Raw genomic sequence first — 55,967 nt, 5'->3', positions numbered from 1 at the left:
GCCAAGGTGCTGCCGCTGACGTACGCGGCGGCGCTGGCGATGATGATCATGGCAGGCCTGCTCGTCTACGCCGACCTGGTCAGCCCGCTCACACTGACGAACTGACGTTCTCGTGAGTAGATGATTGCCCACTTTCCGCTTCTAGCCCGGCTCGCAATGCCGACTGTTCGACGACAGGGCGGCCTGTCGCGAGTTCGGCAACGTACTTGTAGGCCCCCACTCGGGTCCGTGTCACCGCACCACAAACCCGGACGGGTGCACCGCGGACCGTCAGCCCCGACCTGGGCGGGCCCGACTCGAGGGCACCGGCTGGCTTCGCCGGCGACCTACCCGTCTCAGCGGAGATGACCGTGCAGGAACGTGTGGATGCCCGCGGCGACTGTCTCGGTAAGCTCTTCGGCGGACAGAGCAGCGTGATGCGCCGGCAATTCGGCTGAGATCAGCAGCAGCAGGTGCAGTGCCGCGCGGTCGGGGTCGTCGATGCGCAGCAGTCCCCGGTCGGCCAGCTGTCGCAGGTGACCGGCCAGCTCTCGGCGGACACGCCGTGGCCCGGTCTCCTGCCAGGCGTCGATCGCTTCCTGAGGGATGTGGCCCGCTTCGGCGTTGATCTGTCCGACCATGGAGAAGTGGGCGGCGCTGTCGGGCATTGGCGTCGCCCAGTCCCGTCCGAACTCGATGAGGTCGGCCTCCAGGTCGGTGACCTTGCGCAGGTGGCGGTCGATGATGGCGATCTGGACGTCGGCCGCCCGCGTGGCGCTCTCCTGAATCACGGCCAGGAACAACTCGGCCTTGTCGGTGAAGTGGTTGTAGATGGTCCGGGTCGACACACCAGCCTCAGCCGAGATCGCGTCGATGCTGGCGCGCGTGTAGCCGTCGCGGGCGAACACCGTCAGGGCGCCGTCCAGGATCGCCTGCCGCTTGCCGACCAGTCCTCCGCGAGGGCGAGGCGTCGTGGTGTTTTCCCTGGTCATCCCAGATCCTCCAACATATTTACAACAATCGTTTTACTTTTTGCCATACACGTTGTACTTTACCTCGTGCCGCGGCCCCGCGACACACCATGAGGAGAAATACGCATGATCAGGATCGCCATCGTCATCGGCAGCACCCGCCCCCGTCGCCGGAGCGCCGTCGCGGCCCGCTGGGTCGCCGAGGTCGCCGCCCGCCACCTCGCCGTCACCTCCGGAGAAGCGACCTTCGAGATCGTCGACCTGGCCGAATACGGACTGTCGGTGCTGGATGAGCCCGTGCCCGCGCTGTTCGGCGACTACCAACACGCGCACACCCACCAATGGGCCCAAACCATCGCCTCCTTCGACGGGTTCGTCTTCGTCACTCCCGAGTACAACCACTCGGCCCCGGCCGCGCTGAAGAACGCCATCGACTTCCTGTACGGCGAGTGGAGCAACAAGGCAGCCGGCTTCGTCAGCCACGGCGTGCACGGCGGCGTGCGTGCCGTAGAGCACCTGCGGCAGGTCATGACCGAGCTCCAGGTCGCCAATGTGCGCACCCAGGTCGCTCTGTCGGCCTTCACCGATTTCGAGATCACCGATCCGGCCGAGCCCGGCGCGATCGCCCCCGGCCCACACCAGGAGCCGACCCTGAACGAGCTGCTCGATGAGGTCATCGCCTGGTCGGACGCCCTGAAGAAGCTCCGCGAGACAGCAGGCCCGGCAGTGGCGGCGTGAGCATGCGATACCGGCTGCTGGGCCGTACCGGACTGCGGGTCTCCGAGGTCTTCCTCGGCGCGATGACGTTCGGCGAGGAGCAGATCGGCGCCTCGCCGCAGGAGGCCCGCCGCATCTTCGACCTGTACGGCGAGGCTGGCGGAAACCTCATCGACACCGCGAACTTCTACTCCGAAGGGCGGAGCGAGACCATCCTGGGCGAACTGCTGGCGGGCCGTCGCGACCGGTTCGTCGTGGCCAGCAAGTACACCGTCTCCCGCGACGGCGGCGACCCCAACGCCGCAGGCAACCACCGCAAGAACCTCACCCTGTCCCTGGAGGCCAGCCTGCGGCGACTGGGCACCGACTACCTCGACCTGTACTGGGTCCACCTGTGGGACAGGCACACGCCGATCGAGGAGACCATGCGGGCGCTGGACGACGCCGTGCGTGCCGGGAAGATCCTCTACGTCGGCATGTCCGACGCCCCGGCTTGGGTCGTCTCTCACGCCAACACGCTGGCCGAGTGGCGCGGCTGGACCTCGTTCGCGGCCATCCAAGCCCCATACAGCCTGCTCAACCGCGACATCGAACGCGAACTGCTGCCCATGGCCCAGACGTTCGGACTGACGGTCGCCGCCTGGGGACCGCTCGCCCACGGCGTCCTGTCCGGCAAGTTCAGCTCTGCGGCGGGGCCACAACAGGCCACGCGGATCAGCCCGCGCTCACTTGGAGCCCGAGAGCACGCCGTCGCCCAGGCAGTGCGGGGGGTTGCCGACGAGATCGGGGCCTCCTCCGCGCAGGTGTCCATCGCCTGGACCCGTGCACGCTCGCGGGCCGTACACCCGATCCTGGGCGCCAGAACCGCCGAGCAGCTCAAGGACACGCTCGGCGCCCTGGACCTCACCCTGCCCCAGCACACGGTGCGACGCCTGGAGGCGGCCACCGACTTCACGCTCGGCTTCCCCGGAGATTTCCTCGCCCAGGCCGACCCGGCGGTATTCGGCGAGTCCGCTGCCAGGCTCGACGGAAGACGCCTCCCATGAGCGTGGTGGTCACCCACCGACGTCAGAGCCGTCCCGCTGTAACCCTGGCCGCGGTGCTGCTGGGCTTCCTCACCTTGCCGATGCTGATGTCCGGCACGACCGTCGCGCCGTCGCAAGACGGGCGTTCATGCGAGCATCCGGCGTACCTGCTCATGCGAGATCCCGGCGCTCGTACCGATCTTGCGCAGGCCCCACCCCTCACCCCGCGCGTCCGCCATCGCCACCATCAGCGCCGCACCGGTCACCTTGTCCAGCATCGCAGTGCCAACGGATGTGACGCTGAACCCGGTTCGCCGTTCCACTCCTACTGGCAGGCCAGCACCTGACCGCGCCCCGGCTGTGGCTGTCTTCAGGGGGTGTCATGTGTCGTGGCGTGCCAACTTGACCAAGGCGAGGAAAGCCACGAAGACCACGGTGAACAGGTTGATGGTCATCATCGTCTCGTTGAGCGCGTGCGCGTTCCAGACTGCTCCGGTCGCATCCGTGATGTCGTCGCCCGAGGCGGCCACGAAATAGGGGATGGTGCTGAGCCCAAGCCCCGCGTAGACGAGAACCGACTGCAGCGACGGTTCGAGCCTGGAGCTTCGCACGGGTGCCTGGCGACGGGCCAGGTACAGGGCGAAGATCTGGAAGAACAGGTAGGTGACCAGCCACCAGCCGAGGTAGTTGGTGTAGGGGACGCCGAACACGCCGCCGCTCCGCTCCCAGATCCACACGTGGTTGACTGTCGAGGCGATCGAGTCGCTGCCGAGGTCGAACATCGTCATGATGGCTGCTGCGGTCATGGGCAGGGCGACTACGTTGACGCGGTGCCCGGTGCCCGCCCGCCAGGAAAGCCGGGTGTCCGCCTCGTCGAGCAGGACGTTGGCCACCTGCCAGCACAGGTAGCCCAAGCCGAAGTAGACGGGGCCGATGAAGATCGGCACATCGATCAGCTTCGGGCTACCGGTGTAGTGATAGTGGCCGAAGGGGAAGCCCGTGGAAATGCTGAGATTCTCGAAGAAGTTGCTCACCACGAAGGTCACGGCAAAGAAGAGCAGCAGCGCCTTCGCACCGTAGCGACGCACGCCGTAGATGAACGCCATGGGAATCGACAGCAGCAGAACGAACATGTAGGGCGCCGACCCTGAAAGCGGTGCCATCAGGGCCACAACGAGCGCGGCGGCCGTCAGCACCCAGGTGATCACTCTCCAACCGTCGAGTCCCGACCGGCGTGGTAGCCCGCCATGGGTGCCGGTGGCAGTGGTGTCCGAGCCTGTCCTGGCGGCGCCGAGAGGCGCGGGGCGGCCGACTGCCGGTGCTTTCCGTTCGTGAGTGGAGTCGGTAGTGGTCATTGCGGAACTCCATGGTTGGGTGAGTCCCCCCGGCAGCGCCGGCGCCCGGGCAAAGATCAACCTTCAGTCAGGCTGACGTGCGCACTGCGCACCTCGGTCGGCCGTGTCGCGGGGGGACGGTCAGCGGGAGGTGAGGGGGGTTTCGGACTCAACGCGGGTGAGCTTTTCGGGGTTGCGGACGTAGTAGAGACCGGTGACGCGGGCGTTCTCCACGCGGAAGGCCAGAACGCCGTCGATCTCGCCGTCCAGGCGCAGGATGAGTGCGGGGTTGCCGTTGACCGTCGTGAGCTCACTGGTGAAGGTGCCGCCGGCTTTGACGATGCTGGCGGCCATGTAACGGAGGACCTTGTCATCGCCGACGACCGGCCGCAGGGCCGCAAGCCTGAGTCCGCCGCCGTCGCTGACGAAAACAACGTCCGGGGCGAGTACGCTCAGCAGCCCCTGCAGGTCCCCGGTCACGAGCGCGTTCTGGAACGAACTCAACGCTGCACGGGCTTCTTCCGGGGAAGCCGGTGTGCGCGGCCGGCGGGCGTCGACGTGCCGGCGGGCGCGGTAGGCGAGCTGGCGTGCGGCGGCGGGGCTCTTGCCGATCGCGGCCGCGATGTCGTCGTAGCCGATGTCGAAGACCTCGTGCAGCACGAAGACGGCGCGTTCGGTCGGTGAGAGGGTTTCGAGGATGAACATGAGTGCCAGCGACAGGTTCTCGGCCAGTTCGACGTCCTCGGCCACGTCCGGCGCGGTGAGCAGGGGCTCGGGCAGCCAGGGGCCGACGTAGGCCTCCTTGCGCCGTTTGAGGGTGCGTAGCCGGTTGAGTGCCTGCCGGGTCGTGATCCGTACCAGGTAGGCGCGTTGGTCCTGCACCTGCGTCAGGTCGACCTTGACCCACCGTAGCCAGGCCTCCTGGAGGACGTCCTCGGCGTCCGCCGCCGATCCGAGCATCTCGTAGGCGACGGTGAACAGCAGGTCGCGATGGGCCACGAAGGCCTCGGTCGCGGGGTCGGCGGGGTGGTCGTTCATGTCGTGCGCTTCGCTCTCTCGCGGTCGGCCCCATATGCCGGAAGCAGGCCGTGGAAATGTACCCAGGCTGAAGCCGGGTTGTCGGCAGCAGCCTCCCCACTGATCTGGTGGGAATGGCGCCCCGGCCGCGGCATACGAGACTGCGGCGTTGTGTGCTTGGGCCGGACCAGTCGGTCCGGCCGAAGGAGGGGGCTTGGCGGCTATGCCGCGCGTCCGGTGTTGGACGGCGTCGTGCGGTGATCAGGCTGAGGCGTTTCAGCTGCGCGGGAACTGGCCTTGCGTGCCCCGGACGCCAACTGGTTGAGGGGGAACCGGCAGGCGAACTCCTTGACCTTGGCACCGAGCCGCCCGCTGATGTGGAGCGCGTTCGCCCTGTCGTTCAGGTAGGAGAACTGGGTGACGCCCTCGTTCCGGCCGAGGCTGATGCACTGCCCGGCGAACATCAACCGGACGGGAGCGGGTGTTCTCCCCGCGATCCGGCGCAGGATTGTGGCCGCGGCCCCTGCGCCCAGTTGTACGGCGGCCTGGCAGCTCATCCGAAATGGCCGGTCCGTCATCGCCGCCGCGTCCCCAGCAGCGACGATGCGCACGTCGTCCACACTGGTCAGCGTCGCGTCGGTGAGCAGGCGGCCTTCGGTGTCGGTGCGCAGCCCACTGCGGGCGGCCAGGTCCGGAACCCGGAACCCCGCGGTCCAGATCGTCACCGCGCTGGGCAGCCCGCGGCCGTCGTCGAGCCGTAGGGCGTCGCGTGTCACTTCCGTCACCCGCGCGCGGGGACCTTCGATGACGGTCACACCCAGCTCGGCGAGCCGGCGGGCGACCGGGCGGCGGCCCCGGGCATGCAGGTAGGGACCGAGCACGTTGCCGCAGACCAGGGTGACCTCGCGACCCAGTTCGGCCAGCTCGGCGGCGGTCTCTATGCCGGTCGGGCCGGCTCCGACCACGGTCACCGGAGCCGTCGCGGGCGCCGCGGCGAGCGCCGACCGCAGTCGTCGCGCCCCCTCGAGGTCCGACACCGAATGAGCGAACTCTGCCGCTCCGGGCACGCCGGGATCGGCGGCGCCGCTGCCCACCGCGTAGATGAGGTAGTCGTATGAGAGCGTGCCACCGCCCGCCAGCGACACCCGGCGCTCGGCAGCGTCGATCCGGGTCGCGGCGTCGACCATCAGCCGGACGTTCCCGCCCAGAACCTCACCGAAGCCCTCGACCGCGTCATCGGAGCCGGTCACGAGCTGGTGCAGGCGGATCCGCTCGACGAAGTCGGGACGTCGATTGACCAGGGTCACCGAGACACCATCGCGCCGAGCCAGGCGATTGGCCGCCATCACGCCCCCGTACCCGCCGCCGACCACGACCACCTCGACGTTCCCGTTCATCATGTCTCCCTCGTGTTGTGGACTCGGCATAGAGACACCAGCCGCGCATCCGGCGTAACGGCCCGCGGGTGAGACGTAGCGCACATCGGACGCGGCGGGTTCAGCGGGTGACCCGGGCCTGGCGGTACCGGCTACGGAAGGTGGCTGGTGTGGTGCCGGTGCGCTGGATGAAGTATTTGACGAAGTTGCTGGTGTCGAGGAAGCCGAGGCGGGTCCCGATGCCCGCGACGGGTTCGTCGCCGTGGGCGAGGAGGCGTTTGACCTCCAGCACGACGCGACGGTCGATGAACTCCTTGGCGCCGACGCCGGCCGCGGCGAGCGCGGCCCGGGTCAAGGTGCGCGGCGAGTATCCGAGGAGGCGTGCGTAGTGTCCGACGTCGCGGGCCCGGGTGAAGTCGGTCTCGACGGCGGCGCGGAAGCGCTGGAAGGTTTCCGCGTGCTCGGCGGGCAGGGTGCCCACGGGTGCGGTCAAGTGGGTCAGGCGCAGCAGGAGCACGGCGAGCAGTCGCTGGAGGATGGCGGAGCGGGTGGGGGCCGGCATGTGGGTGGTGCCGTATTCGTGGGCGAGGTGGTCGAGGGCCCGGTGCAGGGCGGGGGCGTCCTCTCCGGTGATCTGCCACAGGGTGCGTCCGAAGGGGTCGTCGAGGCGGACGTCGGTGGCGGTGGCGGGGTCGAGGAAGTCGGGCTGGAACAGCACCAGAGTGCCGTTCGCCGCGCTGAGGTCGCCGAAGCGCTGTACCTGGCCGGGGCGGACCCACAGCCAGGTGCTGTCGGTGACGGCGTAGTCGGCGAAGTCGACCATGTGCCACAGCAGCCCCTGTTCCACCGTGAGGAGCAGGTGGAAGTCCGGGCGCTGTGCGCCGCCGGCGCCCTCGGTTTCCCGGGCGCCGTCCGCCCCGCCGTGGCGATGCATGCGGCGGCGCAGTTCGGCGATCGGCATCACTTCGACACCGACCGCGCCGGCCGCCGGCGGCACGTACTGGATCTCCGGAATCGATGCTTGTCCGTTTTTCACCACGATGAGTCCTCACCGTACCTGGGCGGAACCGTTCGCGGCTCCTATCGTTGACATCAGTCGAGAGCATAAGCGGCGGCAAGGACGTCGAAGATCTCGGCCGATGTCGATGACTGACTTCTACCAATCTAAGGAGGCCTCGAATGGCAGACCGCATTCGTCTGACGTACGCGTTCGACGCCTACTGCGGCTGGTGCTACGGCTTGGGCCCGGCGCTGCGGCAGTTCGCTGACGGCAACGCGGACCGTATCGAGCTGCGGGTGTTGTCCGGGGGGCTCTTCTCCGGCCCGCGCGCCCTGCCCGTGGCGGCGTACCCGCACATCCCGGACGCCACCCAGCGTATCGCCGCCGCCACCGGGGTCACCTTCGGTGAGGGCTATCACCACGCCGTGGCCAAGGGGACCTTGGTGCTGGACTCCACCGACGCCGCCGTCGGCCTGGTCGCGCTGAGCCGTCAGGCTCCCGGACGTACTCTCGAACTGGCGAGCGCCCTCCAGCGCGCCTGGTGCGTCGACGGCCACAGCCTCTCCGACCTCGACGTGTACCGGTCCATCGCCGCCGGGCACGGCCTCGACGTCAGTGCCGTCATCGAAGCCTTCCTCGACCCGGCCACCCGCACCGAAGCCGAAAGCGGCTTCCGGGAACTGCGCCGGCTCGGCGTCGACGCCTACCCGACCCTGCTCCTGCACACCCCCACCGGCAACCACCGGCTCGGCGGACCGATCTCCAGCGCCCTCCAGCTCGCTGAGGCCCTGGACCGGCACCTGGCCCCCGCCTCCGCCTGACCACCACGTCAATTCACGAAGGAAACACTGCCATGACGAACATCGCTGTCTTCGGCGCCAACGGCACCATCGGCTCCGCCATCGTCCGCGAGGCCCTCGACCGCGGCCACACCGTCACCGCCGTCGTCCGTGACCCCGCCAAGGTCACCGAACACCACGCGAACCTGGCCGTCACCACCGGCGACGTCCTCGACGCCCCGTCGATCGCCGCCGCCGTGAAGGGCCACGACGTCGTCGTCAGCGCTGTCGGCGGCGGTGACGGCCCCGGCCACATCGCCACCATCAAGCCTGCCGCCGTCGCCCTCACCGAAGTACTGCGGACCCTCGGTGAGCAGGCACCCCGCCTGATCACCGTCGGCGGCGCCGGGTCCCTGCGCACCCCCGACGGCAAGCAGGTGTGGGACGCCCCGGGCCTGCCCGACTTCCTGCTGCAGATCATGCACGCCCACGGCGACGCCCTCGACTACTACCGGACCGTCAACGACGTCGACTGGACCAGCATCAGCCCCTCGGCCACGATCGAGCCCGGCACCCGCACCGGCAGCTACCGCACCGCCCTGGACGACCTCATCACCGACGACGACGGCAACAGCGCCATCAGTGTGGAGGACTACGCGGTCGCCCTCCTCGACGAGATCGAGCAGCCCAGCCACCGCCGGCAGCGCTTCACCGTCGGCTACTGACCGACAGGCGCACGGGCTTTTCGGCCCGCCACTTTCCGTGGGAAGTGGCGGGCTTCCCACAGCGTCGCCCTGCGATCAGCGATCGGTATCGCTCCTCGCACTGCCTGGATCGACACATCGACAAGCAGAACACGGCCCCGGCCGTGCGCCCGGCCGCAGCCGTTCGCCGCAAGCCCCGCAGTCCGGCGTCCTCGGACACCAGGCCAGCCTAGGGCTCGCCTGGGTCGCCGTCTGACCGAGGACCTGCGTCATCCATGGGAGAAACCGGCCGCGCGGGGTCGGCTCATTCCCGCCCGCGTCCGGCGCGGGTTTCGAAACCTGCGTCCCGCGCTTGCCCAGCCGGCCGATGAACCCAAATCCTCCAAGCCCGGCCCCGGACGCCCACCCGGCATCCCCAACTGCCGGCCCGCACCCCGCTACGACGTCGGCAAAACCGTCAAACGCGGCCGCACCCTCGCAGCACTACAACAATCCGGAGGATGGCGGGATCTTTTGTGTGCAGGTTGGCGTCGGGGTCACGCCCCTGCCGCATCCGCGATAATCGACGCATGCGCTTCCAGATCCTCGGGCCCACGATCGCGCTGGGCGAGGATGGCGAGCCCGTCGCGCTCGGCGGCCCCCGGGGGCGGGCCCTGCTCACGCTGCTCGCCCTGCATGCCGGGCGCATCGTGGGTGCGGAGCAGCTGGCGGCGGGCATGTACGGCGCTCGTCCCCCAGAGGGCGTGGCCAACGCGCTGCAGTCGCAGGTGTCCAGGCTGCGCCGATCGCTGGGCAGGGACCTGGTGGAGTTCCACCCGGCCGGCTACCGGCTGATCGCCGACCCGCAGGACGTGGACGTGCGGCGATTTGAGCAGCTCGCGCGGGCAGGCGGGCAGGCGCTGGCCGGCGGCGACCCGGGCCGGGCGGCCACGCTGCTGCGGGAGGCGCTGAAGCTATGGCGGGGCGCTCCGCTGGTCGACGCCCCGCACGCCGAGGCCGCCGCGACGGCGCTGGAGGAGCAGTGGCTGGCCGCCGTCGAGGACCGCGTGCAGGCCGATCTGGACCTGGGCCGGCATCGGGAGCTGGTCGCCGAGCTGAGCCGGCTCATCGCCGCTCACCCCCTGCAGGAGCGGCTGCGGGCACAGCTCATGCGCGCTCTCTACGGCAGCGGCCGCCAAGCCGAAGCGCTGACCGTCTACGACGAGGCCAGGAAGATCCTGGACGAGGAGCTCGGCGTCAAGCCGGGTCCCGAACTGGCCGCCGCGCACCTGGCCGTGCTGCGGGCCGACCCGGCGTTGGGCACGTCCGCGCCACGCACGGCCGTTGAACGGCACGGGCTGCGGGCGCAGCTCACCAGCTTCGTCGGCCGCGCCGAGGAGCTCGCCCAGGTCGGCGCGAGCCTGCGGGTCGCCAGGCTGATCACGTTGATCGGACCGGGCGGCGCGGGCAAGACCCGGCTCGCGATCGAGGCGGCCGAGCAGGAGCCGGGGGACGTCTGCTTCGTGCCGCTCGCGCCGGTCTCCGACGTCGCGGACGTGCCCAGGGCCGTGCTGGCCGCACTCGGCATCCGCGACGCCCTGCGCACACCGCCGGCGGGACCGGTCGTGGAGCCGGTCGCGCGACTGGTCACCGCGCTCGCCGACCGCGAGCTGCTGCTGGTGCTGGACAACTGCGAACACCTCATCGCGGCCACCGCTGAGCTGGCCGACGTGCTGCTGGCCGCCTGCCAGGGGCTGCGGGTGCTGGCGACCGGCCGGGAGGCTCTGGGCATCACCGGCGAGGCGATTCTGCCCGTGGCGCCGCTGCGGCTGCCGCCGCCCGAGGCGGTCTACCCGCTGAACTACCCGGCCGTCCGGCTGTTCGCCGACCGGGCCGCGGCCGTTCATCCGGGCTTTGCCGTGGACAAGGGCAACGCTGCGCAGGTCGTGCGCATCTGCCGGTCGCTGGACGGGCTGCCGCTGGCCATCGAGCTGGCGGCGGCGCGGCTGCGTACGCTGTCGGTGTCCGACGTGGCGGCGCGGCTGGACGACCGGTTCCGGTTGCTGACGCGCGGCAGTCGTACGGCGCTGCCCCGGCACCAGACGTTGCGCGCGGTCGTCGCGTGGAGCTGGGACCTGCTGGACGAGGACGAGCAGCGGATGGCCAGGCGGCTGACCGTGTTCGTGGGCGGCGCGCGGCCCGAGGCGGCCGAGCTGGTGTGCGGTCTGCCGGAGGAGGTGCTGTTCTCGCTGGCGGAGAAGTCGCTGGTGGAGTTCGTGGGCGGGCGTTACCGGATGCTGGAGACCATCCAGGCGTTCTGCGCGGAGCGGCTGGTCGAGTCCGGCGAGGTGGAGGCGATGCGTGACGCGCATGCCGCGTACTACCTGGACCTGGTCGTCGCGGCCGACGCGCGGCTGCGCACCTGCGAGCAGCTGGAGTGGCTGGCCAGGCTGGACGAGGAGAGCGACGACCTCAGCGCGGCCGTGCGCTGGGCGACCCAGTCGGGGCAGCTGGAGACGGCGCTGCGGCTGCTGGCGCACAGCGCCTGCTACTGGTGGATGCGCGGCAACCGCACCGCCACCGCCGGTCTGGCCGACGCGCTGCTGACCATGCTGGGCTCACACCGGTTCGACGGCATGGAGGAGGAGTACGTCATGTGCGTGCTCGTCACTGCCTGGGCCGGCGAGATCGACGACGAGCTCCGTGCCCACCTGCAGGAGGTCCGCGAGCTGCTTCCGCTGACCTACGTGCCACAGCGCGTCGAGTTCCTGATGATGCTGCTGTCGATGTTCACGGGACCGCCCGGCGACTTCATGGAGGCCTACGGAGAGGTCATGCGGAAGTCCGCCAGTCTTTCCCCCTGGCAGGCGGCGCTGGCCATGGCCGGCTGGGCGTTCGTGCTCGACGTGCTCGGCGACGTGGAGCAGGCCCTGACCCATTTCGAACGGAGCCTGGCCGCGTTCAAGGCCATTGGCGAGCGCTGGGGCACCGTGCTGGTGCTGTCCGGACTTGGCTCTCTGCACCAGAAGCAGGGCGACCACCGCAAGGCCCACACCCTGGCCGGTGAAGCGCTGGCGACGGCACGCGAGCTGGGCGCCGGGACGGAGATCGCCGAGGCGCTGTGCCGGCGGGGCGACGCCCTGCTGAGCCTGGGCGATCCGGCGGGCGCGGGGGCCGACTACCAGCTGGCCACCGAGCTGTCGCGCAGATACGGCTCCATGGAGACGATGGCTTGGGCATATCTCGGTATGGGAGAGGTGGAGCTGTCACGCGGCGACCCGGCGGAGGCGCGCGCCCTCCTCGCCCGGGCCCGTGACGAGTGCCCCGCGGAGTGGTACAGCACCGAGGACACCCGCACGCGCATTGACGCCGCGCTGACCGAGATCAGCCGGATGGCCGGCGAACGGTAGGCGCACGGCGGTACGCCTGCCGGAAACCTGTCGTTGCAGGCACGATCAGTGAGTACCACCACGCCGATTAACCGTAGTTCAGGGCGGCTCGCGCACGGCGTCCGACCGCAAGTCCGACACGGTATGCCGCCGGTCAGTGCGCGGTAGGTGAGTGGTAAGCGCCTGACCCCAAGCTCCGTGCATGACTGATTTCGCGAAACCAGCACATCACGCCACGCCGCCGCCTGCCGTACAGAAGCTGCGGCTGTGGAAGCGCCCCTGGGTCGTGCCGCTGATGCTGGTGGTGCTCGGCTTCCTCGCGTTCTCCATTCCGCCCTATACCTCGCTCGATCCGGCCTTGTCTCGCGTGCCGCCGCCAGAAGGCTTTCCGCTCTACTATCCCTTCCTGGCCGCGCATGTGATGTTCTCCTCGGTGGCGTTACTGACCTGCGGCTTGCAGGTCTGGCCGTGGTTCCGGGAGCGTCACCCGGTCGCGCACCGCAGGATCGGACGCGTGTACATCTTCGGTGGGGTTATACCGGGCGGTCTCGCCGGCTTCGTCGTGGGCGCGAGCACCCCGTACGGCGATGGCGCGCGAGTCAGCAACATGCTGCTCGCGACGCTGTGGACCCTGTTCACCGTCACCGGATTTCGCATGGCCCGCCAGCACAGGTACGCCGATCACCGTCGGTGGATGCTGCGCAGCTTCGCGCTGACCGCCTCGATCATCACCAACCGCATCTGGGGCCTGGTGATGTTCCTCATTCTCCTGCCCGAGTTCGAGACGACCTACGGCGGGGACATGCAGGAGGTGATCAAGGCATCCGCCGGCGTGACGACCTGGCTCGGCTGGACCGTCCCCCTGCTGATCGTGGAATGGTGGCTGGTGGAGCGCGGTCGCGCCCGGCGCCGCGCCGGCGCCGGGCGGCGCTCTGGGCCGGCGGATCCGCCGATGGACGCCGCAGCGGCGATGGCCTCGGACAAGGTCTCGGCAGGAGACACTCAGGCACCGTAGGAGACGAACTGGCGCACTGGCTGTTCCAGCGCTATTCGACTGGTTCTTCGGTATCTACAAGGATGTGGCCGCGAAGATCGCGTCCACACCGTCGGCCCGTTTTCGTCGGCGGCTCTCAGCTCACCGTGGTCCTCCCAGCGCGGATGCCCCGGTGGCGGGCTCTTGGCCGGCGCGATGATCTGAGAGCGTTCGGCCTGCGCGAGACGCGGCTTGCGGCCCGGTCCCGGCAGATCGGTCGACCAGACTATTTCGGTGGCACCCGTGGGTCACCCGCTACATGCGCAGCGGGCTCGGCTACGAGTTCAGCGCCCGCGACGCAGGGTGTCGGCTCCGAGTTGGAGGCGCAGTGGCGGCTCGGGGGCTGCGGCCATCTCCACGATGGAGCGGGCGGCCTTGGCGTGGTTGAGCCCCGTGGCCGCTTCACGCGTGGTGCCGGCGGTGGCCGCGTAGTCGTCGATCAGGTCGGTGCCGGCGTTGTTGGCCAGGACGTCGATGCGTCCGAACCGTTCGACTGCTGCGTCGACAGCCGCGTGGATGCTCTCGGGGCCGGTCAAGTTCAATGGCACGGTCAGCAGCGCGTCACCGGCGTCGGGGAACTGCTCGCGGACGGTCGTACAGTTGCCGGCACCTGATGTCCTGCCGCGAGCGCCGCGCGTGATTCCAGGCCGAATCCACGAGACGATCTTGTGATAATCCAAACACTTACCGTTTTCTCCTGGGTTTTAGACGGTGTGTGAGTCGTAGAACGCCCGGTTCTGGGCGACGAAGCTCTCGACATCGAGGGGGTCGGTGCCGCCGATCTTCTTCACGAGGTCGTTCGTGCCGGCGAAGATGCCGTTGCGGTAGTCGACCGCGACGGCGAGAAGGTGCTGGATCATGTGGGGCGATGTGCCGCGCTTCTCCAGGATGGCGGCGAATTCGTCGAGGTCGATGGGCACGTAGGTCACCTGACGGCCGAGCGCCTTCGACATCTTCTCGGCGATCTCGTAGTGGTTGAGCTCCACCGGCCCGTAGAGGGGGTAGATCTTGCCGGCGTGTGGGGCGGGGTCCTCCAGGATGGCCACGATCACCCTTGCCTGATCACTGGCAGCGATCGGGGCGTGCCGTCCGTCGGCGAAGGGAAACCGCAGCTCGCCACTTCCGTCCCACATGTTGATCAGCCACTGGGCGAAGAAGGTGGGACGGATGTGGGTGACGGCCACCGGGAAGCGGTCCAGAATACGCTCGGCGACCCAGTGCTGGCGTGCTGCGTTGCTGGCGGATTCACGGCGAGCGGAGATCTGCGACATGTTCACGATCGCCTGCACCCCGTTCTCCTCCGCCGCCACGGCCACGTTTGCCGTGGCGTCCATCAGGCCGGGAAAGTTCGGGTACGTGAAGTACAGGGCATCGATCCCCTTCGCCGCCTCCGTCAGGGAGTTGAGGTCCTGGACATCGCCTTCCACGATCTGCGCCCCGAGGCCGGCAAGCCTCGCGGAGCGCTCGTCGACTCGGCGGACGAGCGCGCGGACGTGGTGGCCGCGCTGAAGCAGTAGTTCGGCGGTGTGGCCACCGGTCTTGCCGGTCGCCCCGATCACCAGAAGATTGCGTTCCATGATGATTTTCCGTTTCTGGAGAAGTGCCGGTGCGGGGGAGTGAGCCCTTTGAGTAGGCCCCGCACCGGCTTAGGGCGTGTCCTGTAGGTCGGCACGCAGCCATAACACGATGGCGGCGATGATGATTTCTGAGCGGTAGTAGGTGACGCGTTTGGCGTAGCGGGTGGCGATTGCGCGGAACTGTTTGAGTCGGTTGAAGCAGCGCTCGACGACGTTGCGGCCGGTGTAGCGCTCGGGATCGAAGGCGGGTGGGCGTCCGCCGCGGGAGCCCTTGGCTTTGCGGCGGGCGATCTGGTCGCTGCGTTCCGGGCTGGTGAACGCGATCCCGCGAGCTCAACAATCGACCGGCTCCGCTGATCGACATCCACGCCGTTTGAACAGAGTCCCGATTTCACCCACCTCGCCAGACCACGCGGGGTTACACCGAGTGACCGGCCTCGAACGTCGAAACGATGCCGCCGACCGCAGATCGGCAGGTCCGATCGGTCCGAGCGTCGATGCCGTTCCCATTCCCGGCTTCCTAGCGTCGTGTGCGCATAACGCTAGGCTGACCGGCAAAAGAGACACTCATTCATGCGATCACGAAGACCACGCGCGATCCTCGCTGCCGCGTTCTTTGCGGCGGTGACCGCGGTGGTGCTCACCAGACGTTACCGGCCGGCGCTCAAGACGACGGGGCTTCGCAACCCGGTACCCGGCCGGCGGTTATGGGTGTCGGCAGGCTGGCCGTCACAGCCGCGTCCACCAGCGGACTCCAGTTGATCGCCAACGAGCGTGAACACATCTCGAAGTCCATCGCGGCGGTTACCACCGATTCCGATATCGGTGCTGCGCTCACCGTTCGGCCGTCGGTCGCCGGCGCGACTGAGCCGTCCACCGCGTGCACCAGAGCCTGGTAGAGCAGATGCGGGCCGGCGCCGCTGTAACCCGCCGCCGAACACCGTGCCTGAGCAGAAGTGTCGCCGTTATCATTGACCGGTGATCGGCAACCTTGAGTCGTTCCAGGACGAGCTGGCCGCCAGCGGGTTTCCGCCGCTGATCAACAAGCTGGCCGGGGCCAGCTTCCGGGGCGGGATCGCCACCCGTGACCTCGGGCCGCTGCGGCTGGTCTCCCTCGACACGCCCGAGAGCGCCTGCATCGGGCGGGAGCGCGACGCCTCCGACGGCGAGAACCTGGCGGTCAAGGTGATGTCCCGGGGCCGGACGCGGATCGAGCAAGGGCGCGGCGACGCCGAACTCGGGCCGACCGACCTGGTACTGCTCGATCCCACGCGTACGCTCCGGTTCGAGAGCACCGCCGCGGCGCACGTCACCATCCTGGTTCCGCGCCGGGAGCTTCGGATCCGGCCCGCGCAGATCGACCGGCTCATCGGCGTACGCATCGACGGCAGCCACGGCCCGGGCGCTCTCGTCTCCGTGCTGGCCCGGGAGTCGGCGTGGTCGGCGACCGAGTTCCGCGAGGCGGAGGCGCTGCGGTCGGCGGCGGCCGTCGTCGAGCTGATCGCGGTCGCACTGGAGGCCCGGCTCGGCGACGAACAACCGGCCCCGGACGAGTGGCTGCGGAGCCGGATCGCCGGCTACATCGAGACCCGGCTGGCCGATCCCGATCTGTCCCCGCCTGGCATCGCCGCCACCCACAACATATCCGTACGCCGGCTGCACAAGCTGTTCGAGGACCAGCCGCTCACCGTCGCGGCCCTGATCCGCCGTCGCCGCCTGGAGCGCTGCCGGGCCGAGCTGACCGGAAGCGGACGTACGGTCACCGCCGTGGCCGCCCGGTGGGGATTCTCCGATCCCACCCATTTCAGCAAGCTCTTCAAGGCGACGTACGGCTACAACGCCCGTGCACTGGTAACCAGCAACCGTGCACAGACGACCAAGACGCGCACAGCCGGCCCGGACAAGGATGGTGGTGACCAAGGCAGGCAATAGCAATAGGAGAAGTCGTGGCGAAGGTAAACATCGTCCGCCCCGGTGAGGGCGAGATCCTCGGCAGCGGGGCGCAGCAGATCCGCATCCTGGAGAACGGCGAGCACACCGACCACCGGCTAGGGTTCGCCGAGGTCACCATTCCGCCGGGCACCCCGAGCCCGTTGCAGCATCGCCACGCCCAGCATGACGAGGGCTTCTACGTGCTGGCGGGAACTTTCCGGTTCACCGTCGGCGAGGACCAATACGACGCCGGGCCGGGCACCTGGGTCATCGTGCCGACCGGGGCGCCGCACACGTTCGCCAACGTCGGCGACGAGAACGCGGTCATGCTGAACACCTTCACGCCGGACCTGTATGTGCAGTACTTCCGCGACTTCAAGGCCATGATCGATTCCGGGCAGCCGGTCAACGCCGAGACCATGCAACCGCTCTGGAAGAACTACGCCACCGAGATCTCGAACGAATACGCCTCGTGAAGCGCCTTCAATACGACCGCTACGGCGGCCCGGAGGTGATGCGGCTCGCTGAGTTCGAGCCACCACGCCCGGGTCCGGATGAGGTTCTCGTCCGCGTCCGAGCGGCGGCTTCCAACGCGCTGGACTGGAAGATGCGCAACGGCGAGATGAAGCTGATGACCGGCCGCTCCTTTCCCCGGGCGGGGGTGCCGAGACCGGTCAGCACTGTGGCGGCAAGATCGGCGCCTTCCATCTCGAACCGGAGCTGGCCCGGTGCTTCGGGGCCTGTTCCCAAGTCGTGCATCACATGGGCGGCGAAGAGGAGTTCCTCGTCGTAGTCCGCGTCGTTCAGGACGCCTTTGTGGGCGGCGAACAGACAGGCCCAGTAGAAACCGCGAATGCAGTGGTTCAGCACAGATGGATGCACCGCGGCCCGTGTCGCGGCGAGGCTCGCCTCAACCATCGGTCCAGTTGGAAGAGCGAGTATCTCGTTCTGCAGCCCTCCCGAGAGGGCGAGGGTTTCGGTCATGGCTCGACGCTACGAGACCGGCCCTCCTGCCAAAAGTGGCACGGATGCCAACCGGCGCTATAATCGTGCCACTATGACGAACAGACACCACGTTGCGGTGCTCGTCCTGCCCGGTGTGCTCCCGCTCGAGTTCGGCACCGCGACGCAGATCTTCGCAATGAACTCCCACTATGAGCTGACCGTGTGCGCTGACACCGAGACCGGACTGGTGCCAGGGTGCGGCTTCGCGATCACGGTCGCGGCCGGCCTCGAGGCGCTGGACGACGCCGACACTGTGATCATTCCGGGCTACGACGACATTGACACGGCCCCGTCAGCGGAGCTTCTGGCGGCGCTACAGGCGGCTCACGCCCGAGGCGCCCGACTCGTCTCCATCTGCACCGCGGCCTTCACCCTTGCCGCGGCCGGGCTGCTCGACGGACGCCCCGCGACCACACACTGGCGGCACGCCGAGCAATTGCGTCAGCGCTACCCACGCGTCGATGTCCTGCCCAATCAGCTCTACGTCGATGACGGCGATATCCTCACGTCCGCCGGCGTGACTGCGGGAATTGACTTGTGCCTGCACCTGATCCGCACCGACCGCGGCGCCGCAGTAGCGAACACATACGCACGCGCTCTCGTCGCGCCGCCACGGCGGCGGGGAGGCCAGGCACAGTTCGTCGAACAATTCCGCCCCGAAGCGAGCGGAGATGGACTTGCTCCTCTGCGTGAGTGGCTGCTTGACAACCTCGCGAAGCCCCTGACCGTCGACGACCTCGCAGAACGCGCCCATATGTCGCGGCGGACACTGATCCGCCGCTTCCGCGACGAGACCGGCACCCCGCCCATGACCTGGCTGACCGACGCACGCATTGACCGAGCACGCGAACTGCTGGAGGCGACCACCGTGCCCATCGAGCAGATAGGCCGCCTCGCCGGGCTCGGCGCTCCCGCTACCTTGCGGGCCGCGTTCCATCGGCACGTTGGCACCTCCCCTCAGGAATACCGGAGCCTGTTCCGCCACAAGGACGAGATGGTGGGCGCATGACCGCCACATCTTTGCCGAAACGGTAGCCGTTCCACACGGGCAGAGCCGATGGACGCTGCCGGCCTGATGCCGGGCGGTGGTGTCGTTATCCGGACTGCGTGCTCTTCGTTAAGGGCCTTCGTTCTCCTGCCGGAGAGCCGCACCATTGCTGGGTCCCAGGCCGATTCCGCCTCGGCGCTCTCACGGTCGCCGACCACCAGCGGGCAGCGGAGGACCGGGCTTTGTCGATCAAGGTGGTGGTCCGGGTCGGAGGTGCCGATAATGGCGTGTGCCCTTCACCGTGAGCCATATTGCAGCGATCTTGCCGATGCGGCGGTGGTTGCCCTCGTCGGCGCTGGCCATCGGGACTGTGATGCCTGACGCGCCGTACTATCTGCCGCTGCCGTTCTCGTCGGCGAGCACGCACGCGTGGTGGGGGCCGCTTGTCCTGGGCCTGCCGGCAGGTGTGGTGCTGCTGGTGCTGTTCCACCGGGTGCTGCGGGCGCCGCTGACCGCGCTGGCTCCTGCCGGGCTGCGTGTCCGGTTGTCGGAGCCGGCGCGGCCGGCGCCTGTGGCGGTGGTGGCGGCGCTGCTGGCCGGGATGGCCACGCATCTGCTCTGGGACGCCTTTACGCAGGTAGGCGGGTTCGCGGTGGCGCATTGGCAGGCGTTGCGGCAGCCGGTCATCGGCGCGCACCGGGTGTTCAACATGCTGATGTACGTCAGCTCGGCAGGCGGGCTGGTGATCCTGGCCGGATGGCTCGTGCTGTGGTATCGGCGCGCGCCGGTCCAGCCTGGGCGGGGCCCGGGGGTGGTGCTGGGCCGGACGCGCGGCGTGGTGCTGGCCGCGGCCGCGCTGGCGATGGCAGCGGGCGCCGCTTACGGGGCGGCCTCGGATCGTGCCGCGGTGAGCGACTACGACCTGGTACGAAGCATGATCTTGGGTGGGGCCGACGGAGCAGCGTTGATTCTTGCCTGCTACGTGCTCGCCTGGCACGGCTGGACGGCGTTGCGGGGCCGTGGGCCGACGCGTGAGGCGGTGGCCGCCGACCAGCCCGGCAGCGGCCGGTGAGGCCAGTATCTCCGCAGGTAATCAGCAACCCTTGAGTTTCGCTGGGCTCGGCGCAACGGCCCGTGCGGCACCAGGGCGCTCGGCCGGCCCCCGACCTCAGACGTCGAACTCGGCCTGGAGATCGCGGTCGGCGAGACCGCTGCCGTCGCCTATTCGAACAGGGACGTGTCTCCCGTGCCCCTGCGGAGAATCTCGGGTTCCTCCTGCGAGAAGTCGACGACGGTCGTCGGGGTGGCGCCGCATTCGCCGGAGTCGATGACCGCGTCCACCACGTGGTCGAGCCGCTCCTTGATCTCCCAGCCCTGCGTCGAGGGTTCGGTCTCGTCGGGCAGCAGCAGGGTGCTGGACACCAGCGGCTCGCCGAGCTCGGCCAGCAGCGCCTGGGTGACGACGTGATCAGGGATGCGAACGCCGACCGTCTTCTTCCGGGGATGCAGCAGTCGCCGCGGCACCTCCTTGGTCGCGGGCAGAATGAACGTGTAACCGCCGGGAGTCGCCGCCTTGACCTGGCGGAACAGCGCATTGCTCAGGTGAACGAACTGACCGAATTGCGCGAAGTCACGGCATACCAGGGTGAAGTGGTGGTCGCTGCCAAGGCCGCGGATCTCCCTGATCCGGTCAAGGCCCTCCTTGTTGCCCGGTCGGCATCCAAGGGCATAGCACGAGTCGGTGGGATAGGCGATGAGCCCGTCCGTCCGCAGGATCTCGGCGATCTGGCTGATCAGGCGAGGCTGGGGATTGTCTGGATGAAGATCGAAGTATCTGGCCACGTCTCGGATCCTAGGGTCCAGCACCATGGCATGACAGGCGGCCCCAGGGCGATGCGGTGTCGCCGCGCGCTGGTCAGGCGATGCTCAGGACGATGCGGCCACCCGCTGTGCCCGCCGCCTGCCGTTGCCACGCCTCTCCGGCCGACTCCAGGGGCACCACCTCGTGAGCCACCGCCAGCCGTCCCAGCGCCGCCTGTTCCGCGATCATGGTGATGGCCGCGGCGCGCTGTTCCAGGGTCAGCTCGTTGTTGGTTTGACGCGCTCCTCGGGGTGAAGCCTGAGGATTCTCGCCCGTGTCGCATGAGTTCATGCGGCACCTCGAAGGCTTCCTGTTTCATCGACCTGCGCCACTGCACGCGGTGGTCTTACCTGGTCTCCGCAGGCATTTAGCCTCTCCGCCCGTCCGGCGGTGAGGATGTTGATCGCAGCATTGACGTCCCGGTCATGGACTGCCCCGCACGAGCAGGCCCATTCCCGGACGTTCAGCGGCATCTGCCCGGCGACGCTTCCGCACGACGAGCACAGCTTGGAGGAGGGGAAGAATCTGCCGATCTTGGCGAACGTTCTGCCGTACAGGTTCGCCTTGTACTCCAGCATGGCGACGAACGCCGACCAGCCCGCGTCGTGCACGCTCTTGGCCAGTTTGGTGCGGGCGAGCCCCTTGACCGCCAGGTCCTCCACGAACACCGCTTGGTTCTCACGGATGATCCGTGTGGAGGTCTGGTGATGGAACTCACGACGCGCGTCGGCGACCTTGGCGTGCTGCCGGGCGACCTTCAGGCGAGCCTTGCCCCGGTTCTTCGATCCCTTCTGCTTGCGCGACAGCGCCCGCTGAAGCTTGCGGAGTTTCTTCTCCGCCCGGCGCAGGAAACGCGGGGAGTCGATCTTCCGCCCGTCGGACAGGACCGCGAAGTGTCCCAACCCCAGATCGATCCCGATTTCCTCCTCGGTCCCAGACAAGGGTTGTCCGTTCGTCTCGACCACGAACGAGGCGAAGTATCGGCCGGCCGCATCCTTGATCACCGTCACGCTGGAGGGGTCGGACGGCAACCGGCGTGACCACCGGACCGTGATATCGCCGACCTTCGGCAGGGACAGTTTCTCCCCAACCTTGAACCGGGCGTTGCGGGTGAACCGGATCGCCTGCCGGTTGTCCTTGCGAGAGCGGAACCGAGGCGCGCCAAACCTTGGGCCTTTCCGCCCTCCGCACAGGCTGGCGAAGAAGTGGCGGTAGGCGGTGTTCAGATCGGCGAGCGCCTGCTGCAACACCACCGCTGACACCTCGCCCAGCCACTCCCGCTCGGGCGAGGTCTTGGCCTGGGTGATGACCCGCTTGGACAGATCCACGTCCGAGATGTACGGCAAACCGGCCTGGCGAGCATCCTGCCTGGCACGCAGCCCGTCATTGAACACCACACGCGCACAGCCGAACGCGCGGGCCAGCGCTTCACGCTGCGCGGCGTCGGGATACAGCCGGTAGTTGTAACGGAGCTGCACGCGCTGATCATATCGCTGACCTATGACCGAGAGTGGTGACACGAAAACCTAAAGACACGGCGCACGGGTGCGGGCCGGTCGGCCACCACGGGCGGCCGGCCGCAGGTCTCGATCCGGGCCGTGCGCATCAGGTCGCGATGTCCGGGTACGGCAGCCGCATGTGCGCCAGCCGCCGCGCGTACTCGGTCTGGAAGCCCAGCGGCGGATGGTCGCGCTCGAACATCGCGATGAACAGCGTCAGCGTGAGGAACGGGTGCGCGCCCAGCTCGAACAGCTTCGGATAGTCGTGGGTCACCAGCGCCTCGCGCTCGACGTCGTCGAAGCGCAGCCACGTGGACGACTCGCCGGAGTGGCAGCCGAGGATGCGGTTGGCGTATTCGGACTCCCACCAGCCGACGGTGGCGCGCGGCTCCTCGCGGTAGCGCTCGACCAGCTCGGCATCGCGGTCGACGGTGAAGAGGAACTTGTTCAGCAGGTATTTGCTCACGATCGGCCGCCTCCGCTCGGGTACCAGGTGAAGTACGCCTCCATGGTGTGGAACAGGTCGTACGTGTCCACGTAGTCGGCCTTCTGGCCCTCGCCCGCCACGCCCATCATCAGCATGAAGTCCATGAAGCCGTGCGTGGCGTTGCCCGGCAGGTGGAGGCTGTCGAGGGTGACCTCGGCCAGGCAGCCCTCGATGTCGCCGGAGGAGATCCATTCGACGGCGCGCCGGTCGAACTCAGGGTCGGGCCCGTGCGGCCCGAACTGGCGTGGCCCGCCCAGCTCCAGTGACAGATGCCCGGTGCCGATGACCGCGACCCGCCGGCCGGACGGCCACGACTCGACGAGCTGCCGGATGGTCTGCCCGAGCTGCACGAACCGCTTCGGCCGCGGTAAGGGAGGGGCGAAGATGTTGGTGTAGACGGGCACGATCGGCAGGTCGTTCTGCGGGCGCAGAGTGATGATCGGGCACGTGATCGAGTGGTCGATCCGCAGCTCGTTGGAGAAGGCCAGGTCGAAGCCGGCGTCCAGCCCTTCACGCAGGATGTGGGAGGACAGGTCCTCCTGCCCCGTGAACAGCATCCTGGGCAGCCCGAACTCGCGCTCCTCGTTGTAGAAGTTCGCGTCGTAGAAGGGCGCCTTCCCGACCAGGAACTGCGGCATGTTGTCCAGCCACAGCTGGTGGAAGTGGTCGGAGCCGACCATGACCAGCACATCCGGCCTGGCCCTGGTCAGGGTCTCCCTGAACGCCTCCACCTTGCGCACCCACTCGTCGGCGAACGGCGGTCGCTCCTCGCCGGTGGAGGTGCTGGCTCGGTAGTAGAAGGGGTGGTGGGTGGATGCGATGACCGCGACGAGTTCAGCCATGCGGACCTCCGTCAGCGAAGGGCTCGGGCGGGATGGAAACGTTGTTCAGGTCCACCGAGAGGAAGATGTCGTTGGCCACGGGACGCCGCAACTCCTCGGCGAGCTGCCCGATCAGCCCGGCGGTCCTGGCCAGCAGCGCGAAGCCGCGCAGCAACTCCAGCGGCAGCCCCAGATCGGCCAGCGCCGCCCCGCAGGCGCCCGCGCCGTTGAGCGGCAGCGTCCTGCCCAGGACCCGCGGGTGCACGCGGCCGACAGCGGCGAACAGCGACAGGTGCGGCCCGAACAGGCCCTCCTCGGCCGCGATCTCGAACAGCCGGGGCGTGCGGGGGTCGCCGTCCTTGTGCACGTGGTGGCCGAGCCCGGGGATCAGCTGCCGAGCCTCCCGCCGGGCCCGTACGGCCTCCAGGGCGAGATCGTCCCAGCCGGCGTCGTCGGCGGGGAGCTCCTCCCGCGCGGTCAGCACGTCGTGGAGGTATCGGCCGCAGTCCTCGGTGACGCCGAGGAAGCGGGAGCCGCCGCCGAGCAGCCCAGCGGCCAGAGCCCCCTGTACGGAGTCCGGCGCCGACAGGTACGTCAGCCGTGTCACGATCGCGGTCGGCGTGAACCCGTGATCGGCCAGCGCGGCCAGCACGGCCTCGAACAGGCGTACCTCTCCCCGGGAGGGACGGCGCTGGGTGGCGAGCCAGAAGGCCAGCTCGCCGAAGCCCACCTCGCCCATCACCTCCGAGGCCAGGTCCCGGCCGAGCAGGGTGATCGACGTCGGCGACGACGCCCCGAGCGCGGTGGGGTATTCCCGCTCCCGCGTCACGTCCGCTCGCCTTCCCCGGGGCCGGTGAGCCACTTGCGCAGCTCCGCGCCGTGCTCGTCCAGCTCCGGTGGCGGCAGTGTGTAGGCGGCCGGCGTCTCGGAGAACCGGATCGGGTGCCGCGTCGTCGGCATCGCCCGCTCGCCCTCGCCCACCACCACGACAGGATCGAGCCCGAACCGCTCCGCCGCGGCGAACCCGCCGTCGATGGTGTTGATCGGCCCGCTCGGCACCCCGGCCTCCACCAGCAGCTCGAACCACTCGTCCGCGGAGCGCAGGACGAGCCGCTCGACCAGGATCGGCCGCAGCTCCTCGCGGTTGGCGGTGCGGCCGGCGTTCCTGGCGAAGCGCGGGTCCTCGGCCACCTCCGGGATGCCGAGCACCTCGCACAGCTTCCTGAACTGGCCGTCGTTCGCGGCCGCGACGATCAGCTCGTGGTCGGCCGTGGGCAGCGGCTCGTACGGGAACACGCTCGGATGCGCATTCCCCATCCGGTACGGCACCACGCCCCCGGCCACGTACGCGGAGCTCTGGTTGACCAGCCCGGTCAGCGCCGACGACATCAGGTTCACCTCGACGTGCTGCCCGCTCCCCGTGGCCTCGCGGTGGCGCAGCGCGGCGAGGATGCCGATGACGGCGTGGTTACCCGCCATCACGTCGAACACCGAGATCCCGGCCCGGTACGGCGGCCCGTCCGGGTCACCCGTGAGGCTCATCAGCCCGGACATGGCCTGCACCATCAGGTCGTAGCCCGGCACCCGAGCCCCGGCCCCGGAGCCGAACCCGCTGATGGAGGCGTACACGATCCCCGGGTTCGCGGCCCGCACCGAGGCATAGTCGAGCCCGTACTTGCCCAGCCCGCCCGGCCGGAAGTTCTCCACCAGCACGTCCGCACGCGCGGCCAGCTCCCTGGCCACCCCGGCGTCGGCTTCGTCGCGCAGGTCGAGCGCGATCGACCGCTTCCCCCGGTTGACCCCGAGGTAGTACGTGGACACCTCGCCGCGCGAGGGTGGCGTCCACGTCCGGGTGTCGTCCCCGCCCGGGCCTTCGACCTTGACGACGTCGGCGCCCAGGTCCGCCAGCAGCATCGTGGCGTACGGGCCGGCCAGGATCCTGGAGAAGTCGGCCACCAGCACGCCGGACAGCGGCCCCGGCACGGTGTCTGTCATCAAGCTCCATCCCCACGTCCGTACAACGGACGTCTGTCCGCTAACGCGATCCCAGCATCTACGGAAGCTCGCGTCAACACTCTTGACATGGTCGAAGACGCTCATCACAGTGGCGTTGACCGTATGGCGGACAGATGTTCGCAGGCGAGGAGCATGCCATGAACGACTTCGAGGCTGGACGGCCCGTAGTGCTGCGCGGCGGCACGGTGCTGCCCATGGACGGGCGGCAAGGGGAGGGCGGGCGGGTGCTGCCCCGCACGGACGTCCTCGTCATCGGGGACAGGATCGCCGCCGTCGGCCCCGGGTTGGCGGCGCCGCCGGACGCCGTGGAGATCGACGCCTCCGGCGGCATCGTCATGCCCGGCATGATCGACACCCACCGGCACATGTGGCAGACCGCCCTGCGCGGCTACGGCGCCGACTGGACCCTCACCCAGTACTTCGTCTGGTTCTACCTGGAGCACGGCAAGCTGTTCCGGCCCGAGGACGTGCACGCGGGCAACACGCTGGCCGCGATCGAGGCGCTCGACGCCGGGGTCACGACCGTCGTCGACTGGTCGCACGGGCTCCAGACCGTCGACCACGCCGACGCCGCCGCCGACGCGCTCCAGTCCGTGCCCGGACGGTACGTGCTCGCGTACGGCAACCTCCAGCAATCGCCTGCCGAGTGGACGGCCGCGCCGGAGTTCAGGGACTTCGTGCGCAGGCGCGTCACCGGCGACGACCTGCTCGGCTTCCAGATCGCCTTCGACGTGCTCGGCGACCCCGCCTTCCCTGAGAAGCCCGCCTTCGAGGCCGCCCGCGAGCTCGGCGCCGCGGTCACCACGCACGCCGGCGTGTGGGGCGCCACCGGCGACGACGGCATCAAGCTGATGTACGAGCACGGCTTCATGACCTCCGGCACGATCTACGTGCACGCCGCCTCGCTGTCGGCCGACTCCTACCACCGCATCGCGGCCACCGGCGGCTCCATCTCGGTCTCCACGGAGAGCGAGCAGAGCGCGGGCCAGGGCTACCCGCCCACCTGGGCGATCCGCGCCCACGGCATCCCGGTGTCGTTGTCCATGGACACCAGCGTGTGGTGGAGCGGCGACCTGTTCTCCGCCATGCGCGCCACCCTCGGCGCCGACCGGTCGCGCGAGCACCTGGAGGCGCACGCCAAGGGCGAGACCGTCACGCACTGCGGCCTGCGCGCCGACCAGGTTGTCGAGTGGGCCACCCGCGGCGGCGCCCGCGCGCTCGGCCGCGACGACCTCGGCAGCCTGGAGCCGGGTAAGAAGGCCGACCTCGTGCTCATCAAGAACGACCTGTCGCCGGTCTCGTTCCCGCTGCTCAACCCGTTCGGGCACGTGGCGTTCCAGGCGCAGCGCGGCGACGTGCACACCGTCCTGGTCAACGGCCGCGTGGTCAAGCACGAGCACCGCCTGCTCGGGATCGACCTCGCCGCGGCGCGCCACGAGGTCGAGGGGACGGTCGAGTACCTGCGGTCGGAGATGGGCGAGGAGGCCTGGGAGCAGGGCATGAACCCGGACATCCCTGCGACGAAGCTCCTTGATAACCCGTACACGTACACCGACTACCGCAGTGACTCCACGCACCGCCTGTGATCGGCCGCTGTGCGGACGTACGACCGTGCCGACCGTCTAAAGTCGGATCAACGGATCCGAGCGAGTGAGGGCGTTCATGACACGTGGCGACACCGGACCTGACTTCATCGAGGCGCTGGCCCGCGGCCTCGATGTGATCAGGGTCTTCCGGCCGGGGCGCCCGGTCATGTCCCTGACGGAGGTGGCGGCCGCGGCCGGCCTGGCCAGGCCGACGGCCCGCCGCATCCTGCTCACCCTCCAGGAGCTGGGCTACGCCAGGAGCGAGCAGGGAGGCTTCGTCCTCACGCCCCGGGTTCTGGAGCTGGGCGTCTCCTACGTCCGTTCCATGGGGTTGTGGGAGGTGGCCAGGCCGCACCTGGAGCGGCTGGTCACGCTGACGCACGAGTCGTGCTCGATCGCCCAGCTCGACGGCTCCGACATCGTCTACGTCGCCAGGGTCGCCGTACCGAAGATCGTCACCCTCTCGGTGCAGATCGGCACCCGCTTCCCCGCGCTCCAGACGTCGCTGGGCAAGGTGCTGCTGGCCGCGCTGTCGCCCGCCGAGGTGGATCGGGTCCTGGCTGAGCCGAGCCGCTCGGGCATCGAGCCGCGCTGGCAGCCGGACGCAAAGGAACGCGAGGCGGTGCTGCGCGCGGTGCGCGCCAAGGGGTGGGCGATGACGGACGAGCAGCTCGCCCTGGGGATCCGGTCGGTGGCGGCACCGCTCAGGGACGGGCTGGGCAACGTCATCGCGGCCGTCAACGTCAACGCCCACGCCGCCGAGACCTCCATCGAGAAGCTGACCGAGGAGCACCTCCCGCTGCTGCTGAAGACGGCGAGCGCGATCAGCGCCGACTGGGCCCTGTACGAAGCCGTGCCGCACGTCACGGCTTCCTGATCGGGTCCTGTTTCAAGGCTTTGACCTGGCGTTGGATCTGCGGGGCCCGGGTGCCACGCTGAACTCCAGAGGTCTCATCGTGCTCGACTCCGTATCCGGCGCTCGATCCCGGCCCCAGGGGACGGCTGTCCGGCGGTCACCCGGTTGGTGGGGGAGCGGGGTGAGCGCGCTCGGCGTCGAGGGCGCTGATGGGGATCGTCGTGGAGGGCTTCGGGGCGCTCGGAGGCGTTCAGCGAGACGACAGAGGGCCCGGCCGACATGGTCGATTCCCGCAGGCAACCGGAGCCTCGGCAGGACTCACCCGTTCACTCTCATAACGCTTTTCCGGTTGCTGACCAAGAAGGGGTGTAGTCGACGAAGGGAGCACGGTCGGTGCGTCGCAGACAGGCGGACATCGCCACAGATCCGGAGGCTTTCGAAGCCTTCTACCGGCGCCACGTCGACGCGATCACGTCGTTCCTCGCCCGCCGGGTCGATGATCCGAACACGGTCGCCGACCTGGTGGCGGAGGTCTTCCTCGCGGTGCTCGACTCCGCCCACACCTACCGGCCCGGACTCGGCAGCGAGATCGCCTGGCTGTACGGCGTGGCGCGCAACACCCTGTCGGCCGAACGGCGGCGGGCGTTCAAGGAGACGAGACTGGCCGACCGCGTAGGCGGACGACGACCGCTCGACTGCGACGACGTCGCCGAGCTCGAAGAGCGGATCGACGCGGAAAGCGTGGCCAGGCGGGCCTTCCAGGCCATGGCCGGATTACCGGACGGTGATCGCGCGATGCTCGAACTGGTCGTCATCGACCAGCTCACGATCGGCGAGGCGGCCACCGCTCTGGGCATCCGCCAGGGCGCCGCCAGGGCCAGACTGCACCGCGCCCGCCACACGCTCAGGAACGTGCCGGAGATGGCTCCCTTCGTCATGGAAGGAACGCGATGAACTTCAAGGAGCACGTACTGATGGAACTCAAAGCCGAAATCGTGGCCCGCAACAAGGCCCGCCGCCTGCTCGTCAGACGACGCCTGCTCGCCACAGGAGCGGTCGCCACGATCGCGGCCGCGGCGGCCGTCGCGGTGCCGCTCCTGACCGGATCCGAGACCCCGGCCTACGCGGTCACCAAGAACACCGACGGCACGATCACCCTGAAGATCAACGAATTCAGGGACCCGGACCAGGTGGAGAAGGACCTGGCGAAACTCGGCGTCACCGCCGACGTCTCCTACGTCAAACCCGGCACCCGGTGCGCCCCCGGCCGCGGCGAGGGCGAAGGCGCCGCCTCCTTCTCCAAGGAGGAACTCAAGAGCAAGGATCCCAAGGTCCAGAAGAGAATCGAGGAAGCGATCGCGAACTCGCCGAACGGCAAGACGTTCAAGATGGGCCGCGGCCAGGTACGGATCAACCCGCAGTACATCAAGCCGGGGCAGACGGCCGTCATGGAGTTCACCGAGAACGCGGACCAAACCTCGGGCCCGGACAAGCCCAGAGTCCTGTGGGGGTTCAGCGGCTACCTCGTCACCAGCCCGGCCAAGCCCTGCAAGGTCATCGCCGACCCGTCCTGGGACAAACTGCCCGACCCCAAGACGAACCCCGAGGCATACCCGCCACCCGGCAGCTGACCCTCGCCGGGCGGGGCCGCCTACCGTGCCCCCGCTCGGCGACCACCCTCGCCGCTACCCGGCTCCGGCCTGTGGCGGTCGATGCGCTGGGAGCACACCTGTGAGGCCCGCAGGCGGGCGAATACGCGCTTCCAGTTTGGTCTCTGTTCTGGATTGGATTCCGCATGCGCGTATACCTGACCATGGCCGCGAAGCGTCAAGGGGTGAATCTCAACCCTTATCTCTCTCTGGCTCGTTCGCTTCTGGGTGACGTGTTCCCCGTGCCGTTGGAAACAGTCGACGCCGCTGAATGGGTGGCCACGGGTGCCGCGTTGCTTGCCTGGTCCAACGAGGAAGGAGCCGACGAGCGCCCACCGCTGATCGTGCGGGACGACCGCGGCGGCCTGGGGGTGAGCGGCACGCTCGCTGGAGAACGGGACGTGCGGTGGCTCGCTCAAGCGTCCGAACTGGGTGATGTGATGGCGGACCTGTCCGGATGCTTGTCCGTCATCCGGGTGACCGAAGAGGGAATTCAGGCCGCCACCGCAAGTACCAGGGCCTTGTCCGTCTTCCACGCCGAGAACGACGACCTGCACCTGGTGGGAACCCGCGCTCTGCACGTGCACCTCGTGGCGAACAACGGCAGGATCGTCTGGAACGAGATCGCCCTTCAAACGATGATCCGCCAGGGATACTTCCTGTCCGATGAAACCCCTTACCGAGGTGTGACAGCGCTTGGGCCGTCCTCCGTCATCACGGTGAAAGGCGGTCGCAGGAGTATCGACACGCGTGCGCTGCCACCGGCGCAACCGATGCCGACCTCGGCCAGGGTCAAACGCAGGGCGATCAGCCAGTTATGTGATGCTCTCGCCGCCGCCGTCGAGCCACTGCGTACCGGCCCCGAATCGGTGAACCTCGCATTGACGGGCGGGCGCGACAGCCGATTGATGGCCGCGCTTCTCCACGCGGGCCGCGTCCCTTTCCGGGCGACCACCAACGGGCTTGACACGCACCCAGACGTGATCATCGCCAGAGCGATCTCCGCCCGCTTGCGCATCGACCATACGATCATCCCGCCGGTGCGGACCGAGGCGAAGGACGCCGTCCTCGTCCCGCACCCGAGCATGCGCACCTATGAGGTCATCCGCGCCTGCGAAGGTATGACCTCTGCGTACGAGAGCATCGTGGACTACCGTCCGTACTCCACAACGCCGACCATGTCCGGGCAGAGCGGCGAGATCCTCAGAGGCGGCTTCCTGTACAGCCAGGGCCAGCCCACCGGCAAGGCGATGCATCGCAGGGTCAATGACTTCTTCCTCAAGAACGAACCCTTCTTCACCGATCAGGCGAATGAGCATGCACGCGAATTGGCGGCGCCATGGTTGCGACAAGCCGTCGAAAACCCGTGGGAAGTGCTCGACCACCTGTACGTCACCTACCGAGTAGGACGTTGGCATGCCGCGGCAAGGGTCGGATCGCTGCGGCGCGGAGATCCCGTTCAGCCGTTCCTCGACAACCGCGTGGTGCTTGACGCGCTGTCGCTCGATCAACGGTGGCGCCATTCAGAAGAAGTCGTCTACGAGCTGATCAGGCGACTGGCACCCGGCCTGGACAAGATCGAACTTGACGGCAGACCCTGGCGCTTCCAAGCCGGGGAAGTGGAAAAGCGCAGATGGTGGCAATGGAAGCCGTCCGTCAGCACCTCTGTGGAACCAGCCGGGAAAAACGGCTGGAATTGGCGCACCAGCCCAGGGCCGCGCCTATCCGCTCTTCTTAGCGAATTCGTACTGGAACGAGCCGATGCTCTGAGTTCCCTCGTGCGAGGCGACGAATTGAAGGCCTTCTTCTCCGATCCCGTCGTCAAACAACCTGCACTGGCATGGAATCTCCATACCGTCGCCGCCCTGCTCACCGGCGCCTTTCCAGGAAAACCTCCGGCGGCGGCAGAACCGGTGCGAATCGAGATCCCTTACATCTAGCGGGACGTGTCTATGAATTCAGTCAGTGTGCTGATGGCCGCCGTTCTGGCCGGAACGGCTGGCTGGGTGACAGCCGGGGCATCAGTGTCACTCTCGTCACGGGCGACCGCGTGGTGACGGGCGAGGGCCGGTTCAGGGTGGAACCGGGGCCGGGCAGGAAGGTGCGGTACGCCACGCGGTACCGCAAGGGGCATCTCTCTCTGGATCGAGAAGAACCCCGGGGCGCCCGAGGCCGCGGTGCGGTCGGTCCAGTTGGAGATGTCCACCGACGACGGCGCGAACTGGCGCCAGGTCCCCGTCGTCCCGTCGGGAACGGGGTGGACGGCGCTGCTCTCCAACCTACGCACCCCGGGCTTCGTCTCGCTGCGCGCCACCGCGACGGACGCCGCCGGTGGCCGCGTCAGCCAGACGATCGCCCGCGCCTACGCCGTCGGATGACGAAGGAGGAACGGGGGCTGCAGCTCTGTTGAACCCCGAAGTGGCGGCCTTTCACCTTCAGCAGGGGCCGCTCACAGCAACTGTGCGGCAAGCTCCTGCCATTGACGCAGTGGTGGCTCGTCTGGTGTGGCCGTGAGCACGTGCAGGCTGACATGGTCCGCACCGGCGTCGAGATGCTCCTCAACTCGCCGGGCGATGTCCTCGGGCCCGCCGATGGCCACCAGGGCATCGACCAGCCGGTCGTCGAGGGATTCGGCATCGTCGAATCCCAGGTCGCGCAGCAGTGTGAGCCGGTTGGGCAGGGCCGCGGCCGCGTGGGCGCGGGCCAGCTCGGTCGCGATGTGGCGGGACGGGTCCAGGACGACGAGCTGGGTGACGGCCAGCATGGTCTGGGGTCCGAGCAGGCTTCTGGCGTGGCGGGTGTGCTCGATCGGCATGCCCAGCGGGTGGGCGCCCCACGCGCGTTCGGCGGCGAGCTGGAGCATCTTCCGGCCCAGCGCGGCCAAGACCCGGGGCGCTGCGGGGATCGCCGGGCCGAACGGGGCGGTGTCCATCGCGTCCAGATAGGCGCGCATGGTCGCCACCGGCGGGCCGAACCGGTGGCCGCGCACGTCGGTCACCAGGGCGGGGTGGCTGACGCCGAGGCCGAGCAGGAACCGCCCAGGGAATGACTCGGCAAGGGTGCGCTGTGCGGCCACGGCGCTGATCGCGTCGCGGGCGTAGATGCTGGCGGTACCGGTGGCGATGACCGTCTGCCGGGTGGCCGACAGCAGCAGAGCGGCCTGGGTCATGGCCTCGCGGCCGGTCGTCTCGGGAAACCACAGGGCCGGGTAGCCGAGGTCCTCGATGGCGGTGGCTGCTTGGCGCATGGCCGGAGCGGGATAGCGATCCATCTCGCCCGCCCAGATGCCGACCCGTCCGAGGTCGAGCGTGCTCATTGGTCCTGCTTGGCGGTGTCCTGGGCGGTCAGGAAGCCGGCGATCTGGGCGGCTCCGGTCCGCTGCAGCCAGGCGCGCAGGTCCAGCAGGCCGGGGTGTAGCGCGCGGGTGAAGGCTATGTCGGCGCGATAGCCGCGTTCGTTGAGCCAGGTGTAGGCGTAGGCGAAGTCCTCGCCGATCTGCGCGATCACTTCGATCGGGATCTGAACGTAGGGCAGCGGTCGGCCGGTGGCCTCGGAGATGGCCGCCGCGATCTGTACTGGGGTCAGTTCGTCCCCGGCCAGGTCGACCGCGCGCCCGATCCACTCGCCTGGCTGGGCGAAGGCCAGTGCGGCGAAGACGCCGACGTCGTCGACGGCCATGATCTGCTGCGGTACGTCGGCGGCGAATGCGGTGGCCACGGTGCCGTCGCGCAGGTGGTAGGCGCCGGTGTAGTTCTCCATGAAGGAGACCGGGCGCAGGAACGTCGCGGGCAGGCCCAGCCGGGTGATGTGCTGCTCGATCCGCCACTTGTTGATCGTGTTCTGCGGCAGCTTCTCGGTGTTGTGACGGCCCGCGCCGGCGAGGGAGGCGTATACCAGGTGCCGCACACCTGCGGCGTGCGCCGCGTCGGCGACGTTGCAGCCCCAGCGGACCTCGTCCTCGGCGGAAAAGCCCGCCGGGGTGCCCGGGGAGCCGACAGTGGGCTGCACGCTGAACAAGCCGTCGGCGCCTTCGGCCGCGGCGATGAGCGAGGCGACGTCATCCATCTCGGCGCTGACGAGCTCGGCGCCCGCCAGCGCCAGCGCCCTGGCCCCAGCGGCGTCCGGATCGCGCGTCACAGCTCGTACCCGCCAACCGTCGGCGAGCAGATGCGCCGTCACGGCCCGACCCTGCAGGCCGGTCGCCCCCACCACCACGATGGTCTTCACGATGTGTCTCCAAGTAGTCGGCATGCTGAGGCCGTCCCCATAAATGGGGTGGCCCTCCGATTCTGAGTGAGTACGATATGGAGGACCACCCCACTTTTGCAAGCCCACCGGAGACCACATGCCGCAGCGCGCGCCGAATACCCATTCAAGGCCGCTGACCGCGCTGGCTCCTGCCGGGCTGCGTGTCCGGTTGCCGGAGCCGGCGCGGCCGGCGCCTGTGGCGGTGGTGGCGGCGCTGCTGGCCGGGATGGCCACGCATCTGCTCTGGGACGCCTTTACGCAGGTCGGCGGGTTCGCGGTGGCGCATTGGCAGGCGTTGCGGCAGCCGGTCATCGGCGCGCACCGGGTGTTCAACATGCTGATGTACGTCAGCTCGGCAGGCGGGCTGGTGATTCTGGCCGGATGGCTCGTGCTGTGGTATCGGCGCGCGCCGGTCCAGCCTGGGCGGGGCCCGGGGGTGGTGCTGGGCCGGCGGACCACCACCCTGCTCCGCGGCACCGCCCTCCTCTGAGGAGGTCGCATTCTCGAAAATCGCGGACGATCGACGCTTGCGTTCTACGGTGATCAATGTCCGGTGACAGCGAACCGTATGCCTATGTCATCGACGTTTGAGCTGTTCAGGAGCTGTCAGGCGTAGTGGTGGAAGCTGATCGTGCCGGACAAGGCGAAGGTGTCGGATGAACCGCATCAGGCCGGCGAGATTCGCCGGCTCAGATCGTCCAGGAAGCCGCTCAGCGCGGCATTGACCTCCTGGGGCCGCTCCAATGGCGGCAGATGTCCCGTTGCCGGCAGGTCGAGCCGCCGGGCTCCCTTGATCTTCTCTGTCAGCAGATCCGACACCGCCTGGATGCCCGGCACATCCGACAGCCCGTTGATGACCAGAGTGGGCGAGGTGATCTCGTGCAGCCGATCCTTGGCCGACAGGTGCCGCTCCGTTACGGGCCGACGATTCCAGGAACGCTCGAACACCCGGCGCATCATGGCGAACGCCAACTCCCATACCTCCGGATCGAGATCGTCCATACCGCGGTCGGGCCCGGCCACCTGCCATAGCGCATGGGCCCGGGCGAAGGCGTCGAGATCGGCGGAAACAACCTCTGCCGTCCCGCTCCGATAACGGGCCAGCCGGTCGGCAGGGACGGTGCTGTGCACCCGCTCCCGCGCTTGGGCGATCATGTCATCGGGCCATGAGTGGCCCGACAATCCGGAGGAGATCAGCACGAGCCCGGCCACTCGGTGCGGCGCCGCCAACGCCGCCTCCACCGCGTGCGAGCCCCCCATCGAATCACCCACCAGCGCCGCCCGTTCCACGCCGAGTCCGTCCATCAGGCGCAGCAAGTCTTCATGGTGTACGAGTTCGCCTGCCGGATCGGCCGACTCGCCATACCCGCGCCAGTCGTAACCGATCACCCGGTAACGGTCGGACAGCGCGTCGCGCTGGTGTCTCCACATGCGTCGATCGGCGATCCCCGCGTGGATGAGCACCACCGCAGGACCCTCACCCACCTCGTCATAGGCCAGACCATCGATCTTCATCACGCCCCGGATCGTATGAGCCCAATCGAGGCGCCACAGCGGAGTTCGCAGCCGGCGTACCCGGTGAACCCCTGAGCCCGCTCAAACCGCGACGGGCACGAGCTCGGGTCTGTCTGCCCTGGTCATCGAGGATGTCAGGGACGAGCACGACTTCATTCGGATGATGACCCGTACTTGCGACGAGCCGGCACCATAGACATTCCGTGAGCAGGTGCCTGGACCGCTGGAGCGCTACCAGCGGCACCAGCAGGCTCACCCGGCTGGCCGGGCGGGTAAGCGGCACCGATAGCCGTTGTTGTTCTTCCAGGCCCGACTCGGCCGAGTTGGCACGTGCGAGACTGGGTCCATGGCGACCGGTGTAGGCGCGCAGAAACGTCGAGCGGGCAGGGGCACGGGCCGGCTCCCGACGATGAAAGATATCGCGGACCATCTAGGGGTTTCGCGGCAGCTGGTGTCGCTCGTGATGAGGGGCGTTCCGGGGCCGAGTGAGGAGTCAAGAGAACGGATCCTGGCTGCGGCTGATGAGCTTGGCTACCGGCCGAATGCGTCAGCGCGGCTGCTGCGCCAGAACCGTACGCGTCTGATCGGTGCGCTTTTCTGGATGCGCAATCCGTTCCAGGTGCGCGTTATCGAGCGCTTGTTCGTTCACGCTGCGGAGCGAGGTTTCGGGCTGGTGCTGGGGCCGGCGACGTCGGATCGGCCGACCGATGTGGTGGTCGCGGAGCTGATGGAGGAGCGGGTTGAGGCGCTGGTCGCGTTCAATCCAGATCCGGCCTCGCGCGCCTTCGCGGATGCGCGCGAGCTGGTGCCTGTGGTGTGGCTCGGGGAATGGGTGGACGCGCTCGATGTCGACAATGTCCATGTCGACGAGATCGAGGGGCTTCGTCTGGCGGTCGAGCACCTCGTGGAGCTCGGGCATCGCGACATCGTCTATGTCGGCGGACGAGGTGGAACCGTGGGCCATGTTCGTGCGGAGGCGTACCGGAGTGCGATGGCCGCGGTTGGGCTCACAGAGCGCGCCGAGGTGCTCGAGAGCGATTTCTCCGAGGAAGACGGTGCCACTGCCGCGCGGTATATCTTGGGACGAAGTCACCGGCCGACGGCTGTGGTGTGTTGCGGTGACCAGTGTGCGGCGGGTGTGCTGGCGGTGTTCGCGCGGGCGAACGTCCATGTGCCGGGCGAAATCTCGGTAGTCGGGTTTGATGACAGCTATGTGGCATCGCTGTCGTATCACCAGCTGACGTCCGTGCATCAGGATGTCGAGGCGACAGTCGAGGCGACATTGTCGTCGGTGCTGGATCGGCTGGAGGGTCATGACGGGCCGCGCCGGGTCAGCGCTACGCCGACGAGGTTGGTGGTTCGGGAGTCGACGGGCCCAGCCCGGACCGGCCGGTGAACGCTCGCGCGCGCATTCACGAGCCGGCCCAGCCGGCTAGCGGACGCCTCGGATGGGGATGACGACGAGCGCGCCGACGAGCGACACGATCCCAGCGCCCCACAGGAGCGCCGGGTAGTTGTCGCCGCCGCCGATGCCGAGCAGGAGGAGTCCGCATGCGGGCGCGAGGGATTGCGGCAGGGAGTTGGCGATGTTCATGACGCCGAGATCCTTACCTGGATTGTCGGCGTCGGGAAGGACGTCGACGACGAGGGCGGTGTCGACGGCGGCATAGATGCCGAACGCGAGGCCCATGACCACCTCGGCCAGGTAGAACCCGCCGACGCTGGCCACGTAGGCGAGCATGACCAAGCCGACGCCGAACACGAGGGTGGAGCCGGCGACGAAGATCTTCCGGTGGCGCAGCCTGTCCGAGAGCCACCCCGAGACAGCCGTGCCGATCATGAGCGCGATCGTGTAGAAGAGCACGCCGTTCGCGACCGCGGGGACGGCCTCCTCCGCATTGAGGCCGAGGTGGTCCTGCATGTAGAGGAGCCGGTAGGTGGCGAACAGCATCGAGGCGAAGATGATCAGGAACCTCGACCACCACGCGAGCCCAAAGTCGGGGTGCTTGATCGGGTTCGTCCAGAACATGCCGATGATCCGCGCGAACGAGAACGGCCGAGGCGGCGTGTCAGGGATGCGCTCCGGCGAGACAAGTACGTAGACGACGACGCAGACGACACCGACGATGCCGGGGACGATGAACAGGACCGGCAGGTTGTGGACGAGCAGGACAGCGCCGTAAATGCCGGCGAGGACCGACAGGTTCTGAGCCAGTGCGAATACGCTTGAGGCGCGTCCTCGTTGCGCCTCAGGCACGTTGTCGGCGAAGCTCGCGATCAGGGCCGCCGAGGCGGCGTTGGAGGCGAGCTGACACACCAGCCAAGCGAAGGTCAGCATCAGCACGCTCGTGCTGGCTGCTACCCACGCCAGGCCGGCGAGAAGTGCGATGATGCCGCCGACGAGCCACGGCTTGCGCCGTCCCCATCGGGTCTTCGTCGCGTCGCTGAGGGCTCCGAAGACCGGATTGCCGATGAGAGCACCGAACGCGCCGATGGGCAGGACCGTGCCGACCACCGATGCGGGGTCGGCCGGGTTCATCTCCTGCGCTTTGAGCTGCATGCTGATGAACACGGGTGAGAGGATCGCCACGAAGATCCCGAACTGCGCGAGCCCGAGAGCGCCGAGATACCAGTTGCGTACCGGCTCCGCTGGGATCGGGGTCGTGGACGGGTGAGCCGGCAGATCTGTAGCCACCGACGCCTCCTTAGACGGAGTGGAGCCCTCAGCGACGCGGTCAACCGTGACCGATTTAGCTCGTGCTAATCTGAAGGTCGTCCTTACGTTAGCTCGTGCTAACTCCTTTTTCTATAGTGTTGTGAAGTGGAGCGTGGGGCATGCTGCCTTCCCATCTGCCCGACCCTGACCTCTACCTTCCCGACAGCGGCGAGCCGTCGCTACGGTGGGGGATCGTCGGGCCGGGTTGGATCGCGGGCGAGTTCGCGAAGGCTCTGCGCACTCACACGGCGCAGCGGTTGGTGGCGGTGTCGTCGCGCTCGGTCGAGCGGGCGGAGGCGTTCGCGGCCGAGCGCGGAATCGAGTACGTACTGGGTTCCACCGAGCAGCTCGTGCGCCATCCGGAGGTGGATGTCGTCTATGTGGCGACCCCGCAGAGCGCGCATCTCGCGGTCGGGCTGGCGGCGATCGCGGCGGGCAAGCACGTGCTCATCGAGAAGCCGATCACCGTCACCGCGGCGGAGGCGCGCACCCTCTCGGAAGCGGCGCAGGCTGCCGGCGTGCTGGTGATGGAGGCGATGTGGAGCCGGTACCTGCCGCAGACCTCGGTGATCCGCAAGCTCCTCGCCGACGGAGTGCTCGGGGACGTGCGGGCGGTACTGGCCGACCACGGGCAGGCGATCACCCCGGATCCGCGGCACCGGCTCTACCGTCCCGAGCAAGGTGGTGGGGCATTGCTGGATCTGGGCGTCTACCCGGTGCAACTCTCCTCCATGGTCCTCGGCGCCCCCACGCAGGTTCTCGCGGTCGGCGGGATGACGGATACCGGGGTGGACGCGTACTCGACGCTCGTGCTCACTCACGAGCAGGGCGCGCTGTCGACGCTGTACTCGTCCATCCAGGCGCGCACCGCGATGACCGGAGTGATCGCCGGGACCGAGGCGACGGTCAGCATCGATGGTGCCTTCTACGCGCCGACCTCGTTCACTCTGTCCGGTGCTGACCACTTCTCACCGACGCTGCGGTGGAGCGACCAGACCGGGCTGCGCGGCTTCGACGGACTCTCTTGGGAGGCGACCGCCCTGGCCCGATTCGTCGGCGAGGGCCGCACCGAGTCGCCCGTGCACACGCTGGAGGAGACCGTCTCGATCATCGCCACCATCGACCAGGCCCGCGCCCAGCTCGCCGGGTCCTGAAAGGGAGAGCCTGCCCATGACGAATCTGATCACCACGCTGGAGCAGCAGGAACAGGAGCTGGCTTTCGACGCGTTCGACCACGCCGACGCCTGGCGGCTCGGCTCCCGTATAACCGCGATCGCCCAGGAAGCCGGGCACAAGGTCGGCATCGACATCCGCCGGCCCGGTCTGATCCTGTTCCGCGCCGCACTGCCGGGCATCACCCCTGACCAGGACGTGTGGATCGCCCGCAAGGCCGCAGTGGTGCTGCGCATGGAGAACAGCAGCGCCCTGGTCGACGCTCGCCTGTCCGCTGCCGGTGTGAACCCGGCGGCGATCGGATGGCTGGGTGCGGACTACGCGGTCACCGGCGGATCGTTCCCCATCCGTGTCCGCGGGGTCGGTGTCGTCGCCGCCGCGACCGCGTCCGGCCTGTCGTCGATGGAGGACCATGACCTCATCGTCGCCGGGATCCGGGCTCACCTGGCGGAGGAGGCCGGCAAATGAGTGACGAGGAGATCCCGCGGCGGGTGCTGCAGCCTGGTCAGTCCGCGCGCATCCGCATCTGGGACCGCGCGACCCGCACCGTGCGTACCGTGTTCGAGTCCCGCGACCGGCTCTACGAGGCGCCGAACTGGACAACGGACGGGCAGTTGCTCGTCAACGGTGACGGCAAGCTCTGGCTCTTGCCCGCTGACGGCCCCGCGACGGCCCCGCCACGTCAGATCCATGCGACGGGCCTGCCCGACGTCAACAACGACCACGTGCTGGCCCCCGATGGCGCCACAGTGTTCGCATCCGCGAACGACTGGCACATCTGGGAGGCCCCCCTCGCCGGCGGGGCGGCTCGCCGCGTGACTGCCGAGGATGGAGGGATGCACTTCCTGCACGGCGTCAGCCCCGACGGGCAGCGTCTCGGCTACGTGCGCTTGGCACCGGAAGGCGACAACTGGTGGGCGTCGGCGACCATCCACACTGTCGGGCTGGATGGGCAGGACGACGTCGCGGTCACCACCGACCCGGGCCCGGCGGACGGGTGCGAGTGGACGCCCGAGGGTGAGTGGATCGTGTTCAACACCGAACAGTTCTCCACCGCCCCAGGGCACGCGCAGCTGGCCCGGGTGCGGCCGGACGGGACCGGGCTGGAGCAGCTCACCTTCGACGAGCGGGTGAACTGGTTTCCGCACGTCGCGCCCACCGGGGATGTCGCCGTGTACCTCAGCTACCCGCCCGGTACGACCGGGCACCCCGCTGACCTCCCGGTCGAGCTGCGGCTCGTGTCAGTCGACGCCTGGCAGGAGCCGACGACGCTGGTGGCGCTGCGCGGTGGGCAGGGCACGATCAACGTCCCCAGCTGGGCGCCGGACGGGTCGGCGTTCGCTTTCGTGGACTACCCCACAGGCTCCCGGAACGACCTGGTGGCGGAGTGACCGACAAGGAGAATCCTGTGAGCACCACCCTGAAGCATCGAATCGCGATCAACCCGCTGCCGTGGATCCTCGGCGACGGCGGCTACCGCCTCGACCGCGGCATCCTTCAGGAGGCGATGACCGCCCTCTCCCAGGTCGGGTTCACCCATCTCACCATCGAACTGCCTCCGGACATGACCCCTGCCGAGTATGGGGCGCTGCTGTCGGAGCATTCGCTCGCCGCGGCGCCGGGGTACTTCTCCGCGCCGTTCCACGACCGGCAACGGCATGCCCAGGCTGTCGAGGACATCAAGCGGCACGCGCACGCGCACCTGGAGCTCGGTGTCGACAGCGCCTTCATCGCCGCCGACCTGATCCCTGACCGCATCGCGCACCCCGCCGTCGGGCTCGCCCCGGACGCCGACCGCACGCTCGTGATCGCCGAGGGGCTCGCGGCGGCCGCGGAGGCCGCCGCTGCCGAGGGTGTCCGGTACGGGCTGCACCCGCACGTCGGTTCCCCCGTGGAGGTCGAGGAAGAGGTGCGGGCCGTGCTGGACGCCACCTCGGGCAGTGCGCTGTGGTTCGGTCCCGACACCGGCCATCTGCGCTGGGCCGGAGTCACCCCGGAGAAGCTCATCGCCGGCTACGCCGACCGGGTCCTGAACGTCCACCTCAAGGACGTCGACGCGACCGCCGCCGCCGGGGCCCGGCAGCGCGACGAGGACTACATGACCGCCACCGGCCGGTCCAAGGTGTGGATCGAACCGGGCCGCGGCGTCGTCGACTTCGACGCCGTCCTCACCGCGCTCCCCGATGGCTTCGACGGCTGGTTCGTCATCGAAGTGGACGTTCCCCACCTCCCGACCCCCACTGAGAGCAGCGCCGCGTCCCTGTCGTACCTGCGCCGGCACCCCTACTTCGCCACGGCCACCTGACCTGCGGCACGGCAACGTCGCGGGTCGCGATCACCGGGATGATCGCGATGTCGGCACCACCGTGATCGGCATGCTCGGGTCCAGCACGGAACGGTCCCACGGCGCCGCCGAGGCAGTCGGATACATCCGGTCGCTGCTGTGGAAGCTACCGGAGGCGTCGTTGAGTGAATGTCGAGGGAGATCGGCGATGGAGATTGAGATGTTCGACGACGACGGCTTCGTCCCGCTCTTCGACGGGAGCACGCTGAAGGGCTGGCATGCGGCGCCACGCGTGTACGGGAGCCTCTACCCGGGCGGACCGCACGTGCACGAGGTCTTGGCTGAGCGCGGTATCGAGCCTCCGCACGAGCCGGAGAAGCACCCTGCCGTATGGACGGTTGAGGACGGCGCAATCATCGGACGGCAGGACGAACCCGGCAGCGGCTACGGCGGCTACCTCGTCAGCGACCTCGCGTTCGGCGACTTCGAGCTCTCCCTCGAAGCCAGACCCGACTGGCCCGCCGACACGGGCATCATGATCCGGCGCCGGCCGGACACCTGGGAAGGCTTCCAGGTCCTGCTCGACCACCGGGAGTCCGGTGGCATCGGCGGGTTCTTCGGCAACGGTTTGGCCAGCTTCTCCGCCGTCCCCTTCGCAGTCCGGTCCCGGCGCGACGCACACGGGGACGTCGTCGGGCTCCAGGCGGACGATCCCGCCACCAGCACAGAGCCCGTCACGCCCGACAAGATCGGCAGGCTTGGTCATGCGGCCGATGTCGAGGACTTCCTGAGCGTGTGGCGATGGGGCAATTGGAACGAGCTGCGTATCCGGGCCGTCGGTGCCCTACCCGTGATCACCACCTGGGTCAACGGGCTCAAGATCGCCGAGCTGAACACGGCCACCCTCGAGTCTCCCGACTACGACCCCGAAGCGGTGCTCGCCACCCTCGGCAGCAGCGGCCACATCGCGTTCGAGGTGCACGACAATGACGCCGTGTTCGGCGACGCCCGCTGGGGACACGGTGCAGCGTGCAGATGGCGAAATATTCGGATCAAGGAACTTGGCTAGCAGCCTTCCACGCCCCGGCGCTCGCGGAAGGCAGTAAGAAGGGCGCTGCTTCGGGTCAAGTAGCTCGCTCGACGTCAACGATCGGAGACGGCGGCGTCGGCTCTGGCCCATCACAACGACAACGCGGCCATGAACGCCATGCTGGCCGCCATTCCGGCCGAGCACAGCTCCTGGCCGATCCCCCTTCGGTTCACGCCCCGCTCGGGCAGAACGCGGATGAGCCGCGCGCAGGTCCAGACCAACCCGATGACCAGGCCCACCGTCGCCGGCGAACCACCCGCGTGCACGTGCCCAGCGAGAGTGCCGCCGAGAGGAGGTCCGCCGAACGCCGTCAACACTAAAAGGACGGACATGACCACGAAGTCCGGGATGTGATGACCACTTTTTGCGCGGCGGGACGGGGAACCGCACAGCCAGCCGGCGGTCAGCAACGCGAGCACCCCGACCAAGAGGAACAACCCGCCCAGATGCCCGGCCGCCATACCGAGCGCCATGACGACGTGCGGCCACCTCCGGGTGGGGTGTACAGAGGGCAACAGGGCCGGCACGAGGGCCAGGACGCAGCCGACCGATATTCCCACCGTGTGGAGGAGGGTCATGATGCACTCCGATCCGCAGTCTGTCAGGGCGTCGCCGCGGCCGGTGGTGCGGTGTGCAGGGGGCAGGTGGACGCGGTCCATCCGTCCGGCAGGGGGCCGAGGTCGTCGTCGCGCCCGGCCCGCAGGCGCGACCATTGGGCGGCCGGCCGGCCGTCGAGCTGGAACTGGCCGCCCATGGAGCCCCAGCGCTGCGGCCAGCCGTCCGGCGAGTCCTCCCAGTCTTCTTGCCGCCCGTAGACGGTGCGATCCAGCAGTCCGTACGACGGTGCCATCGCTTCGTTGCCGCGGCCGGTGGTCCAGTAGGTCTCATACACCTGGTCACCGTCTCGCACATAGCAGGCCAGGATGCCGAAGTGCCGGCCGGCGATCAGCCGGTCCACGGAGTCCTGCGGTACCGAGTACCAGGGAACGGGGTAGCCCATGAAGTCGCGGTAGCGCGAAGCCTCCTCGTAGGACCCCTCAGCCAAGACGGCGTAGCTGACGTCGCGGGAGTGCAGGTAGGCCAGCTCGGTGACGTGGGAGGTGCTGAAGGTGCAGCCCTCGCATTGTTGCGCGGCGGGCCGGCCGGGGTGCCACATGTGGTAGTAGGCGATCAGCTGCGACCGGCCGGCGAACAGGTCGATCAGCGGCACCGTCCCGTCCGCCCCGGTCAGCGGGGTCTGTGGATCGATCTGGACCATCGGCAGGCGGCGGCGGGCGGCGGCGATCGCGTCGCCCTCGCGGGTGTGGGCCTTTTCCCGGGTCCGGAGCCGGTCCAGTTCGGCCTGGAACGCGGCCCGGTCGGCGACCGGGGGCTTGGCCGCGTCGCTGATCGGTGAAACATGGGGTTCGGTCATGGTGAAATCCCTTTCTTGTCAATCCGGACCGGTTCTGCGTGGAGAACGTCCATCGCAAGCGCAACGCCTGGCCCAGGCGATCACGTCTTACTTGTCGGCTGGCGCGTACACCAGTTCGAGGATTCCGGACGGGAAGGCCGTGCTGTCCACCAAGCGCAGGTTCACCGGCTGATCCAGCTCGGGGAACAGCGGCGCGCCCTTGCCGGTGGCGGCGGGCAGCACCCACAGCCGGTATTCGTCGACCACGCCGAGCTTGATCAGGGAGTGCATGAACGCGGTGCCGCCGGCGGCGACGAGGTCCTTGCCGGGCTCGGCCTTGAGCTTGGCGATCTCCTCCGCCGTGTCACCGCCTGCGATCCGGGTCTCGGGCCAGTCGTCGGCCGATGTCAGGGTGCGGGAGAACACGACCTTGGGGATCTCGTTCATGGCCTTGGCGGACGGGTGGTCGGAGGTGGGCCAGTATCCGGCCATGCTCTCGTAGCTGTTCCGGCCCATGAGGAAGGCCCCGGCCTCCCACAGCCGGCTGACAAAGTAGTTCTCCTGCTCGGGGTCGTCGATGCTCATCATGACGTCCCGGATTCCATTGTCCGCGTCAGCGCTTTTTCCGTCGAGCGAGACATAAAAACCTAGAATCAACTTCCGCATTCCGGTGTCTCCCTGTGTTTCTTCCTGCGCTGCGACGATCCCAGCACAGGTTCACCGCCCCTTTGCGGGCGCTTACGTAGTTTCCCGAGGTTCAGGGCCGCCGGGTTCTCCGTGATTTGGCGAGGCGGGGTTACGTGAGCCCAATCCTCCACGTGAGACCTCGGAGCAAACAGATGTAAATGTCACACGACGGGCGATGAGTTTCGCCACAGAGTCCGCGGCCCTTCGGGATCGCCGGGGGCCGGTAGATTGTGCGCTGGCCCGGCCTGTGCCGCGTTACTCAAAGCAAGTGGAATTGGCCTCTGGCCAGGAGCCTTAAGCAGGCGGATTGTCGTGGCAGGAGAGTTTGCGCCATGACAAACCTTTTGCCGACCCCGGGCGGTCTCAGAAGCGCGGCGTTGGACTTGGCCTCGGCGCGGTCAGAGCCAGCCCGCGTCGCGGGAGATGCGGATGGCGTCGATGCGGTTGCGCCCGCCGACCTTGCTGATCGCGTTGGACAGGTAGTTGCGCACAGTGGCCTGCGACAGCGACAGGTGGACGGCGATCTCGGCGGTGCTGATGCCCGTACCGGCGGCACGCAGCACGTCGGTCTCCCTGGCGGTGAGCGGGCTGCTGCCGGTCTCGAGCGCGGCGGCGACGAGTTCGGGGTCGATCACCCGCTCGCCTCTGGCGATGCGGCGGATCCCGTCGGTGAGGGTCTGGGCCGGGGCGTCCTTGACGATGAACCCCTTCACGTGGACCTTCAGCGCGCGCAGCAGGTTGCCGGGCTGGCTGAGCCCGGTGAGCACGAGGGTGCGGCAGCCGGGTAGGCGCTCGGAGAGCTGCTCGGCGGCCGACAACCCGTCCAGGCCGGGCATGTCGATGTCGAGCACCGCGACGTCGGGGCGTACCCGCAGGGCGGCGGCCAGCACCTCGTCGCCGCGCTCGATCTCGGCGACGACCTCCATGTCGTCTTCCAGCGACAGCAACGCGACCAGGGCGGACCGGATCATGTGCATGTCCTCGGCGATGAGTACGCGGATCACAGGGCTTCCTCGGGGACTTCGACCGACAGCCGGAAGCGACCGTCGCGGACGGTGGTGGCGGAGCTGCCGGACACGGCGCGGGCGCGCTCGCCCACCCCCGCGAGCCCCGAGCCGGGAGCCGCGACGCCCCGCACGCCGTCGTTGACGATCTCCAACCGTACCGTCCCGTTGTGCCGGGACAGGGTGATGGAGCAGGTCTGGGCCTCGCTGTGGCGCAGCAGGTTGGTGGTGCCCTCGCGGATCGCCCACGCCAGCGCGTTCTGCGCGGGGCCGGGCAGCGGCGGCAGGTCGGCCACGTCGAACTCGGTGTCCACCCCGGCCGCGCCGAGCAGGGCCGCGGCACCCTCGATCTCGGTACGCAGCGAAACGGCGTGCTCGTCGCGGGCGATCGCACGTACGCCCCGCAGCGCCTCACGCGCCACCCCGGTCAGGCTCTCGACCTCGCCGCGGGCGGCGGCGGCGTCCTTGGCCAGCAGCCGCAGCGCCAGGTCACCCTTGAGCGAGATCGCCGACAGGCTCTGCCCGAGCAGGTCGTGCAGGTCGCGCGAGACCCGGACGCGCTCCTCGCCGACCGCCGTGGCGGCCAGCTCGGTGCGAGTGGCGTACAGCTCGTTCACCAGCCGGACCAGCCGGGCGCCGCCGACCAGCGCGGTGGCGAACAGGGGCGGGATGACCGTGGCGTAGATCATCATGGTGACGATCTCCAGGAGCGAGGCCCCCATGACCGACTTGATCTCGATCGTCACCGGGACCAGCATCTGCGCGGCGCACACCGGCAACGCCGTCCGCGGGCGCAGCAACATCACCGTCGAGGCGAGGGCCAAGATGCCCATGGCCTGCCAGTTCGCGCCGATCCAGATCACCGGCACGTACGCGAGCAGCAGTAACGCCGCGTAGCTCCAGCGCCAGCCCGCGGGACGCTCGCCCCGGGCGGCGGCGAGGCTGTGCCGCAGCTGGAGCGCGCCCAGCGCGGCGGCCGCCGGGATCATGATGAGCGGGGCAGAGGGCCGGCCCTCCATGCCGATGATCGAGTAGACCGGCGCCTGCACGGTCAGCGGCACGTGCAGCGCGACCAGCGGCCAGTGCGGGCGCCGCAGCACCCACGCGGGCAGGATCGACGGGGTCGCCGACCGGGTCATGGACGGGGTCATGACGCCACCTCGACGATCTCGGCGGCATCGTCCGCGCGTAGTTCCAGCCGAACCCGGCCACCCAGGGAGGTCACCGTGATCGTGCAGGCCCGCACCGCGTGGTCACGCAGCAGGCGCGTGATGGCCGCACGCAGGGCGGCCCGCGACGGCTGGGCGATGGTGTCGGGCAGGGCGCTCCGTGGAAGTTCCAGGCGCGTGGCGATGCCCGCCGCGAGCAGTAGCGCGGCGGCGGTCTCCAGTTCGGCGCGCAGCGACGGCTGCCGGTAACCGCGCACGCGCCGCCTCGTCTCGGCGAGCGCGCGCCTGGAGTCGGCGGACAGCCCCGTCAGCTCGTCCGCCAACTCGGTGGGTTCTCTCGGCTCTGCTGCTGGTGGGTCACTCTGGGCGAGGCGGTGGCCGAGCCGATGGCCACGGTCGGCGATGGACTCCAGCGCGGCGCCGACCGTGTGGCGCAGCTCGGCGTCGATCCTGCGGCGCTCCTGCGCGACCGCCTGCTGAGCCAGCGCCTCCCTGGCCGTACGCAATCGGGCCAGCGCCGCCGGGAGCCAGACTAGCAGCAGCAACGCCATGCTGCCGCACACCACCGAGAACACCAGCCATGGCGCGGTGTCCCAGGGCGTCCCCAGCGCGTGGCTCACCGGGGCCACCGCTACCACTACCGCCGCATAGACGACGTACGACCACGGGCCGGGCAGCACCAGCATCGCCGAGACGATGAGAGCCGTGTAAGACCGCATCCACATGGCCCCGGCCAAGGGCGTGGCGACGAGGATGACGACGGCCATCCCCGCCAGCGTCCAGTAGCCTGACGGCGGCCGGACCCCGCGCGCGGCGAACCAGACATGCCGAAGATGCAGCGGGAGGTACACCGTGGTCGCCGCCAGGCTCCACAACCCGGTCCGCAGATCGCTGCCCCGGTAGCCGAACGCCAGCGCCACCTGCACCAACGGCAGCGCGGCGCTCCAGCCGATCGCCCCCAGCGGGGCCAGCAGCAGCATGCGCTCGGAGCGCCGGAACTCCGCCAATCCGCCCACCACCCGCTCTTCGGTACCGGCTGACCAGGGTAGACGTCCTGGCCGCGCGGCGGTACCGGCCGCCGGCGGCCGCCTGGTCGGTGCGAGCGAAAGGGTCATGCGCGGGTCTCGCCTTCCTGCCGCCGGAGGCGTGGACTGGGTGATCTCCACCCTGCACTGGCGGGCCACCGCGCAACAGATTCAAATGTCACAGGCCCCCGGGAACGTCACTCCAGCCGGGCCGCGGCCTCCAGCGGCTCGGACGAACGGAGGAAGCGCAGGTCCTCCATGACCAGGGCGACATCGGTGGCGCCGCCGCGGCGGAGAGCCGGGGCCAGCCCGTCCAGGTCGGACCAGCGGGACGGGCGGAGGAGGACGCGGTAGCCGTCTCCGGCGGGCTCCAGGGTGAGGGCTTCGCCGATGGCGAGTCTGCTCTCCGGGAGGTGGGCCGCGGTCGCTCCGGCGGCTCGTTCCAGGGCGGTGACCGAGGTGACCCCGGCGGCTATGGGCAGGGTCGTGTCCGGGCTGGTGACGTGTTCGTGCAGGTCACGCAGGCGGGCGGCGGCGGTCGTACGGGCGGGGTGGTCCTTGGGCAGGCGGTCGGCCAGGAGCCTCGCAGCGCGGGCGATGTGACCCAGCGGCGGTACGGACGGACGCTCCCCGAGCAGGGCGATCAGCGCCTCCAGGGCGTCTTCGGCGCCGGAGGCGAGGGTGACCCACTGCCCGGTGGTGAGCGGGGTGATCCTCGGGTGGCGTTCCGTCCAGTACGCGACCGCCCGGTCCAGGTCGGGGCCCGTACGCCAGAGGTCGGCGGGGTCGTCGGGCATGAGCAGCTCGACGACGTCGACGGCCTCGTCGGTGGTGGTGAGCGCCTCCAGGGAGAGCGCGGCGATGCGCAGTTCGATCTCGGTCAGGTCGAGTTCGCGGGCGCGGGCGGCGTCGCCCTCGTGGAAGGCGGCGACGCGGCCCCGCGCCCAGCCGTCCGGCCAGGAGAGCGTGCGGGCCGAGGCGGACAGCAGGATCAGGCACTGGGCCGGTGACAGGCCGGTGGCCTCGGCGAACGCCCGTACGGTCGCCTCCCGGTCCACGGGCGGCGGGCCGTTCTCGGCGATCAGGTCGAGCGCCCGCCGGAGCCGGTCCGGGTCGCCCCAGCCGCGGCAGGTCCGCAGCTCGACGGCGCGGTTGCGGGTGAACAGGAGCGGGTCGGGGCCGTCCGGGGTGTAGAGGAGCGCCGTGACCGCGTACCCGTGTCCCACCTGCTCGTAGTCGGCGACGGCGGCGGCCGCGATGGGGCCGCGGCCCGAGTGGATCTGCCCGAGGTCGTACTCCGGGCGCAGCCGGGCGACGTGCCAGGTGCCGTCGGTACGGAGGAGTTCGGGGACGGCGGCCAGTTCCAGAAGGTGCGCGCGCCCGCCGCCGTTGCCCCACGCGGCCTCCAGGACGGTGGCGCCGAGGCGGCCCAGCGTGTTCTCGATCCCCTTGACGGCGGGGGCGTCGAACATCGCGATCTTCTTGTCGTACGGCACATCGACGGCGGCACGGGTGAAGTGGACGATCCTCTCGTACGCGGACTCAGGCCCAGGATCGTCCGGCTCGGGGGACTTCTCGGACTGGACGGTGGGCGCCGCGAAGGCGGGCGCCGGGCGCAGGTGGAGCGGCGGGGTCAGCGCCAGGCGTTCCAGCAGGGTGAACGCGCGCTCGCGGCATTCGACGGCCGTCCACACCAGGAACGTGACGCCCTTCCAGAGCGACTCGTCGGTGATCTCCGGCAGGAGCGGGCGGAGCCGTCCCGCCAGCTCGTCGCGGGCGGCGGCCTTCTCCGCGTACCTGCTCTCGGGGTCCAGCACCCGCATGAGGTCGGCGGCGAGCGCGGCGTCCGCGACGTCGATCAGGGCCTGCGCCTTCTTCTCGTCGACGGCGCGCAGCGCCCTGGATCCTTCGGGGTCGCGCGGCCGCATCGCCGACCACCGGCCGGGAGGCGCGACCAGGCGGGTCCCGGACGCGTAGCGGTGGTGCGCGACCGTGCTGATGTTCTCGGCACCGTCGTGCTCGGGCACCCTGCCCCAGCCGCGGACGTAGCGGCCGATGGTCCGCCCGGCCGGGTCCCGCAGCTCGATGATCCGCCCCTGGCCGCGCCACACGGTGGCCTCGGCGCCACCGGGTAAGGCGACCCGTTCGCCGTCGGCCGGTACGACGCGGCGGGCGGCGGGGTGCGCGCTGCCGTGCGGGCAGTGCGGGCCGCCGTGGTCCAGGACGGTCACCCGGCCGTTCACGGAGATCAGGCAGCGGTCGTAGAGGTCGCGCGCCTCGGTCCGTTCGTGGGACCGGCTGGAGATGTACTCGTACGTGCCGAAGCCGTGGGACGGGCCGGCTCCCTCCGGTGTGACGACGCAGGCGCGGAACTGGTGCTCCCAGAGCCGGCCGGACTCGATCAGGAGCAGGTCGGTGCCGCTCTCTTCCAGGTAGTCGGTGATGGTGTTGACGTGGCCGGGGACGAAGGCGGGCAACTCCAGTTCGTCGAGGACGCCGCCGCTCAGCGTGGTGGCGAGGGCGCGGGCCGGGTCCGTCCCGGTCGCGATCGTCCGGACGCTGTCCAGGAGGGGGCCGGGGACTCCGGCGATGGTGAACCGTTCGGCGTCGCACAGGGCGGCGTGCGCGTCCGGAAGCCCTTGATGTGGGACCCGCTCGGCATGCTCGGCCAGGATGGCGGCGACAATCTGCGCCGTTCCCGGTGTCGCGGTCAGGGCCCGTACGGTCTCGGGGGCGGTCTGCTTCGGGACGGCGGGCTCGGTGACGTTGAGCTGGTTGGTCACGTTGCCCACGATCGCGTCGCGCAGCAGCGGAGCCCAGTCCGGGTCGGCGGCGACGGCGGCCAGGTCGGTGCCCGCTCCGGATGCGAGCCGGTCGTACAGCTTGAACGTGTGCAGCAGCCGGGGCCGCGCGAGCGGGACGCCGCGGTCCAGGAGGAGATCGAGGAGCGGGAGGTCGGCGGCGGTCTCCTCCCAGCGGTTGACCTCGTCCTCGTCCACTCCCAGTACCGCCTCATGGGCGTCGCAGGTGAGGCCCTCCGCGCGCAGCCGCGTACCGGCGTCGTGCAGGAGGTCGCCGAGACCGGCGACGGGGAGTGCGAGCCCGGCGTACAGCTTCAGGAAGCGGCCGAGCCAGTCCTTCGCCGCCGCCCCGGGGGACGTGGTGAACGGGGCGGTCAGGCCCGCGCCCGCGAGGTTGCCGAGGAGGAGCGACACTGCCGCGCTCTTCGCCTTGGGGGTGTCCTTGACGGGCAGCGGCAGGATGCCGAGGAGCGCGCGGCCGATGCCCGCGTCCGCCCGTGCCATCGGGCCGAGCAACGGAAGGACGAACGTCCAGAGGGCCTGCGGTGCCGACTCCATGCAGCCGCTGTCCAGCAGGGCCCGTACGGCGCGTTCGTCCTCGGGCCCGCCGAGCGCGTGCCCGGCGGCCTTCGCCAGCGCCGCCCAGCCGTCGGCCAGGGCCAGCGCGCCGTCCGCGCCGTCGGGGACTTCCTCGCACCACTCGGTGAGCAGGCCGCGGTGCCAGCGGTACGCGCCGGGGGCGGGATGGCGGGCGGCGAGCCGCTTGCCGTGCTTCTTGAGCGTGGCCGTTCCGGCGGCGTCCGGTCCCGCGGCGAGGTGCGCCGCGACGAGCGCGGCCTCGTCGACCGGCAGCGCGTGCGCGTCCTCGGCGGCGCGGGCCTTGTCGAAGAAGGCGGCGGCGAAGCGGGCGCTGCCCGCGGCGGCCAGGATCCGCGCGCACTCCTCATAGAACGGCGGCAGCAGCTCGGGCGCGTGCGTCTCCAGGTCGTCGCCGGTACGGGTGAGCGCGGTGCGCGCGAGGCCGGGCTTACGGGCGGCCAGGCCGCGGGTGGCCCGCAGGTCGGTGTGCGCGGCCAGGATGCGGGCGCGCTGCTTCGGGTGCCTGTGCAGGGCGGAGGCGAGGAAGCCGAGCGGGCCCGCGTGCACGGTGCCGACGCCGTTCTCCGCCACCGGGTCCAGGTCGTACAGCGACTTCTCGGCCTTGTCGCCGTCGACGGCCGCGCGGCGGACGAGTTCGACGAACGGCTCGTCCAGGACGGAGTGCTCGTAGCGGACGGCGACGCACGTGTCCTCGTCGGTGCCGGCGGGCGTGCCCGGCAGCACCGCCCCGGCGCGCAACAGCATGTCGCGTGTCGGGCCGGTGATGCCGGAGGGCACCACGGTGCCGGGCTCGCCTTGGTGGGCGTCGCAGTAGTGGGAGTACGCCTCGGCTGCCTCCACCAGCGGCTCCGTCTCGTCCACGGTGCGGTCCGCGTACAGGGCCATGAGAATGCGGACGCCCTCGGACCAGGCGATGTCGCCGATCTCCCGGCCGCCCGCGGTGAAGCTCAGCCCCGCCATGTAGGCCGGGCTCATCGGCCCGCTCCAGTGCAGGTCGATCTCGATGCCGAGCGGCTCGGGCGCGTGCACGGTGAACCGCGCCCTGTTCCCCTTGATGCGCCCGCCCAGCTCGTGCACGCGGCGCTCGAACGCGGCGCCGCTCTCGTAGTGGGCGCCCATGTATCCGAAGGTGTCGACCACGCCGAACGTACGGTCCATGCTCGCGGGACGCGTCCACACCTCGCGGCGTACCTGCTCGACAACCTGCGTGGGGTTCCGTCCCCGCCAGATGGGCAGCTCGTCGCCGAGCAGCAGCGGGTGCGGGATCGCGAAGGCGTCCGTGCCCGTCCACGCGCCCTCGCGCAGGAGCGCGCAGCGGCCGAGGTCGGGCGCGCCGTCGACGATCGGGGCGATGACCAGGTCGGTGAGCGTCTCGCGCCACACCGGGTCGTCCCACACGGCAGCGAACACCGCGGCCGGGACGGGCAGCGACCGCACCATCCAGGACTCGACCCGGTCGTGCACCGCCCGCGCGTGCTCGCCGAGCCGGTCGCAGAGGGCGGCGAGCCGTACCGCGGCCGGATCCTTCCTGACGTTGGCGGGCACCTTGGCCAGCACGCGGCCCGCGGCCGTCCGGCAGGCGAGCACCGGCCGCCGCGTCCCCTCGACGGTGAGCTCGTGGCCCGTCGCGATCCCGATCCATCCCATGGCACGCCATTCTTGATCATCCCTAGGACATTCTGCGGGAAACTGATGATTTACGACGGTGAGCGTGTGGCTCCGGCGACCAGCCGGAGGCGCTGCAGCCACGCGTCGACGACGGCGTCGGCATCGTTGACCTCCTCGCCGCGGACGGCGAGGCCTTCGGCGATGGTCGCGCCCGGGCATGAGGCGGCGTAGTCGCGCGCTGTGGTTCCCAGCCCGCTCATGGCGTGGGTGGTGAACGGGACGACCGTCTTGCCGCGCAGGTCGAGGCCCTCCGTGACCGTCGACATGATCATGGGTGCTCGGACGTTCCAGACAGGGCTGCCGAGCAGCACCGTGTCGTAGCGGTCGATCGAGGGCAGGGGGCCCGCGATGGCAGGGCGGGCGTCGGTGTCCTGTTCGCGTACGTTCCGTGCGACGGTCTCCTCGTAGTCCTCGGGGTAGGGATCGGCGGGTTCGATGCGGTGGACGTCGCAGTCGATTCGGCTGCTGATCATCTGGGCGAGTACTTCGGTGTTGCCGACCTTCAGGTTTCGGCGTCCTCCGTTGTAGTAGTTCTCGCCCGCTCGGGAGAAGTAGGCCAGCAGGATGGACTTCGCGGCAGGTATGGAACGGGCGGGCCGGTCTGCCGGCTCGGGGCTGGAACGGCGGGGCGAAGAGGAGGCGCAACCGATGATCGGGACACCGGCCATGACGACCCCTCCTGCCAGGAACGCGCTTCGAAGGAACGAGCGCCGCTCCAGCGTGGCGCTGTGATCGTCGCTGGGGTTCGTCATCACATGCTCTTGGTGGGGTCAGTCGTTGACGCGCAGTTGTCCGAGCCGGCTGACCATGGCCGGGTCGCGGTGGTCGAAGAACTGTGAGTTTCCGGTGTCCAGGGTGGCGATGCGGGCCAGTTGGTCGTCGGTGAGCTCGAAGTCGAAGACGTCGATGTTCTGGGCCATGCGATCGGGGCGCACCGACTTGGGGATCACGACGACGCCTCGCTGGATGAGCCAGCGCAGCACCACCTGCGGCACCGACTTGCCGTGCGCGTCGGCGATCTCGCTCAGGATCGGGTCCGTGAACAGGTTGTTCCTGCCTTCGGCGAAGGGGCCCCACGATTCGATCTGGACACCGCGCTCGCGCATGATCTCCTGGTCGGTGGTCCGCTGGAAGAACGGGTGGGTCTCGATCTGGTTCACCGCGGGGGTGACGTCGTTGTGGTCGATGAGGTCGACGAGCCGGTCGGGATGGAAGTTGGAGACGCCGATCGCCTTGATCCGGCCCTGGTGGTGCAGGTCCTGCATGGCGCGCCACTGGCTGTAGACGTCGCCGAAGGGCTGGTGCATCAGGTACAGGTCGAGGTAGTCCAGGCCCAGCTTGCGCAGCGAGGCCTCGAAGGCGCGCTTGGTGTTGTCCCCGCCGGGGTCCTGGACCCACAGCTTGGTGGTGACGAACAGATCCTCGCGCGCGACGCCGCTGCTCTTTATCGCGCGGCCTACGGCCTCTTCGTTGCGGTACGCGGCGGCGGTGTCCAGCGACCGGTAGCCGGCGGCCAGGGCGTCGGTGACGGCCTGCTCGGTCTGTTCCGGCGGGATCTGGTAAACGCCGAAGCCGAGGATCGGCATCTGTACGCCGTTGTTCAAAGTCACTGTCTGCATGGGATCTTCTTCGTGCTCAGGGGCGGATGAGAGCTTTGAGCGCGCGGCGCTCGGCCATGGCGCGGTAGGCGTCGGGAACGTCGTCGAGGCCGACGGTGCGGTCGAAGACACGGCCCGGATTGATGGCGCCGTTCAGGATGTCGGGCATGAGTTCTTCGATGTAGGCGCGGGCGGGGGCGGCTCCGCCGGTCAGGGTGATGTTGCGCATGATCAGGTCGAGGCCGAGGGGGCCTTGCTCGTACTGCGGCACGCCCAGGCGGCTGATCGTGCCGCCGTCGATGACGGAGCCGAGGGCGGTCCGCAGGCTCTGCAGGGTGCCGACGGCCTCGATGACACGGTCGGCGCCGTCGCCGCCGGTCAGCTCGCGTACCTTGGCCGCGGCTTCGTCGCCGCGGTCGGCGACGACGTCGGTGGCGCCGAAGTCGCGGCCCAGGCCGGTACGGTCGGTGTGGCGGCCCATGAGGATGATCTGTTCGGCGCCCAGGCGCTTGGCCGCGATCACGGCGGACAGGCCGACCGCGCCGTCGCCGATGACCACGACCCGGTCGCCGCGGCCCACCCCGGCGGTGACGGCGCCGTGGTGGCCGGTGCACAGCACGTCCGACAGGGTCAGCAAGGACGGCAGCAGAGGTGAGGTCTCCTCAACGGGAAGCTTGACCAAGGTGCCGTCGGCCACCGGGACGCGGACGGCTTCGCCCTGCCCGCCGTCGACGCCGTCCAGACCGTAGCGGCCGCCGTGCCGGCAGGAGGACTGCAGGCCCTTACGGCAGAAGTCGCAGGTGTTGTCGCAGTAGGTGAACGGCGTGACGACCAGGTCGCCTGCCCGCAAAGTCGCGACGTCGGAGCCGGTCTCCTCGACGACGCCGAGAAACTCGTGTCCCATCGGGCGGCCGATGCCGGTGGCGGGCATGGACGCGTACGGCCACAGGTCGCTGCCGCACACGCAGGACAGTACGACGCGGACGATCGCGTCGGCGGGCTGCTGGATCTTCGGGTCGGGCCGGTCCTCGACGCGGACGTCGCCGGCGCCGTACATGACGGTCGCACGCATGATGTCAGCGCTCCATCATTCGCAGGCCGGCTTCGTGGTGGGTGTCACCCTCGGCTGGAGGCAGGCTGGAGAGCTTGTCGATCTGCTGAGCGGTCAACTGGATGCCGTCGGCGGCGGTGTTCTCCTCGACGCGGCTGACGCGCTTGGTGCCGGGGATGGGGGCGATGTCGTCGCCCTGGGCCAGCAGCCAGGCCAGGGCGACCTGGGCCGGGGTGGCGCCGGCCTCGGCGGCGACGGCCTCGACCTCGTCGGCGATGCGCAGGTTGCGCTGGAAGTTCTCGCCGGTGAAGCGCGGGTTGCCGTGGCGGAAGTCGTCTTCCTTGAAGTCGTCGGTGGAACGGATC

The 55,967-nt window shown here is 69.3% G+C and carries 55 protein-coding genes and 1 pseudogene (2 of these 56 running past the window's edge); 24 read left to right on the top strand and 32 right to left on the bottom strand.

The annotated features are described in order from the left end of the window. Positions 1–105, top strand: partial view of a site-2 protease family protein gene (locus AB0B91_RS31905; protein ID WP_358327380.1) — the 3' portion only. It extends 447 nt beyond the left edge of the window; only the last 105 of its 552 coding nucleotides appear in the window; the start codon falls outside the window, past its left edge; the stop codon is at positions 103–105. 230 nt (positions 106–335) lie between these two features. On the opposite strand, the gene AB0B91_RS31900 is transcribed toward AB0B91_RS31905, so the two are convergent. Further along, entirely contained in the window at positions 336–971 is a 636-nt protein-coding gene (locus AB0B91_RS31900; protein ID WP_358327378.1) for a TetR/AcrR family transcriptional regulator, read from the bottom strand. 105 nt (positions 972–1,076) lie between these two features. Between AB0B91_RS31900 and AB0B91_RS31895 the strand changes: the two genes are divergently transcribed. Both AB0B91_RS31895 and AB0B91_RS31890 read left to right on the top strand, forming a co-directional pair. Continuing rightward, positions 1,077–1,688 (top strand): NAD(P)H-dependent oxidoreductase, encoded by a 612-nt coding sequence (locus AB0B91_RS31895; protein ID WP_358327376.1) that lies wholly within the window; start codon positions 1,077–1,079, stop codon positions 1,686–1,688. Positions 1,689–1,690: 2 nt separating this feature from the next. After that, complete coding sequence (locus AB0B91_RS31890; RefSeq protein ID WP_358327887.1) at positions 1,691–2,713, top strand: aldo/keto reductase; 1,023 nt, start codon at positions 1,691–1,693, stop codon at positions 2,711–2,713. 125 nt (positions 2,714–2,838) lie between these two features. Here AB0B91_RS31890 and AB0B91_RS31885 read toward each other — a convergent pair whose 3' ends face one another. The 5 genes from AB0B91_RS31885 to AB0B91_RS31865 all read right to left on the bottom strand — a co-directional run bounded on the left by AB0B91_RS31885 (position 2,839) and on the right by AB0B91_RS31865 (position 7,458). Then, positions 2,839–2,970 carry a hypothetical protein gene (locus tag AB0B91_RS31885; RefSeq protein WP_358327374.1) on the bottom strand — a complete coding sequence of 44 codons (132 nt, stop codon included), beginning with the start codon at positions 2,968–2,970 and terminating at the stop codon, positions 2,839–2,841. A 102-nt stretch (positions 2,971–3,072) separates the two neighbouring features. Continuing rightward, positions 3,073–3,900 carry a carotenoid biosynthesis protein gene (locus tag AB0B91_RS31880; protein ID WP_358327372.1) on the bottom strand — a complete coding sequence of 276 codons (828 nt, stop codon included), beginning with the start codon at positions 3,898–3,900 and terminating at the stop codon, positions 3,073–3,075. 267 nt (positions 3,901–4,167) lie between these two features. Continuing rightward, a complete protein-coding gene (locus AB0B91_RS31875; RefSeq protein WP_358327370.1) occupies positions 4,168–5,064 on the bottom strand; it encodes an RNA polymerase sigma-70 factor in 897 nt (298 codons plus the stop codon). Positions 5,065–5,264: 200 nt separating this feature from the next. After that, entirely contained in the window at positions 5,265–6,443 is a 1,179-nt protein-coding gene (locus tag AB0B91_RS31870; RefSeq protein WP_358327368.1) for an FAD-dependent oxidoreductase, read from the bottom strand. Between the two features lie 97 nt (positions 6,444–6,540). Beyond that, on the bottom strand, positions 6,541–7,458 hold the full coding sequence (locus tag AB0B91_RS31865) for an AraC family transcriptional regulator (RefSeq protein WP_358327366.1): 918 nt from the start codon (positions 7,456–7,458) through the stop codon (positions 6,541–6,543). A 140-nt stretch (positions 7,459–7,598) separates the two neighbouring features. Here AB0B91_RS31865 and AB0B91_RS31860 point away from each other — a divergent pair, with 140 nt between their 5' ends. The 4 genes from AB0B91_RS31860 (at position 7,599) to AB0B91_RS31845 (ending at position 13,285) form a co-directional block, all read left to right on the top strand. After that, positions 7,599–8,240: a DsbA family protein gene (locus tag AB0B91_RS31860; RefSeq protein WP_358327365.1), complete on the top strand. Its 642-nt coding sequence runs from the start codon at positions 7,599–7,601 to the stop codon at positions 8,238–8,240. Positions 8,241–8,272: 32 nt separating this feature from the next. Next, the gene (locus tag AB0B91_RS31855; protein ID WP_358327363.1) at positions 8,273–8,923 is read left to right on the top strand and encodes an NAD(P)H-binding protein; all 651 of its coding nucleotides are present in this window, start codon (positions 8,273–8,275) and stop codon (positions 8,921–8,923) included. A 548-nt stretch (positions 8,924–9,471) separates the two neighbouring features. Continuing rightward, a complete protein-coding gene (locus AB0B91_RS31850) occupies positions 9,472–12,291 on the top strand; it encodes a BTAD domain-containing putative transcriptional regulator (RefSeq protein ID WP_358327361.1) in 2,820 nt (939 codons plus the stop codon). Positions 12,292–12,472: 181 nt separating this feature from the next. Then, the gene (locus AB0B91_RS31845) at positions 12,473–13,285 is read left to right on the top strand and encodes a DUF2306 domain-containing protein (protein WP_358327359.1); all 813 of its coding nucleotides are present in this window, start codon (positions 12,473–12,475) and stop codon (positions 13,283–13,285) included. A gap of 302 nt (positions 13,286–13,587) precedes the next feature. Here AB0B91_RS31845 and AB0B91_RS31840 read toward each other — a convergent pair whose 3' ends face one another. From AB0B91_RS31840 to AB0B91_RS31830, 3 genes and pseudogenes are all read right to left on the bottom strand, one after another. Beyond that, positions 13,588–13,983, bottom strand: a complete 396-nt coding sequence (locus AB0B91_RS31840; protein ID WP_358327357.1) for an SDR family NAD(P)-dependent oxidoreductase — start codon at positions 13,981–13,983, stop codon at positions 13,588–13,590. A 24-nt stretch (positions 13,984–14,007) separates the two neighbouring features. Beyond that, positions 14,008–14,880, bottom strand: coding sequence for an NmrA family NAD(P)-binding protein (locus tag AB0B91_RS31835; RefSeq protein WP_358327355.1), 873 nt, complete (start codon positions 14,878–14,880; stop codon positions 14,008–14,010). Positions 14,881–14,949: 69 nt separating this feature from the next. Further along, positions 14,950–15,213, bottom strand: a pseudogene (locus AB0B91_RS31830) (transposase); the annotation flags it as partial. A 645-nt stretch (positions 15,214–15,858) separates the two neighbouring features. Between AB0B91_RS31830 and AB0B91_RS31825 the strand changes: the two are divergent. Together AB0B91_RS31825 and AB0B91_RS31820 are read left to right on the top strand one after the other, a co-directional pair. Then, positions 15,859–16,812 carry a helix-turn-helix domain-containing protein gene (locus tag AB0B91_RS31825; RefSeq protein WP_358327354.1) on the top strand — a complete coding sequence of 318 codons (954 nt, stop codon included), beginning with the start codon at positions 15,859–15,861 and terminating at the stop codon, positions 16,810–16,812. A gap of 14 nt (positions 16,813–16,826) precedes the next feature. Beyond that, a complete protein-coding gene (locus tag AB0B91_RS31820; RefSeq protein ID WP_024494953.1) occupies positions 16,827–17,288 on the top strand; it encodes a cupin domain-containing protein in 462 nt (153 codons plus the stop codon). 19 nt (positions 17,289–17,307) lie between these two features. Here AB0B91_RS31820 and AB0B91_RS31815 read toward each other — a convergent pair whose 3' ends face one another. Then, a complete protein-coding gene (locus tag AB0B91_RS31815) occupies positions 17,308–17,796 on the bottom strand; it encodes a hypothetical protein (protein WP_358327352.1) in 489 nt (162 codons plus the stop codon). A gap of 73 nt (positions 17,797–17,869) precedes the next feature. Between AB0B91_RS31815 and AB0B91_RS31810 the strand changes: the two genes are divergently transcribed. After that, positions 17,870–18,826: a helix-turn-helix domain-containing protein gene (locus AB0B91_RS31810; RefSeq protein ID WP_358327350.1), complete on the top strand. Its 957-nt coding sequence runs from the start codon at positions 17,870–17,872 to the stop codon at positions 18,824–18,826. A 268-nt stretch (positions 18,827–19,094) separates the two neighbouring features. Continuing rightward, positions 19,095–19,877, top strand: coding sequence for a DUF4184 family protein (locus AB0B91_RS31805; protein ID WP_358327348.1), 783 nt, complete (start codon positions 19,095–19,097; stop codon positions 19,875–19,877). A gap of 149 nt (positions 19,878–20,026) precedes the next feature. Here the strand turns inward: AB0B91_RS31805 and AB0B91_RS31800 are convergent, their stop codons facing one another. The 7 genes from AB0B91_RS31800 to AB0B91_RS31770 all read right to left on the bottom strand — a co-directional run bounded on the left by AB0B91_RS31800 (position 20,027) and on the right by AB0B91_RS31770 (position 25,468). Further along, the gene (locus tag AB0B91_RS31800) at positions 20,027–20,674 is read right to left on the bottom strand and encodes an L-threonylcarbamoyladenylate synthase (protein WP_358327346.1); all 648 of its coding nucleotides are present in this window, start codon (positions 20,672–20,674) and stop codon (positions 20,027–20,029) included. Positions 20,675–20,720: 46 nt separating this feature from the next. Continuing rightward, positions 20,721–20,957: a hypothetical protein gene (locus AB0B91_RS31795; RefSeq protein WP_358327344.1), complete on the bottom strand. Its 237-nt coding sequence runs from the start codon at positions 20,955–20,957 to the stop codon at positions 20,721–20,723. Next, on the bottom strand, positions 20,954–22,144 hold the full coding sequence (locus AB0B91_RS31790; protein WP_358327343.1) for a transposase: 1,191 nt from the start codon (positions 22,142–22,144) through the stop codon (positions 20,954–20,956). Before AB0B91_RS31790 ends, AB0B91_RS31795 begins: the two co-directional genes overlap by 4 nt. Before the next feature lie 127 nt (positions 22,145–22,271). After that, positions 22,272–22,631 carry a hypothetical protein gene (locus AB0B91_RS31785; protein WP_358327341.1) on the bottom strand — a complete coding sequence of 120 codons (360 nt, stop codon included), beginning with the start codon at positions 22,629–22,631 and terminating at the stop codon, positions 22,272–22,274. Then, positions 22,628–23,494: an extradiol ring-cleavage dioxygenase gene (locus AB0B91_RS31780; RefSeq protein ID WP_358327339.1), complete on the bottom strand. Its 867-nt coding sequence runs from the start codon at positions 23,492–23,494 to the stop codon at positions 22,628–22,630. The genes AB0B91_RS31785 and AB0B91_RS31780 overlap by 4 nt, the downstream gene beginning before the upstream one ends. Continuing rightward, positions 23,487–24,302 (bottom strand): citryl-CoA lyase, encoded by an 816-nt coding sequence (locus AB0B91_RS31775; RefSeq protein ID WP_358327337.1) that lies wholly within the window; start codon positions 24,300–24,302, stop codon positions 23,487–23,489. The genes AB0B91_RS31780 and AB0B91_RS31775 overlap by 8 nt, the downstream gene beginning before the upstream one ends. Next, complete coding sequence (locus AB0B91_RS31770) at positions 24,299–25,468, bottom strand: CoA transferase (RefSeq protein ID WP_358327335.1); 1,170 nt, start codon at positions 25,466–25,468, stop codon at positions 24,299–24,301. Before AB0B91_RS31770 ends, AB0B91_RS31775 begins: the two co-directional genes overlap by 4 nt. A 158-nt stretch (positions 25,469–25,626) precedes the next feature. Here AB0B91_RS31770 and AB0B91_RS31765 point away from each other — a divergent pair, with 158 nt between their 5' ends. The 6 genes from AB0B91_RS31765 (at position 25,627) to AB0B91_RS31740 (ending at position 31,958) form a co-directional block, all read left to right on the top strand. Continuing rightward, positions 25,627–27,075, top strand: coding sequence for an amidohydrolase family protein (locus AB0B91_RS31765; RefSeq protein WP_358327333.1), 1,449 nt, complete (start codon positions 25,627–25,629; stop codon positions 27,073–27,075). A 76-nt stretch (positions 27,076–27,151) separates the two neighbouring features. Beyond that, entirely contained in the window at positions 27,152–27,952 is an 801-nt protein-coding gene (locus tag AB0B91_RS31760; protein WP_358327331.1) for an IclR family transcriptional regulator C-terminal domain-containing protein, read from the top strand. A 372-nt stretch (positions 27,953–28,324) separates the two neighbouring features. Further along, a complete protein-coding gene (locus AB0B91_RS31755) occupies positions 28,325–28,885 on the top strand; it encodes an RNA polymerase sigma factor (protein ID WP_358327329.1) in 561 nt (186 codons plus the stop codon). Beyond that, complete coding sequence (locus AB0B91_RS31750) at positions 28,882–29,562, top strand: hypothetical protein (protein WP_358327327.1); 681 nt, start codon at positions 28,882–28,884, stop codon at positions 29,560–29,562. The genes AB0B91_RS31755 and AB0B91_RS31750 overlap by 4 nt, the downstream gene beginning before the upstream one ends. Before the next feature lie 164 nt (positions 29,563–29,726). Beyond that, on the top strand, positions 29,727–31,520 hold the full coding sequence (locus tag AB0B91_RS31745; protein WP_358327325.1) for a hypothetical protein: 1,794 nt from the start codon (positions 29,727–29,729) through the stop codon (positions 31,518–31,520). 258 nt (positions 31,521–31,778) lie between these two features. Continuing rightward, positions 31,779–31,958 (top strand): hypothetical protein, encoded by a 180-nt coding sequence (locus AB0B91_RS31740; protein WP_358327323.1) that lies wholly within the window; start codon positions 31,779–31,781, stop codon positions 31,956–31,958. 71 nt (positions 31,959–32,029) lie between these two features. On the opposite strand, the gene AB0B91_RS31735 is transcribed toward AB0B91_RS31740, so the two are convergent. Next, a complete protein-coding gene (locus AB0B91_RS31735; RefSeq protein ID WP_358327322.1) occupies positions 32,030–32,896 on the bottom strand; it encodes a TIGR03620 family F420-dependent LLM class oxidoreductase in 867 nt (288 codons plus the stop codon). After that, positions 32,893–33,807 (bottom strand): NmrA/HSCARG family protein, encoded by a 915-nt coding sequence (locus AB0B91_RS31730; RefSeq protein WP_358327320.1) that lies wholly within the window; start codon positions 33,805–33,807, stop codon positions 32,893–32,895. Before AB0B91_RS31730 ends, AB0B91_RS31735 begins: the two co-directional genes overlap by 4 nt. Before the next feature lie 118 nt (positions 33,808–33,925). Here AB0B91_RS31730 and AB0B91_RS31725 point away from each other — a divergent pair, with 118 nt between their 5' ends. Beyond that, positions 33,926–34,318, top strand: a complete 393-nt coding sequence (locus AB0B91_RS31725; RefSeq protein WP_358327318.1) for a DUF4184 family protein — start codon at positions 33,926–33,928, stop codon at positions 34,316–34,318. 176 nt (positions 34,319–34,494) lie between these two features. Here the strand turns inward: AB0B91_RS31725 and AB0B91_RS31720 are convergent, their stop codons facing one another. Further along, on the bottom strand, positions 34,495–35,343 hold the full coding sequence (locus AB0B91_RS31720) for an alpha/beta hydrolase (RefSeq protein WP_358327885.1): 849 nt from the start codon (positions 35,341–35,343) through the stop codon (positions 34,495–34,497). A 346-nt stretch (positions 35,344–35,689) separates the two neighbouring features. On the opposite strand from AB0B91_RS31720, the gene AB0B91_RS31715 reads away from it, so the two are divergent. Beyond that, positions 35,690–36,739: a LacI family DNA-binding transcriptional regulator gene (locus AB0B91_RS31715; RefSeq protein WP_358327316.1), complete on the top strand. Its 1,050-nt coding sequence runs from the start codon at positions 35,690–35,692 to the stop codon at positions 36,737–36,739. Between the two features lie 36 nt (positions 36,740–36,775). On the opposite strand, the gene AB0B91_RS31710 is transcribed toward AB0B91_RS31715, so the two are convergent. Further along, a complete protein-coding gene (locus AB0B91_RS31710; RefSeq protein WP_358327314.1) occupies positions 36,776–38,038 on the bottom strand; it encodes an MFS transporter in 1,263 nt (420 codons plus the stop codon). A 140-nt stretch (positions 38,039–38,178) separates the two neighbouring features. Between AB0B91_RS31710 and AB0B91_RS31705 the strand changes: the two genes are divergently transcribed. The 5 genes from AB0B91_RS31705 to AB0B91_RS31685 all read left to right on the top strand — a co-directional run bounded on the left by AB0B91_RS31705 (position 38,179) and on the right by AB0B91_RS31685 (position 42,585). Further along, entirely contained in the window at positions 38,179–39,213 is a 1,035-nt protein-coding gene (locus AB0B91_RS31705) for a Gfo/Idh/MocA family oxidoreductase (RefSeq protein ID WP_358327312.1), read from the top strand. Positions 39,214–39,229: 16 nt separating this feature from the next. Then, on the top strand, positions 39,230–39,700 hold the full coding sequence (locus tag AB0B91_RS31700; protein ID WP_358327310.1) for a heme-degrading domain-containing protein: 471 nt from the start codon (positions 39,230–39,232) through the stop codon (positions 39,698–39,700). Next, entirely contained in the window at positions 39,697–40,623 is a 927-nt protein-coding gene (locus AB0B91_RS31695) for a hypothetical protein (protein ID WP_358327308.1), read from the top strand. Before AB0B91_RS31700 ends, AB0B91_RS31695 begins: the two co-directional genes overlap by 4 nt. A gap of 17 nt (positions 40,624–40,640) precedes the next feature. Beyond that, complete coding sequence (locus AB0B91_RS31690; RefSeq protein ID WP_358327306.1) at positions 40,641–41,537, top strand: sugar phosphate isomerase/epimerase; 897 nt, start codon at positions 40,641–40,643, stop codon at positions 41,535–41,537. A 187-nt stretch (positions 41,538–41,724) separates the two neighbouring features. Further along, the gene (locus tag AB0B91_RS31685; protein ID WP_358327304.1) at positions 41,725–42,585 is read left to right on the top strand and encodes a DUF1080 domain-containing protein; all 861 of its coding nucleotides are present in this window, start codon (positions 41,725–41,727) and stop codon (positions 42,583–42,585) included. A gap of 110 nt (positions 42,586–42,695) precedes the next feature. Here the strand turns inward: AB0B91_RS31685 and AB0B91_RS31680 are convergent, their stop codons facing one another. The 11 genes from AB0B91_RS31680 to AB0B91_RS31630 all read right to left on the bottom strand — a co-directional run. After that, a complete protein-coding gene (locus tag AB0B91_RS31680; RefSeq protein ID WP_358327302.1) occupies positions 42,696–43,184 on the bottom strand; it encodes a hypothetical protein in 489 nt (162 codons plus the stop codon). Between the two features lie 23 nt (positions 43,185–43,207). Beyond that, positions 43,208–44,020 carry a DUF899 family protein gene (locus AB0B91_RS31675; RefSeq protein ID WP_358327300.1) on the bottom strand — a complete coding sequence of 271 codons (813 nt, stop codon included), beginning with the start codon at positions 44,018–44,020 and terminating at the stop codon, positions 43,208–43,210. Between the two features lie 87 nt (positions 44,021–44,107). Next, positions 44,108–44,665 (bottom strand): dihydrofolate reductase family protein, encoded by a 558-nt coding sequence (locus AB0B91_RS31670; protein ID WP_358327298.1) that lies wholly within the window; start codon positions 44,663–44,665, stop codon positions 44,108–44,110. A 419-nt stretch (positions 44,666–45,084) separates the two neighbouring features. Then, on the bottom strand, positions 45,085–45,690 hold the full coding sequence (locus tag AB0B91_RS31665; RefSeq protein ID WP_358327296.1) for a response regulator transcription factor: 606 nt from the start codon (positions 45,688–45,690) through the stop codon (positions 45,085–45,087). Next, the gene (locus AB0B91_RS31660) at positions 45,687–46,841 is read right to left on the bottom strand and encodes a histidine kinase (RefSeq protein WP_358327294.1); all 1,155 of its coding nucleotides are present in this window, start codon (positions 46,839–46,841) and stop codon (positions 45,687–45,689) included. The genes AB0B91_RS31665 and AB0B91_RS31660 overlap by 4 nt, the downstream gene beginning before the upstream one ends. After that, positions 46,838–47,875 (bottom strand): hypothetical protein, encoded by a 1,038-nt coding sequence (locus AB0B91_RS31655; protein ID WP_358327292.1) that lies wholly within the window; start codon positions 47,873–47,875, stop codon positions 46,838–46,840. The genes AB0B91_RS31660 and AB0B91_RS31655 overlap by 4 nt, the downstream gene beginning before the upstream one ends. Before the next feature lie 206 nt (positions 47,876–48,081). Then, positions 48,082–52,932, bottom strand: coding sequence for a DUF4132 domain-containing protein (locus AB0B91_RS31650; protein WP_358327290.1), 4,851 nt, complete (start codon positions 52,930–52,932; stop codon positions 48,082–48,084). 50 nt (positions 52,933–52,982) lie between these two features. Then, positions 52,983–53,705, bottom strand: a complete 723-nt coding sequence (locus tag AB0B91_RS31645) for a flavodoxin (RefSeq protein WP_358327288.1) — start codon at positions 53,703–53,705, stop codon at positions 52,983–52,985. Positions 53,706–53,723: 18 nt separating this feature from the next. Next, complete coding sequence (locus tag AB0B91_RS31640) at positions 53,724–54,572, bottom strand: aldo/keto reductase (RefSeq protein ID WP_358327286.1); 849 nt, start codon at positions 54,570–54,572, stop codon at positions 53,724–53,726. Positions 54,573–54,588: 16 nt separating this feature from the next. Further along, a complete protein-coding gene (locus AB0B91_RS31635) occupies positions 54,589–55,623 on the bottom strand; it encodes an alcohol dehydrogenase catalytic domain-containing protein (protein WP_358327284.1) in 1,035 nt (344 codons plus the stop codon). Positions 55,624–55,627: 4 nt separating this feature from the next. Further along, positions 55,628–55,967: the 3' portion of an aldo/keto reductase gene (locus tag AB0B91_RS31630; RefSeq protein WP_358327282.1), read on the bottom strand. 638 nt of this gene lie beyond the right edge of the window; only the last 340 of its 978 coding nucleotides appear in the window; its start codon lies off the right edge, out of view; the stop codon is at positions 55,628–55,630.

Origin of the sequence: Nonomuraea sp. NPDC049141 (genome assembly GCF_040648415.1) — a bacterium.
In the GTDB taxonomy this organism is placed as follows: domain Bacteria; phylum Actinomycetota; class Actinomycetes; order Streptosporangiales; family Streptosporangiaceae; genus Nonomuraea.
The sequence above is the reverse complement of the archived record's forward strand: the minus strand, read 5'-3'. Positions and strand labels throughout refer to the sequence as shown.

What these genes read in the sequence shown, in the direction of transcription:
- AB0B91_RS31735 (WP_358327322.1), bottom strand. Translation starts at nt 32,896, where the DNA reads ATGAGCACGCTCGACCTCGGACGGGTCGGCATCTGGGCGGGCGAGATG.
- AB0B91_RS31885 (WP_358327374.1), bottom strand. Translation starts at nt 2,970, where the DNA reads ATGCTGGACAAGGTGACCGGTGCGGCGCTGATGGTGGCGATGGCGGAC.
- AB0B91_RS31685 (WP_358327304.1), top strand. Translation starts at nt 41,725, where the DNA reads ATGGAGATTGAGATGTTCGACGACGACGGCTTCGTCCCGCTCTTCGAC.
- AB0B91_RS31855 (WP_358327363.1), top strand. Translation starts at nt 8,273, where the DNA reads ATGACGAACATCGCTGTCTTCGGCGCCAACGGCACCATCGGCTCCGCC.
- AB0B91_RS31705 (WP_358327312.1), top strand. Translation starts at nt 38,179, where the DNA reads ATGCTGCCTTCCCATCTGCCCGACCCTGACCTCTACCTTCCCGACAGC.
- AB0B91_RS31850 (WP_358327361.1), top strand. Translation starts at nt 9,472, where the DNA reads ATGCGCTTCCAGATCCTCGGGCCCACGATCGCGCTGGGCGAGGATGGC.
- AB0B91_RS31900 (WP_358327378.1), bottom strand. Translation starts at nt 971, where the DNA reads ATGACCAGGGAAAACACCACGACGCCTCGCCCTCGCGGAGGACTGGTC.
- AB0B91_RS31895 (WP_358327376.1), top strand. Translation starts at nt 1,077, where the DNA reads ATGATCAGGATCGCCATCGTCATCGGCAGCACCCGCCCCCGTCGCCGG.
- AB0B91_RS31715 (WP_358327316.1), top strand. Translation starts at nt 35,690, where the DNA reads ATGGCGACCGGTGTAGGCGCGCAGAAACGTCGAGCGGGCAGGGGCACG.
- AB0B91_RS31800 (WP_358327346.1), bottom strand. Translation starts at nt 20,674, where the DNA reads ATGGTGCTGGACCCTAGGATCCGAGACGTGGCCAGATACTTCGATCTT.
- AB0B91_RS31860 (WP_358327365.1), top strand. Translation starts at nt 7,599, where the DNA reads ATGGCAGACCGCATTCGTCTGACGTACGCGTTCGACGCCTACTGCGGC.
- AB0B91_RS31650 (WP_358327290.1), bottom strand. Translation starts at nt 52,932, where the DNA reads ATGGGATGGATCGGGATCGCGACGGGCCACGAGCTCACCGTCGAGGGG.
- AB0B91_RS31660 (WP_358327294.1), bottom strand. Translation starts at nt 46,841, where the DNA reads ATGACCCCGTCCATGACCCGGTCGGCGACCCCGTCGATCCTGCCCGCG.
- AB0B91_RS31740 (WP_358327323.1), top strand. Translation starts at nt 31,779, where the DNA reads ATGTCCACCGACGACGGCGCGAACTGGCGCCAGGTCCCCGTCGTCCCG.
- AB0B91_RS31700 (WP_358327310.1), top strand. Translation starts at nt 39,230, where the DNA reads ATGACGAATCTGATCACCACGCTGGAGCAGCAGGAACAGGAGCTGGCT.
- AB0B91_RS31780 (WP_358327339.1), bottom strand. Translation starts at nt 23,494, where the DNA reads ATGGCTGAACTCGTCGCGGTCATCGCATCCACCCACCACCCCTTCTAC.
- AB0B91_RS31835 (WP_358327355.1), bottom strand. Translation starts at nt 14,880, where the DNA reads ATGGAACGCAATCTTCTGGTGATCGGGGCGACCGGCAAGACCGGTGGC.
- AB0B91_RS31640 (WP_358327286.1), bottom strand. Translation starts at nt 54,572, where the DNA reads ATGCAGACAGTGACTTTGAACAACGGCGTACAGATGCCGATCCTCGGC.
- AB0B91_RS31815 (WP_358327352.1), bottom strand. Translation starts at nt 17,796, where the DNA reads ATGACCGAAACCCTCGCCCTCTCGGGAGGGCTGCAGAACGAGATACTC.
- AB0B91_RS31670 (WP_358327298.1), bottom strand. Translation starts at nt 44,665, where the DNA reads ATGCGGAAGTTGATTCTAGGTTTTTATGTCTCGCTCGACGGAAAAAGC.
- AB0B91_RS31870 (WP_358327368.1), bottom strand. Translation starts at nt 6,443, where the DNA reads ATGATGAACGGGAACGTCGAGGTGGTCGTGGTCGGCGGCGGGTACGGG.
- AB0B91_RS31675 (WP_358327300.1), bottom strand. Translation starts at nt 44,020, where the DNA reads ATGACCGAACCCCATGTTTCACCGATCAGCGACGCGGCCAAGCCCCCG.
- AB0B91_RS31760 (WP_358327331.1), top strand. Translation starts at nt 27,152, where the DNA reads ATGACACGTGGCGACACCGGACCTGACTTCATCGAGGCGCTGGCCCGC.
- AB0B91_RS31745 (WP_358327325.1), top strand. Translation starts at nt 29,727, where the DNA reads ATGCGCGTATACCTGACCATGGCCGCGAAGCGTCAAGGGGTGAATCTC.
- AB0B91_RS31845 (WP_358327359.1), top strand. Translation starts at nt 12,473, where the DNA reads ATGACTGATTTCGCGAAACCAGCACATCACGCCACGCCGCCGCCTGCC.
- AB0B91_RS31765 (WP_358327333.1), top strand. Translation starts at nt 25,627, where the DNA reads ATGAACGACTTCGAGGCTGGACGGCCCGTAGTGCTGCGCGGCGGCACG.
- AB0B91_RS31810 (WP_358327350.1), top strand. Translation starts at nt 17,870, where the DNA reads ATGACGAACAGACACCACGTTGCGGTGCTCGTCCTGCCCGGTGTGCTC.
- AB0B91_RS31890 (WP_358327887.1), top strand. Translation starts at nt 1,691, where the DNA reads ATGCGATACCGGCTGCTGGGCCGTACCGGACTGCGGGTCTCCGAGGTC.
- AB0B91_RS31680 (WP_358327302.1), bottom strand. Translation starts at nt 43,184, where the DNA reads ATGACCCTCCTCCACACGGTGGGAATATCGGTCGGCTGCGTCCTGGCC.
- AB0B91_RS31720 (WP_358327885.1), bottom strand. Translation starts at nt 35,343, where the DNA reads ATGAAGATCGATGGTCTGGCCTATGACGAGGTGGGTGAGGGTCCTGCG.
- AB0B91_RS31725 (WP_358327318.1), top strand. Translation starts at nt 33,926, where the DNA reads ATGCCGCAGCGCGCGCCGAATACCCATTCAAGGCCGCTGACCGCGCTG.
- AB0B91_RS31795 (WP_358327344.1), bottom strand. Translation starts at nt 20,957, where the DNA reads ATGAACTCATGCGACACGGGCGAGAATCCTCAGGCTTCACCCCGAGGA.
- AB0B91_RS31635 (WP_358327284.1), bottom strand. Translation starts at nt 55,623, where the DNA reads ATGCGTGCGACCGTCATGTACGGCGCCGGCGACGTCCGCGTCGAGGAC.
- AB0B91_RS31750 (WP_358327327.1), top strand. Translation starts at nt 28,882, where the DNA reads ATGAACTTCAAGGAGCACGTACTGATGGAACTCAAAGCCGAAATCGTG.
- AB0B91_RS31875 (WP_358327370.1), bottom strand. Translation starts at nt 5,064, where the DNA reads ATGAACGACCACCCCGCCGACCCCGCGACCGAGGCCTTCGTGGCCCAT.
- AB0B91_RS31695 (WP_358327308.1), top strand. Translation starts at nt 39,697, where the DNA reads ATGAGTGACGAGGAGATCCCGCGGCGGGTGCTGCAGCCTGGTCAGTCC.
- AB0B91_RS31770 (WP_358327335.1), bottom strand. Translation starts at nt 25,468, where the DNA reads ATGACAGACACCGTGCCGGGGCCGCTGTCCGGCGTGCTGGTGGCCGAC.
- AB0B91_RS31645 (WP_358327288.1), bottom strand. Translation starts at nt 53,705, where the DNA reads ATGACGAACCCCAGCGACGATCACAGCGCCACGCTGGAGCGGCGCTCG.